The sequence below is a fragment of the Sediminicola luteus genome, from assembly GCF_040566555.1.
Classification (GTDB): Bacteria; Bacteroidota; Bacteroidia; order Flavobacteriales; family Flavobacteriaceae; genus Sediminicola.
In genome coordinates this window covers 461,372-518,175 of record NZ_JBEWYP010000003.1, presented here as the reverse complement: position 1 = coordinate 518,175, position 56,804 = coordinate 461,372, and the positions used below count along the sequence as shown (strand labels likewise).

Genomic DNA, 56,804 nt, shown 5'->3' with positions numbered 1-56,804 from the left:
GCCGATGGTACTGCTATACCAAGTGGGAGAGTAGGTCGCCGCCTTTTTTTGAAGAACCCTTCATCTAACGATGAGGGGTTTTTTTATGCCATAAAGTGAAATAAATATAGCTTCACGTGGTCTTACCTTACCGATCAAAAAAGGCCCACCAAAAATTGTGAGCCGTTGTCCCAGTATCTGTATCCAGTATTACAATAACTTATTGGCTATCTCCAACCAATTATCAGCCCGCTCATATGCCGTAGTATGTATGTTATGGGGTGATGTGAACAATATTTTTCTTCCCTGGAAAAATTCAAGATTATAACTGCGATCGTCAATCAAAATATCACCATATAAAATGTGCTTACTACCACATAGAATTCTATTTTGCCAGTGGATAAAGGGATAATGCTTATCTAACCAATCACTTTTTTCCCGTAGCGAATTGGGAAATTGCATTGCCGCTGATGCTACATAAACATCATATTTTAAGGATAATTCCTTCAGAACCTCCTTGCTGTTTTTTATAGGTTCTAAATCTCTAAAAAATCCTTCCGTCCTTGCATGGTCTTTTACACTTCGTTGCCTTTCTTCAGGTACACATTGCCATACCTCTTTGCCCATACAGTCCATTACCGTAAGGTTTTCATTAAATTCTTTATTATAACGTATTATATGGGCATTATAGGTATCAGCAAATACCTCGTCCATATCGACAAATAAGGTCATTGAATTAAATTTAAAATACAAAAATAACTATTTTCTAACAAAGAATCGCCATATAGATTACTTGTAACAGTTTAAAAATGAATAGGTTAAGTGTGTTCTTTCCTCAAATGAAATATTTAAACAATTGACCCAGTTTTCTAGTAGTATCACCCAGAATGTCTAATAGCCAAGCGTATTATTATTCAATTGGATGAATCCTTTTTTTTATTGAAAAGGCTGTCCATAATGGTTTTAATACCATAAAACCCCAGTGCTATTGCCCCAATGGCCAAAATTAATCCGGTAATCAAAACAGGTAGGTATAGGGGATGATCTTGATTTTTAAAAGCTTGATAGATAGCAAAAGGAGCTGCAAACATTAGGGCTACTGTGAATCCTAAATACTTAACTCCTTTTAATAGTAAGTCTTTATTGGTGTGCATATATTTTTTTAAAATTTATAGGCTACTGGAATCCCTAATAATAAGTTTCGTTTTTAATTCTATCGTTCTATTGGTGGATATATCAGAGTCCTCAGAAATCTCTTCCAATAGATATTTAACGGCATATTTCCCAATATTATATCCAGGTTGTTCCATGGTCGATAGATTGGGTTCAATAATAGTGGAATTTTTCGAATTACTAAAACCAATTACACTAACATCTTTGGGAATGTTAATTCCATTTTTTTTCATAGCCTGTATGGCACCAATAGCCACATTGTCCGTAGCACCAAAGACACCATCAAATTCTACTTTTTCCGCAAGTAAGGCTTCCATAACGGAATACCCATCTTCGATAGACATGGAATCGCATTCCCGGACAAATTTTTCGTCAATAGCTATCCCCGCTCTGGTTAGAGCCCTGGCATAACCTCTATACCTGTTTTCAGAATTGGAAGTTTTGCATTTTTCCCGGATAAGCACAATCCTGGTCCTTCCGCAATCAATTAAATGCTGTACCGCAGTATCAGCTCCAAATTCGTCGTCATCTATAATTTTTGTCAATGGAATTTTTGTGGATACTTTGTCGAAAAGGACAATTGGGATAAAATTGGAGGCATCCAATATATGGTCAATAGTGCTAGATTCCCTGGCAATGGAAAGTAATATCCCATCCACATTGGAATTGATCAAGGTATTCATGGCATCTTTTTCATCTTCATGATGATGACCCGATTCAGAGATAATAACCCTATATCCAGAACCCTTGGCAGATTCTATAATACCTTTCAAGATTAGAGCACTATAGTGAATGGTGATATCTGGGATAATTACCCCAATGGACATTGTTTTTTGCGTGCGCAGCCCTTTGCCAAACAAATTGGGTTGATAATTCATCTTTTTGGCAAGTTCCAAAACCCTATTCTTGGTACTTTCCCCAATATCAGAATGTCCTAAAAGAGATTTTGAAACAGTGGAAGTGGAGAGATTCAATATCTCAGCCATATCCTTAAGTTTTACTTTTTTACTTCTCATTACTATACGCCCATTACTTCTTAAATGTAAACATTTATGCCGTCTAAAATGTCATTTTTCCTAAAACTATAACGTTTTCGAAAACGTTATAGTTGATAATCTGTTAAAATTCAGTACCTTATATAGCACTTATTCCCAATCTTAGCCTTAATAACCTGAGAGTATAACAATACTAACTAATATTAAAACTAAACTAAGATTATGAAAAAAGCATTACTTTTTGCTGTAATTGGTCTGTTGTCCTTTATTTCTTTTGGGCAGACGGACGTAACCGGATCCGTTAAGGATTCACAAGGAACCCCGATCCCAGGGGCCAATGTGTACTTCAAAAATTCTACATCTGGAGGTACAACTGATTTTGATGGAAAATTTTCTTTTTCTACTAGTTTAACTGGAGCTCAGATTCTCCAAATTTCCTATTTGGGCTACACAACGGTTGAAAAAGCAGTGACTTTAGATGGTTCTCCTATTGAATTGGAGATTGTACTTCAGGAAGGTGGAAATATGTTGGATGAAGTTGTGCTTACCGCAACTACTACCTTTAGATCCCAAAAAGAATCACCATTGTCCATTACTTCCATTAATGCGAAAGACTTGACAAAACTTAATGCGAATAGCCAGGCAGACATTGTGGCCTCTATACCAGGTGTTGTTGCCGATGGTGGTGGTGGTGAAGGAGCTACAAATATTTTCGTTAGAGGTTTGCCTTCAGGTGGGCAGAACGACTTTTCTCCTATACAATTTGATGGTTTGACGTTAGCTGGGTATGGCTTAAGTTCAACAGCTGGTGATGTCTATGCAAAGGTGGATCAAGGAGTTAAAGGGGTTGAATTTGTTCGTGGTGGATCTTCCATATTATATGGTGCAGGTTCTACCGCAGGTATTATCAACTATATTTCCAAGACAGGAGACACCAATGATGAAAATATCATAAATATTGAAGTGGCCGATGTAGGAAGGGTTAAAACAGAATTCTATTCTGGAGGTCAATTGGGTAGTGCAGATTCCAATACATTTTATGCGTTCTCTGGTTGGGTTCGTAAGGATGATGGTCCATTAGATTTTGGTTTGCCATCCAAAGGATATCAGTTTAGGGCGAACATTAAAAAGAAATTTGACAGAGGATCATTTACTGTTTATACTCAATTTTTGGATGATAAGTCACAATTTTTACTTGGTCTTCCCTTAGACGGCGATTCTCGTGAAAGGATTGCTGGTAATGATGGTGAGACGGTTTATCAATTAAATTCTTCTCATTTGGCCAATACAAGTTTCTTGACTCCTGCTGGTGAATATAGAAGCCCAATTGAAGAAGGGATTTGGACCAGAGGTTTTTATGCCATGAGTGTTTTTGATTATGATCTTGGAGACGATTGGAAAATTAAGACTAAAGTAAAGGTATCCGACTATATTAATGATTTTGCACTTTATGTTGCAGCTAATGGTAAAGCCAATACCCCGGTGACCTTGAACGATTACTTGGATATACAAGGATTTCCAGGTGCAACCAACGTCAACGCAGCCTATGTAGGAGGTACTGCATTGGGAAGCAATGATCGTATTATTGACAATCTTCATGTAGATAGAAACCGTCCAATTACCGATTATACGGGAGAATTTAATATCACAAAAAAAATCGTGGGAGACGTTGTGGAACATAATATCAATTTGGGAACCTATCTTGCATTTTCTGAAGGTGAAGACAACAATTATCAGTTTAGAACATTAACAGCATTTAACAATGAACCACAATTGGTAAACTTATCTTTCACTGATGCTGGTGGGAATGATGTGATTTTTGCCCAAAATGGACTTACCAATAGAATTGGTGTTACCTCTAATAATTATTTAAGTCAAGAAAGATCAGCGTTTTATTTAACTGATGAGATGATATTGGACAGATGGCGTATAGATGCTGGTATTCGTGTAGAAAAACAAGTTGCACGTAGAGAAAATGGGGGTATTGGTTCTGCACAGGTCTATGATGATCCGAACCTTACAAGTGCCTTACAGAACGTAAACTTTGCTACAGGTTCATTTACGAGAGCAGAAGTTAGCGCTACAGGATTTGCAGCTTCTTTAGCTGCCTTGTACAACATCAACGATAATTTAAATGCCTATGCGAATATGTCCAAAGGATACTTCTTTCCTTTAACAAGAAGCATAAACGTGGTGCGTAATGATGAAACTGCCGGAACATATGATGTAGAAAACATCTATCAATATGAAGCAGGTTTAAAATATGGACAGGCTAAATTTTCAGGGACGTTTGCTGGGTATTATACCACCTTAACAGATAGGGTGGCTATCCAAAGATTAAATTATGGTGGAACTATAGGTACCGTAGATGGTATTAAAACAGTTCAAGATACTAAAACAGTAGGCGTGGAGGCTTCTTGGGATTGGAGATTTATTGATGATTTCTCCTTTAATGGAAACTTTACATACCAAGACCATGAATTGCGAAATGATGAGCGTACCGTGTTACAATCAGGTACAGTTGATGGTGTGGTTTTAGTTGAGGGAACAGTAACTAATGGTGTAAATGTTGGAAAACAATTGAGAAGACAGCCAAAAGTATTGTCCACATTAAGACTGGATTATGATAATAGCTCTTTGGATGCATTCGCTTCCGCCAACATAAGAGGTAGTCAATTTAATGACGATGCCAATCTAGTGGAATTGGACGGGTTTACCGTAATTAGAATTGGTGGTGGGTATACCATCCCGTTTGAGGACAGTAAAAATTTAAGACTTGGATTCTCAGTTTTCAATTTAACTGACAGTCAAGGATTATCTGAAGGGGATCCAAGAGCATTTGCACAAGCAACTGCCGGAGATTTCTTCGTAGGTCGTCCTATTCTACCAAGGCGTATGTTTTTCAACGCAACCTTTACTTTCTAAATTCTTTTGATTTATTAGTACCAACTCATCACTTACTCCTAAGTGTAAGTGATGAGTTTTTTTATACAAATTACATTATGGAAAAACTAACGATAGCACTTTGTCATTTTAGAGTTGGAGAAACCGATGGTGTTTCTTTAGAGATGGATAAATGGAAACTTGTTCTTGAAAAACTTGGTCACAATGTCATTTACGTTGCAGGTTCAAGGGGAACATTGAAGGATGTGGAAATTATTGAAGAATTACATTATAATGATGCCACAAATAATAAGGTCGTTGAGAATGCGTATGTTAAATTTCATTCCTATAAAAATGAAGAGGCCTTTAAGCAAGAAATAGAAAAGGAAGCAAACTCGATTGAAACTAAACTGATAAACATAATTAACAAAAAAGGGGTCGACCTTTTAATGGTAAATAATATGTTTTCTTTAGGTTGGAACTTATCAGCTGGTTTAGGTTTTTTTAATGCCATAAAAAATTCTGATGTGAGATGTTTATGTCATCATCACGATTTTCATTGGGAAAGAGAAAAATATAGCCACCCAACATGTTCTTTTGTTCAAGAGTATTTAATAACGATTTTCCCTCCCAATCACCCGAGAATAAAGCACGTTGTAATTAATACCATAGCTAAGAACGAATTATTAAAAAGAAGACAAATTGAGAGTACAGTTGTGCCAAACGTTTTTGATTTCGATAACAATTGGATCGTTGATGATTTCAATGCTGACTTTCGGACAACTTTTGGTATAAAGGATAATGACTTAATTGTCCTTCAGGCAACTAGGATAGTACAACGAAAGGGAATAGAATTAGCCTTGGATGTGGTTGCAGAATTAAATGCGAACAAACAGAAATTAATAGGTAAAAAACTATACAATGGTCAAGTTTTCGATGTGAACAGTAACATCGTTTATTTGATGGTAGGCCTAAATGAGGACCCTCCATATTTTGATAAAATAATGAAATATGCCCATCAAAAAGATGTGGATATCAGATGGGTCAATGATCATATAGACCACGAAAGATCCCATGACAACGGCCATAAAAAATACTCCTTATGGGACGCTTATGCCCATTGTGATCTGGTTACCTATACCAGTCTATTGGAAGGTTGGGGCAATCAATTTATAGAGGCCCTGGTAGCAAAAAAAATAATTATAAGTTACCAATATCCTGTTTTTGTTACCGATATCCTACCACTTAATTTCCATACCGTGGACCTAGGTGCCCAACATAGCTTAAAGAAAGACGGATTGGCTATAGTGGAACAGTCGATAGTATCCAGCGCCGCAGAAAAAACAATAGAACTCCTTTTGGATGGTGATACATATAAGAAATTGACTGCTGAAAATTACATCATTGGCAAGAAGAATTTATCCATGGATGCCTTAGAAAAATTATTAAAATCCATTGTCAAAAATGAGGAATAAAGCGATAGAAATACTCAAGGCCAATTGGCGGGACGGATATACCGTTCCCAGTAAAAATCTGTACCCTTATCAATGGAAATGGGATTCTGGTTTTATAGCTATAGGATTGGCTCATTTTGATCAGAAAATGGCCGAGAGAGAAGTAGAAACGCTCTTGAATGCACAATGGATCAATGGATTTATCCCCCACATTGTTTTTCATAAAGTAAGTGACACCTATTTCCCGGGCCCCAATTTTCATAGAGCAGATCTACATCCATTGGCAAATAAAGAGTATCCATCCACTGGAATGACGCAACCCCCGGTATTGGGTTTTACCTTGGAAAGAATGCATGAAATAGCCAAGGATAAAAAAGAGTCATTACAGTTTATCAAAAACAACATTGATAGGGTATATAAGAATCATCAGTATTTTTATAATAACCGCGACCCAAAAGATGAAGGATTGGTATATATCTACCATAACTGGGAATCTGGGACGGACAATTCCCCGCTCTGGGATCCCATTTTTGAAACTATTGATGCTCCCGTATATAATTTTGAACGGAGGGATACTTCCATTATAGATCCATCCGAACGTCCTACAAAAAGGGAATATGACTACTATCTACATATAATAGACATAGCCAAGGAACACAATTATAACGATGCCAAAATCGCTGAATTTTCCCCTTTTTTGGTGCAGGATCCTCTGTTTAATTCCATGTTGATCAAATCCAATTCCGCCTTGATCTCCCTATATAAAATGATAGGCGGCAATGAGGATAAAATTGAGCAATTGGAACAATGGCAAGAAAAAAGTATTACCTCCTTTAATCGTAAGCTATACGACAAGGATTTAGGGGCTTACATCCACTATGATCTAAGAAATGACAAACCTATCAGAATGGTGAGTTCATCCTCTTTTTCACCGCTGTATGCCGGTATTCCCAACAAGGATCAAGCTGAGGCATTGGTACGCACAATGATGGATAAATTTGGAGGGGAGGACATGTATCTGTGCGCTTCTTTTGACCCGAGCACTGATAAATTTAATCCTAAGAAATATTGGAGAGGACCTGTGTGGATAAATTTAAATTGGATGCTCTACCATGGCCTGTTGGATTATGGATTCAATGATTTGGCACAAAGAGTCAAATCGGATAGTATTGAAATTTTGGAGAAAGTGGGGTTTTATGAATATTTCGATCCCAGGAAGTCCATTTATAAAGGAGACGTAAAAGGATATGGAGGCAGTGATTTTTCTTGGAGTGCCGCACTATTCTTGGATTTGACTGAAAATTAAAATAATATTCTATTTCGCTTTTATTAAGTGGTGGATAAAAAATAAAATCAATCATGGAAAAACAACTACATAAAGAATCATTTCTTAATTCCTTAAGGACTTTGTATACCGAAAAACAATCGGATTGGGTACTGAAGAAGGTTGAGGAGCTATTGGAAAAATATAGGCCCATAATAAAGGACGTTCATGCACCCCTCACCGAAAAGGATGTTATGCTGATCACCTATGGTGACAACGTCCAGCAGGAGGGCAAGTCACATTTACAGACCTTAAAAAAATTTATTGATAATTATTGTTTACCAGAAATCAATACAACCCATATCCTGCCTTGTTTTCCTTATACATCGGATGACGGGTTTTCTGTAACTGATTATTATGAGATCGATCCTGATTTGGGTACTTGGGAGGATATAAAAAAATTATCCGAGAGCAATAATATTATGTTTGATGCGGTCGTCAACCATATGTCTAAATCTTCCAAATGGTTTCAATTTTATTTAGCTCAGGAAGAAGGCTTTAAGGATTTTTTTATAGCTGTTGACCCATCCATAGATTTATCAAAAGTGGTAAGGCCCAGGGCATTGCCCTTATTGACGCCTTTTAAAACAAAACAAAGGAAAGAAATACATGTTTGGACCACCTTTAGTGAGGATCAGGTAGATTTGAACGCAAGATCCCCTGAGGTCTTTATAGCCATCTTGGATGTATTATTGTTTTATACTTCAAAAGGAGGAAGATTTATAAGGTTGGATGCTATTGCTTTTTTATGGAAAGAGATAGGGACCAACTGCATTCACTTACCAGAGACCCATTTGATCATTAAATTGCACAAAGAGGTTATCCGATTGTTAACCGATGACCTGTATATCATTACGGAGACAAATGTGCCCCACAAAGAAAACATCTCCTATTTTGGCAATGGAGAAGATGAGGCTGATTTGGTTTATAACTTTACCCTTGCACCGTTATTGGTATATTCCATAATGAAAGAAAGCGTAAGTGTCTTAGGAAACTGGGCTCAATCCTTGAAGTTTCCGAGTGATAAAGTGTGTTTTTTCAATTTTACCGCCAGTCACGATGGTATTGGCATGCGCCCCTTACAAAATATTATTCCGGATGAGGAGGTTGGTCAATTGGCCAAACGTGCAGAAAAGCATGGAGGCCTTGTTGGATATAAAAATAATGAAGACGGATCCCAATCCCCTTATGAGCTGAATTGTAATTATATGGATCTTTTAAGCGGTCCTGAAGAGGAAGATGAAGTCCGTGTTGCTAAAATGATCCTTACACAATCTGTAATGTTGGCAATGCCTGGGGTTCCAGGTATTTATTTTCATTCCTTGGTTGGGTCACGTAATTATTACAAAGGGGTAGAGGAATCAGGGATCAAACGAAGGATTAATAGGGAAAAGCTCAACTATGAACAATTGGCCTCTGAGCTTGCCGACACCGATAGTTTGCGCCATACTATTTTTAATGCCTATAAAAAGATATTAAAGATACGTACAAACCAAAAAGCATTCAATCCACTGGGTAAGGCAAGCTATCATGTTTCCGATGACCAAAAAATATTTTCCATTAAAAGAGAGCATGAAGGCGATACTATTTTTGCCGTGTATAATTTCAGCAATTCCGAGGCAACAATGAAAGCCCTATCATCTCATGTTTATGATCTGGTAAATGAAAAGGAATGGACAGGTGATTCTTGGAAATTGAAACCGTACCAATATTATTGGTTTAAAGTAAAATAATATTCAATTGGCTCTGAGAGCCCATCTTTCAAGTACTTGTAATTAAAAGGAACTCGGGTATATTAACGCAAGTATACCTTAGCTCATAAATAAATTTTAAATCAACCGAATGAACGCATTAGATTATAGTATAGTCGCCTTCTATCTTATAGGATTCTTATCCATGGGATTCTTTTTTAAAGAAAATAAGGATTCCAAAGATTATTTTCTTGGAGGAAAGAGCATGGGATGGTTCCCATTGAGTCTTTCAACCATGGCTACACAATTGTCTGCCATAAGTTTTATCTCTGCCCCGGCCTTTGTAGGATTAAAAATGGGTGGGGGAATGAAATGGTTGTCTTTTGAATTTGCCGTTCCCTTGGCCATGCTATTTATTATGGTAATCATTATCCCACCATTGTTCCGTTCTGGGGTAGTGAGTATCTATGAGTTTGTTGAGCGACGATTTGATGCTTCAACACGAATGATATTAAGTATTGTTTTTATGCTCAGTAGGGCTTTAAGTACTGGAGTCATGGTGTATACCATTGCTATTATTCTACAGGCAGTTTTGGATATCGATTTTGTGTACACAGTGTTAATTATTAGTGTGATAACGGTAGTGTACTCCTGGCAAGGCGGTATGAAGGCCGTAGTTTGGGGAGATGCCATTCAAATGATCATTTTATTTTTGGGCATTGCCATCTGCTTTGTTTACGGATGGCAAAATTTAAGTGAAGTCGGTGGATTGGCAAATGGCTTTGATCCCGAAAGATTGGATGTAATCGATTTTAATTGGGGAATTGGTGATAATGAGGAATATGGGTTTTGGCCCATGGTTATTGGAGGTTTCTTTCTTTATGTTTCCTATTATGGCTGTGATCAGACACAGGCGCAACGATTGCTTTCGGCAAGAGATGAAGGAACTATTAGAAAACTGTTATTGGCTAATGGGTTGATGCGTTTTCCAATGGTTTTGATGTATTGCACCATGGGGCTTATCATTGGTTCCTTGGTTACGCTTTCCCCGGATTACATGAACGATATTGCGGTTATGACCCAAAAGTATTTTCCGGAAGAATTTGCTCAAAATGGGGCCAAGGCTGATCTGATGATCCCCATATTTATATTAAAATATTTGCCTCATGGATTTATCGGATTATTGATAGTAGGGATCTTGTCTGCGGCAATGTCATCAATGAGTTCCACAGTCAACTCTTTATCAGCGGTAAGTGTTGAGGATTTTTTTAATAGGGGTAAGGTTAAGTTGCCAGCTAAAAAATATATGTTGGTTTCCAAAATGTCGGTTCTTTTTTGGGGAGCGGTGTGTGTGGGTTGTTCATTTTTATTTGGTGGCAGTAAAAGTGCGGTAATTGAAATTATCAATGCCGTTGGTTCCGTTTTTTATGGTCCTGTCTTGGTTACGTTTTTATTGGCCATGTTCTCAAATAAGGTAAACTATAAAGGGATGAATGCTGGAATTGTCATTGCAGTATTGGTCAATTTAATATTCTCAAAAACAATTCAAAATATTGTTAATGTAGATCTAGGATTCAGTATATTTTGGATATGGTTAAACTTTATAGGAGTTATAATAGCATTGGTCGTGGCTTACGTGGTCAGTTATTTAACCGGAAACAGGAAGAAAGCGGCAGATTTGGGAATTTCAATTATGCCAAAAAAATCGGATTTTCACCAGAAAGAGGTTTATATTCTATTAGTCTTTTTTGTGTTTATTGTAGTATTTAGTTATTTCCTACCACAAATTATTAACTCAATAGTATGAAAGTTTTATTGATACCAGATAAGTTTAAAGGTTCTGTAACTGCGGACGGCGTTGTTAAGGCCTTGTCACAAGGCATTCTTAAATCTGAGCCAAAGGCAGAAATATTCAAGGTAATGGCCTCCGATGGCGGTGACGGGTTCTTGGATGCCGTTCAAAATTACATATCCTTGGAAAGGGTAGAAGTAGAAACCATTGATCCCTTGGGAAGACCCATCAAGGCCTATTATCTGTACAATACAATAAATAGTACGGCATATGTGGAATTAGCAAAAGCCTCGGGAATTGAGCTTCTATCCACCGCCGAATTGAATGTAATGGAAACATCGACGATTGGAACTGGAATTCAAATCGAGGATGCTATAATGAGAGGCGCTAAGAACATAATTATTGGATTGGGCGGTAGTGCCACCAATGATGGGGGAACAGGGATAGCACAGGCCTTGGGCTATCGGTTTTTGGATGCCAAGGGCAATGAACTGGCTCCAAAAGGAAAGAATCTGAGCCTTATTTCGAAAATATCAAAAAAGGAGAATCCAATTTGGAAAGGGGTATCCTTTACAGCCGTAAATGATGTGACCAATCCATTATTTGGTAAGGAAGGAGCGGCATATGTATATGCCAAACAAAAGGGAGCCGATGGTATACAGATTGAAACTCTGGACAAAGGATTGAGAAATCTGGCCAGAACGGTAAAAAATGAAATGGGAGTAGACCATGCAGAATTGCCCGGTACAGGTGCAGCTGGAGGAACAGCCTATGGATTGAAAACGTTCTTTAATGCTGAATTTATCAGTGGAATCGAATTTCTTTTTAAATTGGCAGGAATTCCACAGTTGCTAAAAGAAACCCCCGTTGACTATATTATTACCGGGGAAGGAAAGATAGATGAGCAGACCCTTCACGGAAAATTAATAAAGGGTGTCATGGATATTGGTTTACAATATCAAATTCCTGTTATCGCGGTTTGTGGAAAACTGGATGTTGCAGCCGATGAGTTAAAGAAGAAAGGCTTGAAAGAAGTTTTGGAAATAATGGATACCTCCCAACCCATGCAATATAGTATGGATAACGCGGCCAAATTGATAGAAAAAACTATTTATAATTATTTCGAACAACAGAAACCCGCTTAATACCACTGCCTATGAATGTATTCCTTGTTCTTTTACTGGTAATTGTTTTTATCATTATTGCCACCATAAAACTAAAGATACATCCACTATTTTCATTGATTATAGCAGCCTTGATGGCTGGTGGTATGTTGGGGATGAAGGCCGAGGTGATTTTAGAAACCATTTCTGAAGGTTTTGGAAAGACACTATCCAGTATTGGACTTATCATTGCCTTTGGAACCGTAATAGGCATTTTCTTGGAAAAAACAAATGGTACCAAGGTCATGGCGAATACCATTCTGAAAATGGTAGGCCTTAAACAATCTCCTTTGGCCATGAACATAACAGGGTTTGTTGTTTCCATTCCTGTTTTCTGTGATTCAGGGTTCATCATTTTATCTTCCTTGAACAAAGCCTTGAGCAAAAAAACAGGCTTATCCCTGGTGGTGTTCGCCGTAGCGTTGGCAACGGGCCTCTATGCCTCCCATGTGTTTGTTCCCCCAACCCCGGGACCCTTGGCCGCTGCCGCAGTGCTCGAGGCAGATTTGGGATTGGTTATGCTATTAGGTCTTTCTGTGGCGATTCCTGTGTCCCTGGTAGGTTTTCTTTGGGCTAATTATATTGGAAGAAAGCTTGTGGCCGGTGATGACAAAACCGATGTGAATGAAGATAGTACACCTAATGAAGATAAAGTTGAATACACGGTAAGTACACTAGCTGCCTTTTTACCCTTACTGGTTCCCATACTATTGATTGCATTAAAATCGATCCTGGAATACCCTGGATTTCATTTGGAACCGGGTTGGTTTATTAATACGATAAGTTTTTTGGGAAGTCCAACTATTGCGCTGCTCATAGGCGTTGTATTTGCCTTTAATATGGGTAGAAAGGCGAGTTTAAAAACCCGTTATGATTGGGTGGTGGGCGCCTTAAAGGAAGCCGGATTAATCGTTTTGATTACAGGGGCAGGTGGTGCCTTTGGTAGTGTGCTGCGAGCCATGGACATCGCCAATTATATTCCGATAAATGCGGACCTACTATTTGGTGGAATACTGATCGCCTTTTTTATAGCGGCCGTATTAAAAACAGCTCAGGGAAGCTCAACGGTAGCCATCATCACTACTGCTGCCATCATGGCCCCGCTACTTACTTCCTTGGGATTGGAAACGCCTATTTCTAAAGCATGTACCGTACTTGCTATTGGAGCTGGCGCCATGACCGTCTCCCATGTGAACGATAGTTATTTTTGGGTGGTGTCCCAATTCTCAAACATGGATGTGAAAACCGCACTTAAAAGTCAGACCGTGGCCACTTTTTTGCAAGGAATAACCGGATTGCTATTGGTATTGGGCATTCAATATTTTTTTGGGTAACCAACTCTACTCAATAATCAAGGAGAGCCTATTGGCCTCGGCCAAGGAAAAATAGCCCAATGGATAATTGTCCGGATTGGTGGTGTTGATCATATTGCCCCTAATCGTGGAAGGGACAGATTCAAAAGGTCCGCCTCCGTTTTGTCCACTCTGATCAATCAAAATAGTCATATAGTTATAAAACTGTCTGTCCACCCCATTTATGGTTATGGTCACTTCCTTTCCAGGCGCTAGATCCTCATAAAAGTAGGAAAACACAAACTGTTCCCCTTGGTAAAATCGATCTTCCGTGGGAAGATATAAATCAAAGTCGAGATCAAACAGGTAATAATCGTCCCTACTGCCATCGTCTGTAAATTTTACCAAGACCTCTGTTTCATCCCCTGTAAATAGCGTGCCATCTCCTTGACTGATTTCATCTATGGGAACAGCCGGAATAAGATTTATACTTCCTTTATAGGTTTCAGAGTCATAAACCACCGTTAGCTCATATTTATCATTAAAATTTGGGAGGTCATACGGTTCAATGGGCTCATATATTCCAGTATCCCCATTTTCCTCAAATTGATATATGTTGCCATCATTGGTATTAGTAATAAAAACAGTTGCATTGTTGGCCGGTTCCAATTCTTCTTGATAAAAGGGAGCGGATAATTTTAAGATGACCGAACCTTCCATAGTGCCTGGAAATTCATTAAAAAACACACTAAAACTGGCATCGATGACCAGTCTCGGTGCCGATGTTGGCAAATCGACCTGTATGACATCTTCACAACTTATAAAGGCCATCATTAGTAGTAGTATATAAAATCGTTTTGTCGCCATATTAAAATTTGAAATTATAGGTAACGGAAGGTACCAATCCAAAGATGGCGGTACGGATCGCCTCGTTTCTTCCTGTATCCTGGTTCTGCTCAAAATTTATAGACGCAGCATTTCGTCTATTGTATATATTATAGATGCTGAAAACCCATTCGCCCTGCAAGTTTCTATTCTTGTTCTTTCTTGGGGTGAGGGTGGCGGCAATGTCCCATCTGTGATATGCGGGCAAACGTTGTTCATTGCGACCCCCGTAAACGGGAATGACCAAGCCTTTAAATTCATACTGGCCAATGGGGTAGTTGGTAGGTTGTCCGGTCTGAAAAATAAAGTTGCTGTTAAAGCTCCATTTAGAATTCAACTCATAGGAGGCATTGATAGCAATATCATGGGTTTTATCATACCCTGTTGTATACCAATTTCCCATATTAATTCCGGGTTCGTCTGCAGTTCTTCCAGGTGTTCTTTGTTCAGATTTGGAAAGGGTGTAGGATATCCAGCCTTGCAAAGACCCTTCATTTTTGTTTAAAGAGAGCTCCCAACCGTATGCCCTTGCCTGTCCATTGAGAATTACTTGTTCTATGGCGTTGTTGGCAATTAAATCCGCACCATCTATATAATCAATCCTATTGTCAATATCCTTATAAAAAACTTCTGTTGCCAAGGAGTATTCATTGTCTTTAAAATTTCTGAAATAGCCCAAGGCATATTGATCTAAAATCTGAGGTTTCACATAGGGGCCACTTGGAGTCCATACGTCAAGAGGGGTAGGGGAGCTTGTATTGGACAATAGACTTAAATATTGGGCCATATGATTGTAACTGGCCTTAATTGAGCTTTGATTGTTTAGTGCAAGAGCCACTGCCAGTCTCGGTTCCAATGTGTTGAAGGTTGCCAAACGATCCGTTCGTTTATAACTTTCAATTCCTATTGGATCTGCTTTTTCATAGATTTGAAACTCCTGATTGAATATAACTGGGTTATTATCCTGATACATGTTTAACTCATCCTGTCCCAACCTCATAAAGTTGCTCCATCGCAAGCCATACTGTAATGTCAATTGCTCGTAAACTTGATGTTCGGCATCAATATAGGCTGCAAATTCATTGGCATATTTTTGCGTCAATTGTTCCGTAATTATGCCGGAATCTTCCCTATTAGGCTCAATTTCGCCTGGATTGAAATTATAGTAGATATCATTCAGCCCATAGTTCAATTGAAATGTATTGGATATATACTGTTTAAAATCATATTTAAGATTGAAGTTTCGTATCCCTGAATTCCATTTGAAACCTACAAAATCCAATTCCAATCCATAGAAATAATCAGAATAAATCAGGGAAAGGTTAGAAAAGAGACGATCAGAAAACAGATGGTTCCAGCGCAAGTTGAAAACGGAATTGCCATAAACATTCACAAAACGTTCAGAGATACTGAATACATCCCTTCCAAAATATCCTGAAAGATAAATATTGTTGTTATCGTTTATTTTATAGTTGAGCTTGGTATTCAGGTCATAGAAATAGGCCTTGTTGTCATTATCAAAGAGCGGAAGGAACAAATGTGCATAAGACGCCCTACCACCAATTAGGAATGCGCTTCTATCTTTTTCCAATGGCCCTTCTACCAGTAATCTACTGGAAACAGCACCAATACCACCGCTAATGTTTAAAGCTTTGCTATTACCGTCTTTTTGATAAATATCCAACACGGACGATAGTCTACCCCCGTATTTGGCGGGGATACCTCCTTTAAACAATTTTATGTCTTTTATGGCATCTGGATTAAAAACGGAGAAAAATCCAAACAGATGTGACGAATTAAAAATGATGGCCTCATCCAAGAGAATTAGGTTTTGATCTGCTGCACCGCCCCTTACATTAAATCCGGAAGCACCCTCCCCGGCACTAGTGACACCAGGAAGTAGGAGAATGGATTTAATAACGTCTGCCTCTCCTAATACAACGGGAATCTTTTTTATGGTCCCCGCACTTAAGGTATTGACACTCATTTGGGGTTTACGGATGTTCAATTTTTCTACATCCTCTACGAGGATAACCTCCTCCAACTCTTCTGCCTCTTCAGCCAATTGAAAATTGATTTTAAGATTTTCTGTCAAGGAGATCGTTTGAACGATCTCTCTAAAGCCAATGGCACTTATTTGAATTTCGTAGACTCCCTCGGGCAGGGTGATTGAGAAAAATCCGTATTCATTGCTCACCACTCCCGTTTTTAGTTCGGGTATGGCAACCGTTACGCCTATTAAAGATTCATTACTGCTCAATTCACTAATGGTACCACTTAGGGTGTATTTCTGTTGAGAAAAAGAATAGAGGGAAAATAAAAAGAAACCGAAAAGGACGGGCCAGTACCTATGCTGCATTAAAACTGTTTTGGATAAAAGTAAATAGAATATTTAAAGTCTGAATAAAGTTAATAATAAATAAAAAGGCCCAACAGAATATGTTGGGCCTTAATTTATAGAGAATAGATCGTTAAATCTGGCTCAAAATGGTATTTAAGGTACTGCTTGGCCTCATTGCTTTTGCCATAAGTGCAACATTAGGCTTGTAATAACCACCAATGTTGTTCGCGGAACCTTGTGCTGCATTTAATTCAGAAATAATTTTTGATTCATTTTCTTCCAATTCCTTGGCCACTTTTGTGAAAATGGCGTTTAGTTCTTGGTCTTTGTTCTGATTTGCCAATGCTTGTGCCCAATAAAGTGCTAGGTAAAAATGACTTCCCCTATTGTCCAATTCACCTACTTTTCTTGAAGGTGATCTATCATTGTCCAAGAATTTCTCAGTAGCAACGTCCAAGGCATCTGCCAAAACCAGGGCTTTCGGATTGTTGTTCTTTTCAGAATAGTGTTCCAGAGAAACTCCAAGGGCCAAAAATTCACCCAAAGAATCCCATCGCAAGTGGCCTTCTTCCAAAAATTGTTCAACGTGTTTAGGAGCAGAACCCCCAGCACCTGTTTCAAATAATCCCCCGCCGTTCATCAAGGGAACAATGGAAAGCATTTTCGCACTGGTACCTACTTCCAATATTGGAAATAGATCTGTAAGGTAATCTCTTAATACGTTACCTGTAATAGAAATGGTGTCTTCTCCTGCTTTTAATCTTTTTAAGGTAAATAAGGTGGCCTCGTCAGGCGATAATATACGTATGTCGAGTCCAGAAGTATCATAATTCGGAAGATATGCGTTCACCTTCTTGATGAGTTCCATATCATGGGCCCTATTTTTGTCTAACCAAAATACTGCAGGAGTTCCTGTAGCCCTTGCCCTAGAAACAGCAAGTTTTATCCAATCTTGGATTGGGGCATCCTTTACCTGGCACATTCTCCAGATATCTCCTTGCTCCACCTTGTGTTGGATAAGAATATCTCCACTAGTAAGGTCTACAACGTTTACAGAACCACTACCTTCTATTTCAAAAGTTTTATCATGAGAACCATATTCTTCCGCTTTTTGAGCCATTAGGCCAACATTGGGAACTGTCCCCATGGTTCTTGGATCAAAAGCCCCATTCTTTTTACAGAATTCAATGGTGGTTTCGAAAACACCGGCATAACTACTATCAGGGATAATTGCTTTGGTGTCTTGGGCTTTCCCAGCAGCATTCCACATTTGACCTCCATTTCGAATCATGGCAGGCATGGAAGCATCTACAATTATATCACTAGGTACATGAAGGTTGGTAACCCCTTTGTCAGAATTTACCATGGCCAAGTCTGGTCCGTTGGTAATGGCAGCTTCTATATCAGCCTCAATTTCTTTTCGTTTTGACTCGGGAAGTTCCGATAATTTGCTCAATAGATTTTCCAGTCCATCATTGGCGTTGACTCCAATTTTTTTGAAGGTTTCTGCATGTTTAGCAAATACGGCTTCAAAAAATACCTCCACGGCATGTCCAAAAATGATAGGATCAGATACCTTCATCATGGTGGCCTTCATATGCAATGAAAACAAGACCCCGTTTTTCTTGGCATCGATCACCTGCTCTTTTAGGAAAGCCAACAAGGCTTTTTTGTTCATTACTGTGGCATCGATGATTTCTCCGGCCAGGATAGAAATCTTATCCTTTAAAATTGTGGTTGATCCATCCGCTTTCACCAATTCAACCTTAACGGCGGTTGCCTTGGCAAAGGTTAATGATTTCTCATTGGATTTAAAATCACCATGGTCCATAGTGGCAACGTGGGATTTTGAATCGGCACTCCACGCCCCCATGGAATGTGGGTTTTTCTTGGCGTAATTTTTTATTGCTTTTGGAGCTCTTCTGTCAGAGTTTCCTTCGCGTAATACTGGGTTAACAGCACTTCCCTTAATCTTATCGTATCTAGACTTGATCTCTTTCTCCTGATCATTCTTAGGTTCGTCCGGATAGCTGGGAACAGCATACCCTTGTGATTGAAGCTCTGTAATGGCCTCTTTAAGCTGTGGGATGGATGCAGAGATGTTTGGTAATTTTATGATGTTGGCTTCAGGTGTTTTTGCCAATGCTCCCAATTCGGCCAAATCGTCTGAAATTCTTTGATCTTCTTTCAAAAAATCCGGGAAAGTGGCGATTATTCTTCCGGACAATGAAATATCTTTAGTTTCAATGGTTATTCCAGAGGTTTTGGTAAATGCTTTAACAATGGGTAGAAATGATTCTGTAGCCAGCGCAGGGGCTTCATCAGTTTTAGTGTATATTATTTTTGGCATCTCTTATATTTAAGTGTTTTAGCGGTGCAAATATACAATTTTCGCACAGCTTAAAACCTTGCAAATATTTAATCTTTCTGCTAATTCATTGTCAATTATGTTATTTGGGAGTCCCTTTTATAAATAATTCAGGAATGAAGGTTATTCAGTAGGGAATAAGAGGGTGATACCTTTTGAATATGAGCTTTGTAATGAAGAAGTTTCCTTACAAATTTTGGATTTATATTAGCTTCCTTGAAAAGTCTAAAATGACAAAAGCCATATCATTGTACGAGTACATTGACATGGCTTTTTAGAAATAGCTTTCAAACTGTGTGTTCTGTATTTTCTACAAAACGGCAACCATTGATTGCCTTTGATCCACTATTTCAACGTTTGAAACATTTTTCGTTCTTAATTATAAAACCAAGCAACTACTTTTTGTTTCTTCTCATTGTTTTAACGATCTAATGTCTTTTTGGTCAAATTTTCATTGAACCTGTATACACATCAGTGTTAACTTCAGAACCGATTACATGTGTAATTGGTAATAAGAAACTTTAAAATTTGAAAACACATTGCTGTATTTTCATCTTAAAAAGCCAAACAACAATATAAAGAACGCAAACTTTATAATGATTTGGAATCCTCTAAAAAGAATTTTCCTTTAAATCATAATTGAAGATACGAATTATATTTTGATCTTACACATTTTTGTAAAGAATTAACAATCAACACACTATGAACAATAACTATTAACAATTGTTGAAAACAAAAAATCCACCTAGAAGGTGGATTTTTTAATATATGAAGGTTAAAGAAATTACATTCTAACTTCCTTAATTCTTGCTTTCTTACCTGTAAGGCCTCTAAAGTAGTAAATACGAGCTCTACGTACTTTACCTTTTTTGTTCACCTCTACTTTTTGCAAAGCTGGCATATTCACTGGGAATATACGCTCTACACCTACAGTACCGGACATTTTACGGATAGTAAATGTTTCTGTGGTTCCAGATCCTTTACGTTGTATAACAACTCCTTTAAAGAACTGGGTACGTGTCTTTTCACCTTCCTTAATCTCATAGTACACAGTAATTGTGTCTCCTGCTGAGAATTTTGGAAAGTCCTTCTTAGGAACAAATTCGTCTTGAACAAATTTAATTAATGATTCCATCTTGTTTTTATTTTTAAAGTTTCTTAAAACCAACATCCACGGATATCGCCAGAGGTTAATTTTAACAGGTTGCAAAATTACTTTATTAATTATAATTTACAACTTATTTCGGTTCTTTTTTAGGATCAAGGCGTTTTATTTACTCCAAGAGATCAGGTCTGAGTCGTTCTGTCCGCTTTAAGGCTTCATCTTCCCTCCATTTTTCAATTTTAGGAAAATTTCCACTCAAGAGAATTTCAGGTACTTTTAGACCTTTATAGTCCGAGGGGCGTGTGTATACTGGAGGTGCCAATAAATTATCCTGGAAACTATCCGTAAGAGCTGACGTTTCATTGTTCAAAACCCCGGGAATAAGCCTGATGATGGTGTCACATAATACTGCGGCCCCCAATTCTCCCCCCGAAAGGACATAATCCCCAATGGATATTTCCCTCGTGATCAAAGTATCCCTTACTCGTTGGTCCACTCCCTTATAATGGCCACAAAGTATAATGATGTTTTCTTTCAAAGATATCCCATTCGCCATCCTCTGGTTCAAGGTTTCCCCATCTGGAGTCATGTAAATAACCTCGTCGTACGTTCTTTCCGACTTCAATTTGGAAATACATTTGTCTATAGGCTCTATCATCAGAACCATGCCCGCACCGCCACCAAATTGGTAGTCATCTACTTGGTTGTAGCTTAATTCTGTATAGTCCCTAAGGTTGTGAAAATGAACCTCGACCAATTTCTTTTCTATGGCCCTTTTCATAATCGAAGCTTCAAACGGACTGGTCATAAGCTCAGGTAAAACGGTGATGATATCTATTCGCATCGGGGTATTTCTTTAAAAGATGCTGCAAAGATACATTTTATGGCCCTTTTCTACCACAAAAGGAGGAGTAATAGAAGTAGGATAGCCAAGGTTGAACTATGCTGGCTTATACCTAAATTAAAAAAAGCTCCATCAGGAGCTTTTAGTTATTTCGTTTTCTTGTGCTTGTTCAGTTCGTCTTGGAGCTGTCTACTTATTTTTTGCTCTCGTTCCAAGGCTCTTCTTCTATGGTCCTCATATTCCATTTCAAGATCTGACAGTCCAGTTTTGGCCTCTTGGGTCAAAATATTGCTCTGCCTAAATTTGTAGATGAAAAACAACAATAACAGCAACAAGCCTGTGATAATGGTCCATAACATAAAATTGTAGGTACCTTTTGCAATCATTATACCCAAAAAGGAAATACTGTCCTTCTCTTCATTGACTTCCATCAGGTTGTTGGTAGTTTCTTCCAACTTATTTTCCAAGGTGTTGATGGTTCCTTCACTTGCTGCAATGGTAGCATTTAGTTCTGCAGTCTTTTTGTTATATACTTTTAAGCTATCCAATACATTTTGCCTCAACTTTTCTATAAAAGTCAATTTAACTACCTCGTATCTTATGCCGTTTGCATTATAGTTTCCAGAATTAGAAGTTATGTATTCAAACTGACTGCTAATTGGTCCTCCATCTAAAGATAGACTTTCTTCCTCTTGGACCTGTTCCTGTTCCTGTGCAAATTGTAGGTTAAACGCTAGAAGCGCCATTGCAATAAATAGGACTTTGTAAATTTTCATTTATGTAGTGCTTCTTGTTAATAATTAGTTAGGGTAGACTAAAGTAATTTAATATTGTTAAATAATAAAACATATTAAACAATACCTTTTTATATACGGACAAAATATAAAATCGGACTACAAAAATCCAATATTGATGATTGTAGCCCGATTGGAAATTAACCAGAACATTATTTTAAAGGGTATTCCCTACTATTAATAATAGGTAAACCGTCTTACTTTAGATATATATTTGGCCAAACGAATAACCTGATGGGAGTACCCATATTCATTGTCATACCAAATGTATAGTACTATGTTTTTTCCGTCAGCAGAGACTATGGTGGCCGTACTGTCATAAATGGACGGCGCATTGGTCCCTATAATATCCGTGGAAACCAATTCGTTGCTCAAGGAATATTTAATTTGCTCAACAAGGGACCCTTCCAGAGAATATTTTTTAACGATATCGTTTAAACTCTCCTTAGTTGTCTTGTTTTTTACTTCCAAATTTAGAATGGCCAGTGACCCATTAGGTACTGGGACACGGATGGCATTGGAGGTAAGTTTACCTTTTAGACTTGGTAAAGCCTTTGCAACAGCACTGCCGGCACCTGTTTCTGTAATCACCATATTTAAGGCAGCCGCTCTTCCACGTCTGTATTTACTGTGCATATTGTCTACCAAATTTTGGTCGTTCGTATATGCATGGATGGTCTCCAAATGTCCTTTTTTAATGCCTAAAGAATCTTCGATCACTTTCAATATAGGCGTTATGGCATTGGTGGTACATGATGCCGCGGAATATATCTTGATGGTATCCGGATCATATTCAGTATGGTTTACCCCATGTACGATATTGGGTACTTCTTTGCCTGGGGCCGTCAACAACACTCTAGAGGCACCTTTGGATGACAAATGCCTGCTCAAAGCTTCCTTATCCCTGAAAGCCCCAGTGTTATCGATAACTAAAGCCCCATAAATCCCGTATTTTGTATAATCTATGTCTTCAGGCTTATCTGCACTAATAATATGAACAGTGGTGCCGTTGATCAATAGAGCCTCATTCTTTACATCTACCTCTACCGTGCCCATAAATTGTCCGTGAACAGAATCTGTGCGTAATAGGTTGGCTCTTTTCTCAAGGATTTCTGCAGTTACAGTTCCCCTTGTAACTATGGCCCGAAGTCTTAGTTGGCTTCCTTTTCCTGTTTTTGCCATTAATTCCCTGGCAACAAGCCTTCCAATTCTTCCAAAACCATACAGGACAACATCTTTTGGTTTTATTTCCTTGGAACTACTGGCATCCTTTAGTTTATCTACAACAAATGCTTTTACATTATTGTAGTTGTTATCATCTGAATGGTACTCATATGTCAATTTTCCAATATCTAATTTAGAAGGAGGCAAATTCAAGTCATAAATGGCTCTCAGAAGCTCAACTGAGTCGAAAATAGAAATTGGTTTTTGTACAAACTGTCCGGCGTATTCATGTAAATTAATGATGTCGCTAACATTCTTATCAATGATCTGATTCTTAAAAAGCACCACTTCAATGGCGCTATCATACCAAAGATCACTGGTAATTTTAATAAACTCGGTAGTTGCTTTTCTCCTGTCGGCTTGGAAAGCTAATTCTTTTTCGTATTTGATAGGACTCATTAAATAGGATTGAAACTGTTAATTTTCGGCAAAAATATATATTTCAATCGATTTCGTAAAACATTTGACCAATAAAAAAAGCGCTCATTTTTGAGCGCTTTTTTTTAGAAGTTGGATTATTGGAAAATTATGCGTTCCCGCTCGCCTTTCTCGTTGATCATTGTGATACTTGTTTTACCATATTTGGAAATATTACCAAATAAATTCTTGGCATCTGAAATATCATTGATCTCCTTATTGTCTACAGAAAGTAAAACTTTACCCTCCAGGCCGTAGCCTCTAAAGCTTTCAGGAACGCCTACAATTTTAACACCATTTTTAGTCTTGAATTTCTTTTGATCCTCTTTATTGAGGTTTTTAACCTCTAAGCCCATTACCGGTACAACAAGGGTTTGTCTTTCTTTTAAGATGACAGGAACCTCCATCATTTTACCCGCTCTATCAATAGTTACTTTAATTTCATCCCCAGGTCTTTTGGTGGAGATGTAGCCTACCAGGTCAGGAAATTTATGAACTACTATATCATCAACTTTTTTAAGGATGTCCCCTTCTTGTAACTTGGCATCAAATGCACCGGAATCCTCTTCCACACTTGTGATATAAACTCCATCGACCTCATTAATTCCGTTCTCAATTGCGTAAGGGGTAGAGGACCGTACTGTATTTATGCCTAGTATGCCTTTCTGCACATTCCCGTACTCCATGATATCCTCAACCACTTTTTTCGCGATATTGCTGGGCACTGCAAATGAATATCCTACATAGGAACCAGTCTGTGAAGTTATAGCTGTATTGATGCCTATGAGATCGCCATTAGTGTTGACCAATGCCCCGCCGCTGTTGCCCGGATTTACCGCAGCATCAGTCTGAATAAATGATTGGTTGGTCATGCCGCCCAGATCCCGTGCCTTAGCACTTACAATTCCCGCGGTAACCGTAGAGGTAAGGTTGAACGGATTACCAACAGCTAGCACCCATTCTCCGATTTTGGCATTATTGGAATCACCAAATGCCAAATAGGGAAGCTTGTCCTTAGCTTCTATTTTAAGGAGGGCAATATCTGAATTGGGATCCGTACCCACTAATTCTGCTGTATAAGTTTTATTATTATTTAGCGTAACCTGTAATTGGTTGGCGTTGGCTATGACGTGATTGTTGGTTACTATATAACCGTCAGGCGATATAATAACCCCTGAGCCTGTACCTACTTGTGGCCTTTGGCTTCCTCCGGAACCGTAAAGAAACTCCATGATGGTAGTTGGGCCACTGCTCATAGTGACGTTTTTAACGTGCACAACAGAATTGACCGTATTTTGGGCCGCAATGGTGAAATCTACTTCATTGATCCCGGATCCTTTTGCCGAGGTAGGGGAATAACTTGTGTTGAAATAACCATGACCGGCATCCTCCGTTACAACCGCATAATTTGGCTTTTCTATAAATAGTTTATAGCTTCCCAAGGTAATTGCACCTCCAAAAATGGAAACCAATAATAAAGTTGTGATTTTTTTCATAATGGATAAAAATTTTAAAACTTCTAATGGAGTAAAATTAATTCATTTATGTAGTAATTATTTAGGTTTAACGTCTTTTTAACTGCTAAAAAACACTTAATAAATCTTTATATTTGTACCACAAATTTGGATATGAACCTTACATTTTACAAATATCAAGGAACGGGCAATGACTTTGTCATGATCGACAATAGGGATAACGTGTTTTCTAAAAGCAACACCCAATTGGTGGCTAGACTATGCGATCGAAAATTTGGGATAGGTGCAGATGGACTTATTCTGTTGGAAAATGACGAAAAGACCGATTTTAAGATGGTGTATTATAATTCCGATGGGAATACTAGTACCATGTGTGGAAATGGAGGCAGGTGTTTGGTGGCTTTTGCCAAATACTTGGGTGTCATAACCGATAGGGCTACATTTATTGCTGTTGATGGGTTACACCACGCTACCATAGAAGGAGAAGTTGTGAGCCTTCAAATGCAGGATGTGAACGAAGTAGAGGAGCATAAAGATTTTCTATTTTTAGATACGGGTTCCCCACACCATGTACAGATAGTAGACGACGTCTTAAAGGTTGATGTACCTGTGGAAGGAGCAAAATTGAGATACGGACGCTACGGTGAAAATGGAAGCAATATTAATTTTGTTACCTCGGAAGGTCGGGATACCTTTAATGTGAGGACCTATGAAAGGGGAGTGGAGGATGAAACCTTGTCCTGCGGAACTGGTGTTACGGCCGTAGCTTTGGCAATGCATAAGATTGGTAAGGTCTCTGGAAATAAAGTGGCAATAAAGACCCAAGGAGGCAACCTAAATGTTAATTTTGAGAGAGGGGATAATGGGTACCATAATATCCATTTGATAGGACCGGCAAAATATGTATTTAAAGGGGAGATCGTATGCTAAATTTAAAAGGTAAAAACGGTTATTTAAGGGCTTTGGAGCCAGATGATCTGGATTTCCTTTATGAGGTGGAAAACAATACGGGGATATGGGAAATTAGTGGAACTACCGCTCCTTATTCCAAACACCTTTTACAGCTCTATTTGGAGAATGCCCATAAAGATATTTACGAGGCTAAGCAGTTGCGTTTATGTATATGTAATACTTCAGATAAGGCAGTGGGATTGATAGATTTGTTCGATTTTGACCCCCATAACCATCGCGCGGGTATTGGCATCGTTATCCTGGAAGAAAAGGACAGAAACAAAGGTCTTGGTTTAGAAGCATTGCAACTATTGGAAAACTATGCCTTTAATGGGTTACATTTACGACAGTTGTACGCTAATGTATTGTCCGATAATGAGGCTAGCTTACACTTGTTCCAAAAACTTGGCTTCAGCATGGTAGGAGAAAAGAAGGATTGGGTTTTACAGAATAATGAATATAAAGGTGAAATTTTATTTCAAAAGATAAACAAGTAATGTATATAAAGAAAATTTTACTGGCCATACTAATTATAGGTCTAGTTGTTGGTGGCGCCTTTGCCTATATGGTGTATAATGCCGTTTTTGCACCCAATACCAAATTCAATAATAGCGAAGCTTATGTCTTTGTACGATCGGACGATGATTTTAACAACGTTAAGGAAATGTTGACTCCCTTAATAAATGATATGTCCACTTTTGAGAAGGTTGCAGAGCGAAAGGGATATGTTTCCAACGTGCGTGGGGGAAAGTACCTCATTAAAAAAGGAATGAACAATAATGATATTGTAAATTCCCTTCGAAGTAAAAATATCCCAATTAGGGTATCATTCAACAATCAGGAAACCTTGGCCGACCTGGCCGGAAGGATATCGGCCCAATTGGAGCCAGACAGCCTTACTTTATTGAATAGTTTAAATGATCCTGATTTCTTAAAAGACAATGGTTTTACCAATGAGACAAAATTGGCCATGTATATTCCCAATAGTTATGAATTTTTCTGGAATTCGTCTCCTGAAAATTTTAGGGACAGGATGCTCAAAGAATACCAAAGGTTTTGGAATACCGATAGAATGCAGAAGGCTGAAAAAATAGGAATGACCCCTAATGAAGTTATTACCCTGGCATCCATTGTGCATAAAGAAACTGCAAAAGTAGACGAAAGGCCTAGGGTTGCAGGCGTTTACCTCAATAGGCTAAAGGTGCGGATGTTGTTGCAGGCAGATCCTACTGTGATTTATGCATTAAAGTTGCATAACGGTGATTTTAATACTGTTTATAAAAGGGTATTGTATAAAGATCTGACTCTGGACTCACCCTATAATACGTATAAATACGCGGGATTACCACCTGGTCCCATAGCCATGCCCGATATATCAGCTATAGATGCGGTTCTGAATTCTGAGGAGCACGACTATTACTATTTCGTGGCCAATGTGGAGAATTTTGGGTACCATAAATTTGCTAAAAACCTAGCTCAGCACAACCAAAATAAAGAGCAATATGTGCGTTGGATCAACGCTCAAAAGATAAACAGGTAAACCTATCATCCTGATTTTAAGACATTTTAGCTAAAAAAACGCATTTTTAAGACAATCTTTGGTTTGTTAAGAGAAATTAGGGCGTATATTTGCCCCTAGAAATTTAAGCATCTCTTTTTCAAGCGAGTAAGTCTTAAGAAATCAAAACTATGAGAAGATGGATAAACGTCTTTTGTCCGCTAATCATGATTTTTATTTTAATGAGTTTTGGGTTTAATTCTGCTTCCAATAAAATCATGGAAGTACCCTCAACGTTTAAAGTAAATGAACCTACTGCAGTTTTGTTCCCCAAAAACAAAACTATTTTCAACCCTGTTATGGTGGCACCTCCCTTTTTGGGGAGTTCTTACATCGGATTCAAGGAAGCTTTGGCTTTTAAGGAATCACAAGGTGATTATTTCACCATCAATGCCTTAGGATACTTGGGTAAATACCAATTCGGAATTGGTACATTGCAATTAATGGGTGTGTATAATGCCACTCGTTTTATCAATGATCCCATGTTACAGGAAAGGGCATTTCATACCAACATTGCCCGGAATAAATGGATTTTACGAAGGGATATCAAACGTTTCGATGGGAAACGTATTGGAGGTGTGGAGGTGACAGAGTCTGGAATCTTGGCTGCAGCGCATTTGGCTGGTGCCGGGAATGTAAAAAAGTTTCTGCGCTCTTATGGAGAGCATAATGTAAGTGATGAATTTGGAACAAGTATCGCCCATTACATGAGAAAATTCTCAGGGTATGATATTTCACTTATATCTCCTGTGCGAAACCCGAAAATTTAAATTTAATCTTGAAAATGAAAAGAGACCTTAGTGGAAACGCTAGGGTTTTTTTATGCGTGAATAATAAAGATGGTTGGTCTTTTATGTAGGTCTAGCGGGACTTTTTGCCATTCAAGAACGCTTTTGGTGGAAATATATTCCGTTGAAAGTGTGATGTCACAAGCAACACAAACCATACAGCTATTGGAAAGGGTTCTCAATAAATCGGCCATTAACTTGTCATTCCTATAGGGAGTTTCTATAAATATCTGAGATTGGTCCAATTCCCTTGAAAGTTTTTCCATCCGTTTTATGGCACTCTTTCTTTCAGGTCCGTCAATGGGCAAGTATCCATTAAAGGTAAAGCTTTGTCCATTCATACCACTGGCCATAAGTGCAAGGAGGATAGAGGATGGTCCAACCAGAGGAACTACCTGAATTCCTTTTTGATGTGCGATTCTCACAACATCTGCGCCGGGATCGGCAATTCCGGGACAACCCGCTTCTGAAATAATACCCACATTATGTCCTTGTAGGCAAGGATCCAAAAAAGTGGGAATTGCTTCGGGCTCGGTGAATTTATTTAGTAATTCCAAATGAAGATCAGGTTGGGATTTTTTAGAGCTTATTTTTTTTATAAAACGCCTTGCTGTCTTTTCATTCTCAACAATATAGTAGTCAATTTCTTCAATTGCCCTTTTTATGGAAATGGGTAGGACCTCTAAAGGTTCATTGTCACCTAAGGTGGTGGGAATCATATACAATTTTCCTAAAACAATGTCCTGGGGGTTTTCCATGAATGCTTTTTAATTATGTTGAAGTTGAGATGCAATGGCATCACAAGCTTTATCAATTAATGTGTAGACCTTTTCAAACCCATCTTCAGAGTCGTAATAAGGGTCTGGAACTTCTTTGATATCTATATTGATCTCATCCAAAAGTAACTTCACCTTTTTGATGTCGTTCTCATTTTTCGCCAAGGAGATGATATTTCTATAATTACTTCGGTCCATGGCATAGATGTAATTAAAATCACTGAAATCTTGGCGGGAGAATTTCCTGCAACGCTGACTATCTATTGCTAATCCATGCTTATGGGCAACAGCAATGGAGCGACTATCGGGTTTTTTGCCAATGTGAAAGCCAGCGGTTCCAGCAGATTCAACTTCTACTTCATTTTGGTCTACTTTGCTTTTTAGGATGCCTTCGGCCAGTGGTGACCTACAGATGTTTCCGAGGCATACCATTAGAACTTTCGTTTTCATGATGTATGACTAAGAGAATTTTTTAGTTAAATCTTCAATGTACTTTTTAAACTGCTTATCAGTCTCCGCAAGGTTGTCAACAGTTTTACATGCGTGTAACACCGTTGCGTGGTCCCTCTTTCCAATTTGGGAACCTATACTGGCCAAAGAGGCCTTGGTGAATTTTTTGGCAAAGAACATGGCCATTTGTCTTGCTTGCACAATATGGCGTTTTCTGGTCTTGGATTGCAAGGTAGCAACATCCATTTCAAAATAATCAGAAACAACTTTTTGGATGTAATCTATGGATACCTCACGTTTGGTATTCTTCACAAACTTTTCTACAACCAACTGGGCCAATTCTATGGTAACTTCCTTTTTGTTGAAAGAAGATTGTGCTATAAGAGAAATGATGGCTCCTTCTAGCTCACGGATATTACTTTTGATATGCTTGGCAACATAATCTACTATGTCATCCGGCATCTCAACACCATCCCTGTATAATTTGTTCTTTAAGATAGAGATACGTGTTTCGTAATCTGGACTCTGTAATTCAGCTGAAAGTCCCCATTTAAAACGAGATAGCAGACGTTGTTCAATGTCCTGCATGTCCACAGGTGCCTTATCCGAAGTAAGGATTACCTGTTTGCCATTCTGATGCAAATGGTTGAAAATGTGAAAAAACACATCCTGTGTACCAGATTTACCTGATAAAAATTGTACGTCATCAATTATTAAGACATCGATCAATTGATAGAAATGTATAAAATCATTTCTGGTATTTTTCTTGACAGATTCTATGTATTGTTGGGTGAATTTTTCTGCGGATATGTAAAGTACAGTCCTTTCTGGATATTTGTCCTTTATTTCAACGCCAATGGCATGGGCCAGGTGCGTTTTCCCCAAACCTACACCACCAAAAACCAATAGTGGATTAAAGGATGTGCCTCCTGGTTTATTGGCAACGGCCATCCCGGCTGATCTTGCCAACCTGTTGGAGTCACCTTCCAAGAAATTGTCAAAATTATAATTGGGATTTAATTGAGATTCTATTTTGATATTTCTGATCCCAGGAATGACAAAAGGATTCTTTAGCTCTGGGTTTTTCGACTTAATGGCCACATCCAATTCTTGCGGAGCGACGGTAGATCTATTTGAACTGGGTATTTTTTCGGTAAAGGGTTCTCTATTACCGTAAGTGTTTTCCATTTTAATGACATAAACCAACTTTGCGCTTTCCCCAATTTCCTTGGTTAGGGCAACTTTCAATAATTTTACATAGTGCTCTTCCAGCCATTCGTAAAAAAATTTACTAGGTACTTGTATGCTTAAAGCGTTGTTGGATAACTTGACCGGCTTGATAGGTTCAAACCAAGTTTTGAATGCCTGCGGTTGGATGTTGTCCTTTATAAAAGCCAAACAATTGTTCCATACGGAATTAGCAGTAACACTCATTTTAAAGTTTCGTCTTTTTGGGTTCTTGATTAGGCTAAAAGTTCATTCGATTTACCAGTATAGACTGGTGTACTAGAGCATGACAAATATGTGAACAAAAATTCTAAAAAAAAAATCAAATGGTATTGATTAATAGCTTTTTTTTTCTCATGTTGCTATGGGAAATTTTCTAAACAATTAAATATATCGTTTTTACGTCAATTTATATGGATTATAATCAGATTTCTTTTAGAGTAAGATATGGGGAAACAGATCAGATGGGAGTTGTTTACCACGGAAACTATGCACAATACTTAGAGATGGGCAGGGTTGAGTGGTTAAGGGCACTAGGGTTTTCTTACAAAAAAATGGAAGAAGAAGGCGTAATGTTGCCTGTTATTTCCTTACAGATAAATTTTAAAAAATCTGCGGTTTATGATGACCTGATTAGGGTGGTCACTATCCTGAAAAAGAGACCTTCAGTGAAGATAGAATTTGATTATAAAATTTACAATGAAGCTGACGAAGTTTTAATCGAAGCCCATACTGTTTTGGCATTCATAAATAAAACGACAAAAAGACCGATGAAATGCCCCGATGCTATTTTGGAAAAAATAAAATTATGATATCTTTTAATCCTTTTTTTTGATCTCGACAGGAGGGTGCATGGAAGTAAATAGCGCTAAAGTTTGCTCGGCTTCCTGTTTTCTGACGGATATGATAAAGGTACAGGACAGTTCCATAGTTTGGGTAAGTATTTCTATCTGGTGCTGTTTTAATGTTCTCATGACCTTGTCCATTTGTTCATAATCGAACTTTAGGACAAACCGTTGTTGAAGGGTTTTTTCAACAATATGGGAAGCATCCAAGGCCATTTGGGCTCCTGTTTTATAAGCCGATATCAAACCGCCCACTCCAAGTTTTGTGCCTCCAAATATTCTTGTGACAGCTACAAGTATATTAGTGACTCCAAAAGATTGAATTTGACCATAAATAGGCATCCCAGCTGAATTGTTGGGTTCTCCATCGTCATTAGCCCTATAATGTGGCTCTTCCACACCCAATTGCCATGCATAACATACGTGATTGGCGGTGTGATGCTTCTTTCTAAGCGCCTCTATCAAAGGCTTGACTTCCTCTTCCTCAGAAATGGGAAAGGCATATCCGAAGAACTTACTCTTCTTTTCCTTGAAGAGGATTTCCTCAGAAGGCTTTATAATGGTTCTATATGAATCTTGATTTTCTTCTTCCATTAAGTACTGGCAACTAAAATAATACTTATGACTGCCAAACCAATCCCAAACCAGTTTTTTTTGCTTAATGATTCCTTGAACAACACTATGCCAAAAATGGTGGATAGCAGAACCGTGGCCACATGGTTTAAGGTGAAAATAGAGGCGCTGTTGATAAAATCATTTTCAAGGGCCCTTAATAGAAAGTAGATGGAAAAATAATTTACAATGCCCAAGACCAGTCCGCCCAGCACGTTTCTTAAATTTGGCCTTAATGGTTCCCTAAATGATTTTAACAAGATAAAAATTATCCCAATAAATCCAGCTGCACCAAAGACCGTTGCAGAGAATAATGGATAATCTTCCTTTTCCATATAAGTAGCTTGCAAATACTTAATGGAAGTGTCCACCATGCCAGATCCTAAAAACAACAGGAGAGGCAAAATTATAGTCTCCATCTTTACTGAAAGGGTCCTATTTTTTATAGATGCAAAATACACTGCAACCAAGGCTAAAATGATTCCTATAATCTTAATGGCCCCCAAAACCTCATTATAAATAAGAACCCCAGCAATTACTGGTATGATCAATGACATTTTAGCGGCGACGGAGGCCACGGAAACACCGATCTTTTGGGATGTCTTGGCGGTGATAATAAAGACCACGATAAATAATATGCCAAGTGCCATAGTACCTAAAAACCATGGTTTTTCTGTTAAGTCGTTTACAGTTATTTTACCATCATAAAATAGGGTAGAGAACAGGCATGCCACTACGTAGTTGCAGATAATGGCGTACAATGTTTGTATCTTGTATTTTGAATAAAGCTTGAATATTACAAAGAGTGAGCTGGAAAAAAGGACGCACAAGGCAAGGTCTAGCATGTTATAGTTTTGATTTTATTTGAACGATATCCTCCTTGCCTACCTGAAGGTTCCAACTTGTTATGCCCAATTGTTCCGATGCCAAAGTATTTTCTAAAGTATCATCTACGAAAAAGGTTTCAGACGCTTTTAAATTATTGGCGTCCAATACAAATTGATAGATGTCTGCATTCGGTTTCCGTAAATTAATTTCGTGGGATAGGTAGAATTTGTCAAAGCATTTTTTGAAACGGTCAAAGCGATCTTTTCCCATATTTTCAATTACCTTTTCTATATGCAGGGCATTGGTATTGCTCAGTAAAATAAGGGTATAATAATTTTCTTTGGCCATTTGTTCTATAAATTCCAGCCTGTTTTCCGGGAAATCCAAGATGATGGAATTCCATCCCTTTTTAATTTGATCTAGATTTGCCGATGGGAAATAATCTTTCATTTTAGAAAGAAAGGTGTCAGAATCTAAAAGCCCTTTTTCATAAGAATATAGCAGATTCGTAAATGAAGGCTCAAAATCTTTTAGCCCCCATTTTTTCATCTCTATAATCGGTGCTTGCTTGTCCAGGTTGATAAAGATATCCCCAAAATCAAAAATAATATGTTTAATCATTGTTGAAGAAGGTTAAAGTGTCTGTTGTAATTGTTCGTTTGCCTACAATAGCTTTGTTTATTATAGGAGCTTTTAGGCCTTTGGTGAAATAGTTGGCCCCCTTAAATACCCTTGCTTCATCCCAAAGGTTCTCATCTAGGAACGTTTGTAGCGTTTTGGAACCTCCTTCGATTATTACACTTAAAGTGTTGTGCTTGTAGAGTACCTCGCAAATTTGTTGTGCTATATTTTTTGAAAAATCGATCACCTCATAATCTACTCCGGTCACATATTTTTTACTGTGTTCTATTTGTGTAAAAACGATGGTCTTTACGCTACCATCCATCACATGGAAATCGTTGCCCACCTTCAAGTTTCTATCAATTAGTATTCTCGTAGGTGATTTTCCGGTCCATAGCCTAACATCCAGTTTTGGGTTGTCCTTCAGGATGGTATTGGTTCCTACTAAAATAGCCTGTTCTTCACTACGCCATTTGTGAACCAACTGTCTGGACTGTAAATTAGTGATCCAATATGGGGATGGGTCCGTTTCCCGTAAAGCTTGTTCAGGAGCAATAAAGCCGTCAAGAGTTTCCGCCCATTTTAAAATGATAAAAGGCCTTTTTTGCTCATGGTAGGCCAAAAAACGCTTATGGTGATCCCTACATTCCTTTTCCAGAACAGAGACCAGTACCTCACATCCTGCATCCTTCAGTTTTTTGATACCATCGCCTGCTACCTTCACATGGGGGTCTAATAGTCCGATGACCACCTTTGGTATTTTGTGTTCAATGATGAGATTGGCACAAGGAGGGGTTTTTCCAAAGTGGGAGCAAGGCTCCAGGGTAACGTAAAGCGTGGCCTTGGAAAGTAAGGCTTTGTTCTTAACCGAGTTAATGGCATTTACTTCGGCATGTGGCCCACCATATGGGCTCGTAAAACCTTCTCCAATAACCTTGTTTTCATGGACTATGACACTTCCTACCATTGGATTCGGAAAGGTAAATCCAAGTCCATTTTTAGCTACTTGGATACATCGCAAAATATATTTTTCATGTATCTTCACCCCACAAAAATAGAATTTTAAAAGTTACCCGTTAAGAAAAATGAGTACAGCAATTATTAGGGAAATTCAACCTCAAGACAATAAGCAAGTTGCATCGGTTATCAGACAGGTGTTGATAGATTTGGGTGTGCCTAAAGTGGGTACTGCTTATGCCGATACAGCATTGGATCACATGTACGAGAATTATAATGTTCCCAAGGCAAGTTATTTTGTTGTAGAGGAAAACAATAGGATCATAGGTTGTGCAGGCGTTGCCCAGTTAGAAAATTTTGATGGTAATGTATGTGAATTGCAGAAAATGTACTTTACAGAAGAGGCCAGGGGAAGGGGATTGGGATCGCAAATGATGAAGGTATGTCTTAACAAGGCCCGGGAATATGGTTTTGAGAAATGCTATCTTGAAACCATGCCCTATATGGAGGATGCACAAAAACTCTATAAAAAAACCGGGTTTCAATATATAGAAGCACGTATGGGTGATACGGGCCATTATTCATGTCCGGTTTTTATGTTATTAGAACTTTAGAATAAAATGCTGTTAAAAGAGATCAAGAATATTTTCCATGTTGAACTCGATGGTGTATATCCAAAGGAAGAGGTGGATAGTTTCTTTTACCTTATGGTGGAGCATTATTTAGGGTTAGAACGCTTTGTGTTGGCCCTTGAGCCAAATACCATGGTAACTAAGGAAGAAGAACAGCCCTTGTTCGAAGGGTTGAGCCAGTTGAAATTGCACAGACCGGTACAATATATTCTAGGAGTTGCCCATTTTATGGATATGGAATTTAAGGTTGATGAGAATGTTTTGATACCAAGACCAGAGACTGAAGAAGTGGTAAGATGGATTTTGGAGCAAGCAAAAGAGCATAGAGGGGTATTGAAGATATTGGATATTGGCACAGGAAGTGGATGTATTGCCATAGCATTGGCAAAGAATCTACCAAATGCCGAAGTTTATGCCTTGGATATTTCTAGTGAATCCTTAATCGTTGCTGAAGAAAATGCCGCTAAAAATGGGGTGTCAATAGAATTTATTGAAAAGGATATTCTTCAGACCGACAAATTATACCTGAATTTTGATATTATAGTATCCAACCCTCCTTATGTCCGTGAATTGGAGAAAAAACAGATGAGCGCCAATGTCACTGATCATGAACCTGATCAAGCTCTTTTTGTTCCTGATGATAATCCTCTTTTATTTTATAGGAAAATTTCGGAGTTTGCAACCTTACATTTAAATAAAGGCGGTTGTCTATACTTTGAAATCAATCAATATTTGGGAAAAGATACCGTGCAGTGCATGGAAAGTTTTGGCTTCACAGAATTGCAGTTGAGAAAAGATATGTTTGGAAATGATAGAATGTTAAAAGGCAAGCTTGTCTGAATTCAAATAAAACCTGTAACACAATAGTATCTAGAGATCATAAATGGGAGGAGTTCAAAAATTATAAAGGAGAATGAACATTAAAGAAAAAATAGAGGCTTTACGGAATAGTTTAAGGGAGCACAACCATAATTATTATGTGTTGGACAACCCGACAATTTCCGATTATGAATTTGACATTATGCTGAAGGAGCTTCAAGACTTGGAAGATCAGCATCCAGAGTTTCATGATGCAACGTCACCTACGTTGCGTGTTGGAGGGGGGATTACCAAGTATTTTGAAACAGTGGCTCATGAGCATCGGATGTATTCACTAGAAAACTCCTACTCTAAAGAAGATTTGGAAGATTGGGAGAAGCGTATACAAAAAAATTTAGGGGATGTTCCTGTAGAATTTACTTGTGAGCTAAAATATGATGGTGCCTCCATAAGTCTAACTTATGAAAAGGGACAATTGATGCGTGCCGTTACAAGAGGGGATGGTTTTCAGGGGGATGATGTTACCACCAATATTAAAACCATTAAATCTGTCCCGTTGCGATTAAAAGGGGACTATCCTGAGAAATTCGATATCCGTGGGGAGATTGTCCTGCCTTTCGAGGGTTTTGCCAAAATGAATCAAGAACGCCTTGAAAATGGGGAGGATCCTTACATGAATCCACGGAACACGGCTTCTGGAAGTCTAAAATTACAGGATAGTGCGCTTGTGGCACAACGACCCTTGGAGTGTTTGTTATACAGTATTGTAGGCCCAAATTTAAATATCTCCTCTCAATTTGAGGTATTGGAAAAAGCAAGGTCTTGGGGCTTTAAAGTGCCCACAGTGGCCGAGGTATGCAAATCTACCGATGAAGTAATGGCCTTTGTGGAGTACTGGGATGTGCACCGTCACGAACTGCCATATGAAACAGATGGGGTCGTGGTAAAAGTGAATAATCTGCAATACCAGGATGAGTTGGGCTATACCGCAAAATCCCCAAGGTGGGCCATGGCCTATAAGTTTAAGGCGGAACAAGTGTCTACCTTATTGAACGAGATAACCTATCAGGTGGGTAGAACTGGAGCCATTACCCCCGTAGCCAATCTAAATCCTGTCTTACTTGCCGGAACTACCGTAAAAAGAGCCTCCTTGCACAATGCGGACCAGATTGCAAAGTTGGATATTCGGGAAGGTGACACTGTTTTTGTGGAAAAAGGAGGGGAAATTATTCCAAAAATTATAGGGGTAGATTTTTCTAAACGACCTGCGGATTCTTCACCTACGGTCTATATTGACCACTGTCCGGAATGCCATACCAAATTGGAACGAACAGAGGGTGATGCCAAGCATTACTGCACCAACTATTACGGGTGTCCTCCCCAGATCACAGGTCGTATCCAGCATTACATTTCACGCAAAGCAATGGATATAGAGGGACTTGGGGGTGAAACGGTAGAACTGTTGTTCAAGGAAGGGTTGATTGAAAATTATGCTGATTTATATGTGCTCAACAAGGAACAGGTCATGCCCTTGGAGCGAATGGCAGAGAAATCTGCCGAGAACCTGGTAAAAGGGGTTGCAAAATCTGTGGAAATACCTTTTGAACGCGTACTCTTTGCCTTGGGGATTAGATTTGTTGGGGAGACAGTAGCTAAAAAACTTGCCAAAGCATATAAAAATATTGATGCCCTTATGTCTGCTTCCTATGATGAATTAATGTCTGTGGATGAAATAGGACAGGTCATAGCCGCCAGTGTTATTGAATTTTTTCAAAATGAAAAGAATATCGAGATTATTGAAAGGTTAAAAAGCTATGGGGTGCAGTTTGAACTTTCGGCCGAAAAACTTGAAAATCAGACAGAACTACTAAAGGGGTCTACCTTTGTTGTTTCTGGAGTATTTGAAAAGGTTAGTAGGGACGAGCTTAAAAAACTGATCGAAGACAATGGTGGGAAAGTAGGTTCTTCCATTTCTTCCAAAACCTCTTATTTGGTGGCAGGGGATAAAATGGGGCCGAGTAAACGTACCAAGGCCGAAGGACTCAATATTCCCATAATTTCTGAAGATGATTTTTTAGAAATGCTCCAATAAACCGTGCGCTTATGTCTTTACCTGTAAATCTCGAATTTTTTAATCTATCCTTAAAGGAAAACGAGCCTAACCCCGATTGGTCGGCTGGACTAAAATCTATGTGGTGGGACGTAAAAGGAAATTGGGAAGCCTCCCATGATATTGCCCAAGATATGACCTCCCTCGATGGCAGTTGGATTCATGCCTATCTGCATAGAAAGGAAGGGGACAGGTTTAATGCGGATTATTGGTATAGAAAAGCAAATAGGTCCTTCCCAAAAGTCTCACTAGAAGATGAACAGAAGGAATTGGTGGCCTACTTTATAGGAAAGTAAGTATTGCATATTAGATCTCTTTTATGGGAATCCATACTTCTTCCTCTGAATTTGGATCATTTTTTTTATAGTTGTCTCCCAAAACTTCAAAATGAGGTCTATTGTCCAGTGTATAGATCGAATTGGGTAGCCATACCCTGAAAATATGGTCTAAGGTATTAGGAAAAGTAGAAGCGTCTCCAATGTGTTTGAACACAGCATAGGAGCCTCCTGCCAAATGAAATATTTCAAAATTTTCGGGAATACCCATCGTATTGGAAACTTCTACGGCTGCCCACTTTTCAAATTCTGTTGAAGAATTAAAATTCTGAAGGTTAAAGGACCCCTTGTAATCTTGTAGGGAAATTACCTCGTTGGATGTTTTGTTCCTAATAATTTTTTTAAAGGGCATAAAGCTTTGCCATAGCTCAACGGTCCTATTATTATCTAGGGACATCACAAGTCTTTTCCCTACTAAGGTTTTGGATCTTATAGTAGTTATTCTGACCTCCATAATTCCTAAACGGTTATAGAAATACCATCGACCGTCAAATTTTTCTCTGTATCCAAATAGAAGTCAATCCTACCTAAGTTAATACCATAACACCCAACTTGATTCACCAAAACCTGCTTTCCTATTCTATTTTTGGTGACTGTTGGTTTATCCAAAAAGGTATGGGTATGCCCACCAATAATCAAGTCTATGTTTTCTGTTCCAGCGGCCAGCTTTAGATCATCTGGGAGCTGAAGGTCATTATAGGAATACCCTAGGTGTGAAAGGCAAATAACCAAATCGCAATTCTCTTCTTTTTTTAGGGTGCCACTTATGCTTTGGGCTATTTCTATGGGATCCAGATATACGGTCTCTTTATAAAGTTTTTTTGAGACCAAACCTTCTAAAGCGATACCCAATCCAAATACCCCAACCTTTACGCCATTTAGTAGGAATGTTGTATAAGGTTTTACCTGTCCATCCATGATGGTATTGGAGAAATCATAATTAGCCGATAAGAATTGAAATTTAGCATTGGGAAGTTGTGCATATAGTCCCTCAATACCATTATCAAAATCGTGGTTTCCAATGGTCGCGGCATCGTATTTGAGCATGCTCATTAATTTAAATTCCAGCTCGCCCCCATAAAAGTTAAAGTAGGGCGTGCCTTGGAAAATATCCCCCGCATCCAACAAAAGGGTATTGGGATTCTCTTTACGGATCTGTTCAACCAAGGTGGCCCTACGAGCAAGGCCTCCCAGATTTGGATATTCGGAATGATTTGTCGGAAAGGGATCTATATGGCTGTGCACATCATTGGTGTGTAAAATGGTGATGTGTTTTAATGACAGGCTTTCGCAGGAGGTTAAACTTAAACCTCCCAATCCTACAAAGGCTGATGAGGCTGCGGCTTGGGTCAAAAATTTTCTTCTTTCCATATTACTTTGTTTGAATAAATCTGTCGTCTACCAAGGGCACTATGGTGTCCGTCTTCCTAATGTAATCGATCATGGCATTTCTCAACAGATAATCCGTTTCTGTTACTCCTGCATTATTTGTAAAAAAGTTCATATTATCACCCCCGTTGGCCAAGTAGTTGGAGGTGGCCACAAAGTAGGTGCGGTCCTCATCAAAGGGTTTGCCTTGGATATTAACAGAGGTTAAACTTCCATTTCTATCAATCTTAATCTGAATTCCAGAAATAGGATGGGGCTTCTTGGATTGTATTAAATAAGCAATAAGGTCCCTTACCGATTTTGACGTAAGTTCAACAACAACTATTGTATTTTCAAAGGGCATGACCTGATACATGTTCCGGGCAGTCACATCTCCTTTGGATATTACGGCACGTATACCTCCACTGTTCAAAATGGCAAAGTCTATTTCATTGTTGGTCCTACTTTTAAATATGGGCCCTGCTTCGGATAACACAATATCTGCCATAAAATTGCCGGCACTGGAATTTAGGGCACCATCTCTTGGACTAAAGGGAGCTGTGGCATAGGCTAGAGTGCTGTCCAATACTTCGTTGATGCGGTTCCTATATGGAGTTACAAACTGTTCTATGGAGTCTACTGGCGTAATACTGGAGGCAATGGGCAAATGTTTGCCCTCAATCTTAAATAGGGTCGGCGGATTTTGTTTACAGGAGACAAACACACCTATTGTTATAATTATAACAAAATGTTGTATTTTTAAATTCATTATACTGTGTATCTTCGTATTAGTTTTATTTGGATATTATTTACATTTGTACAAATGTAAAAATACATGTTTTTAAGGGCTATCACCGATAAATTTAAACATATGTCTGGGCAAAAATTTCTCAAAAGGGAATTGGGTAAGAAAACTCAGCATACAGGAAGTAAAAAGGGGGTTACCTCCATTGGTTGTATTGTAAATTTAGATCAGTTTGATAATGTCGATGTATTTTATGATTTAGTGAATGAATTTTCGTTACCACCCAATGCAGTTCAAGTGATAGGGTATAAGGAAGAATACAATAAAAACTCTCCATATGCCAAACCTATGTTTTCAGATAGGGATTTAGGTTGGCGGGGGGAAATCCAAAATGGATATGCCCAGGAGTTTTTGAATAAGGAATTTGATGTGTTGATCAATTATTATACAGAAGATAAATTATTGTTACAATTGATGACATTACATACCAAAGCAAGATTAAATGTTGGTTTTGGTGAAGTAGATAAAGATTTAAATGATTTAATATTGAATACTTCGATTAAGGACTTTACTATTTTTAAAAAAGAACTTAAGAAGTATTTGTTTATTCTTAACGAAATTAAATGATGGAACAGTTGCAAGGAACGGGAGTAGCATTGGTCACCCCGTTTAGGAAAGATTTTTCTGTGGATACGGAAGCTTTGGAAAGAATAGTAGGCTTTTGTATTGATGGTGGTATTGATTATTTAGTGGTATTGGGGACAACAGGGGAGTCAGTTACCTTGAATAAATCTGAAAAACAACTGGTGATCGATACAATTGTTTCTGCAAATGCAGGGAGGTTGCCGTTGGTTCTTGGTGTTGGCGGAAATAATACAGCTGCTTTGGTAGAGGAACTTCAACAAGCAGATTTAAGGGAATTTGAAGCTATTCTTTCTGTTTCACCATATTACAATAAACCGACACAAGAAGGAATATATCAACATTTTAAAGCATTGGCCCAAGCGTCACCAAAGCCAATTATATTGTACAATGTGCCTGGGAGAACCGGTAGTAATATGTTGCCGGCAACAACGTTGAGGTTGGCCCATGAATTTGAAAATATAGTGGGCATTAAGGAGGCCTGTGGTGATATTGCCCAGATCATGCAGATCATTAAAGAGAGTCCAAAAGACTTTATGGTCATTTCAGGAGATGATATTACGGCTTTACCGACAGTACTTGCTGGTGGTGCCGGGGTAATTTCTGTATTGGGGCAGGGTACCCCGACCGAGTTGTCCAAGATGATCAAGTTAGGAATGGCAGGTAAGGTTAAGGAAGCTTATGCGTTGCATTATGAATTGATGGATGCCATGTCCCTTATCTTTAATGAAGGAAATCCAGCAGGGATTAAGGCTATGTTTGAATCTCTGGAACTTTCTACTGCGGTTGTCCGGTTACCCTTAATGGAAGCGACCGCTGAACTCAAAGGGAGAATTGATAAATTTCTAAAATCCCTATCAAAAGTACCTGCGTAATTGACTTTGGCCATCTTGTAAATCAGACAGGTAATTTGCATAACGTTAAAACTTCGCTAAATAGACGGAAGAAAGCAGGTCATAGGACTATTTTAGCCTGTGAAAAAATGTTTTTTATATCCGTTAAGAATCGCTAATTTTGCAGAATGTTTTTAAAAATGAGGCAGCTTTTATCCCTTTTAGTATTTGTAGTTATATTTAGTTCTTGTAGTGAGTACCAGAAAGTGCTTAAGAATGAGGACAGTTCGGCTAAATATGAATTGGCCGAAAAATTATACAATGCAAAAGATTATAAGAAAGCAAACAGATTGTTGGAGCAGATTGCACCTAAATATGTAGGAAAGCCACAGGGAGAACGTGTGATGTTCTTTTTTGCAGATTCTTATTTTAAGATTGGCGATTATAATTTAGCAGGCTATCAGTTTGAAAGATTTATTAAATCTTATCCAAAAAGCGAGAAATTACAAGAGGCAGCCTTTCTTGGAGCTCAAAGTTACTATGAACTTTCTCCGAAATATTCATTGGACCAAACGGATACTGACAAGGCATTGGTGAAACTTCAAAATTTCATCAACACCTATCCAAACTCAGAATTTTTTGAGAGAGCCAATATCATGGCCAAGGAACTTACCACAAAAAAGGAAAAGAAGGCTATTGAAATTGTTGCACAATATAACAAGATCAGTGCTTTTGATTTTAGTTTTCTGACGCCCGCCATTAGTGGAGCGGAAAACTTCTTGTCGGATTTTCCTGGATCTATTTATAGGGAAGATGCTTTATTTTACAAATTCAACGCCTCTACCAATTTTGCAATCAACAGTTTTGATTCTAAAAAAGCAGAACGTTTACAGTCAGCTAAAGTGGCATATAACAATTTAAAAAAATATTATCCTGAATCGAAATATCTTAAGAAGGCGGATGATATGATGCAAACAATCAATAAAGAATTAGAAAATTTTTCCAAATAAAAATACTTTCACCATGAACATGAACGATTTGAAAAACTCTAAGGCTCCCGTTTCTACGGTTACCATTAACAAAAATGAGTTTGACGCTAATACCGGTAATATTTACGAAGCTATTTCCATCGTTTCTAAAAGAGCGATTCAGATCAACTCTGAAATAAAAAAGGAGTTGTTGGAAAAATTAGAAGAGTTTGCTACTTACAGCGATAGCTTGGATGAGGTTTTTGAAAACAAGGAGCAGATCGAAGTTTCTAAATTCTACGAAAAACTTCCAAAGCCACATGCTTTGGCCGTTGTAGAATGGTTGGAAGATAAAATTTACCACAGGAATACAGAAAAAGACGTTTAAGTCATGTTGGGCGGTAAAAATATCCTTCTAGGAATTACCGGAGGTATAGCCGCGTATAAAACAACATTTCTTGTTCGTTTACTGATAAAAGCTGGCGCTAATGTTAAAGTGATTTTAACAGATAGCGCCAGCTCTTTTGTTTCTCCATTAACCCTGGCCACCTTATCTAAGAATCCAGTACTTTCATCCTTTGTTAACGAAGAGGACGAGAGTGTTTCTTGGAACAATCATGTGGAATTGGGACTCTGGGCAGATCTTATGCTCATTGCCCCGGCAACAGCCAACACCTTGTCTAAAATGGCAAATGGGGCTTGTGACAATTTGCTTCTTGCTGCGTATTTATCGGCGAAATGTCCTGTTTTCTTTGCCCCTGCAATGGATTTGGACATGTATAAACACCCATCGTCCTTAGCTACCTTTGAGAAATTACAGTCTTATGGCAATATTATGATTCCCGCTACTTCTGGGGAATTGGCAAGTGGTCTGTATGGGGAAGGACGTATGGCAGAACCCGAAGATATTCTAATTTTTATAAAGGAATATTTATCCAGTGGTTTGCCATTGAAAGGCAAAAAAGTATTGATTACTGCCGGCCCCACTTACGAGGCAATAGATCCTGTAAGATTTATAGGCAACCATTCCTCTGGCCTGATGGGGTTTGAATTGGCAAAAGCAGCAGCTGCCAAAGGTGCTGAGGTGGTCCTAGTTACCGGACCTTCTGCTCTAAATGTTGATAACGACAATATTAGCCTTAAACGAGTGGTTTCTGCGGAGCAGATGTATGATGCGGTACATGAGCACTTCGGGAATATGGATATTGTTATCTGTGCTGCGGCCGTTTCGGATTATAGGCCCAAAGTAGTTGCAGATCAAAAGATCAAGAAAAAAGAAGATAGCCTCACCTTGGAGTTGGTCAAAAATAAGGACATCCTTCTATCCTTAGGGGAACATAAGAAAGAACAATATTTAGTTGGCTTTGCGCTGGAAACTGAAAATGAGCTCGAAAACGCAAAGGGTAAATTGGCCAAGAAAAATCTCGATGCCATTGTCCTGAATTCCTTAAATGATACTGGCGCCGGTTTTGGAAAAGCGACCAATAAAATTTCATTTATAGATAAGAATTTAACTATTAAAACGTTTGGATTAAAGACCAAGGCAGAGGTAGCGTTGGACATAATGAATGAAATAATCAATAGACTCCATGTATAGGCTCTTACTTGCTATTTGTTGTACACTACTATCCATTTCATTGTACGCCCAAGAATTAAACTGCACCATTACCATTAATTCAGACCAAGTAGGGCAAACCAATCAACAGATATTTAAAACCTTGGAGCGTTCTCTGAACGATTTTGTGAATAAAAGTAAATGGACCAATAAGGTTTATAAGGAGCGGGAGAGGGTTAACGCACGGATGTTCATTACCGTTTCAGAATATGAATCCAATAGGTTCAAAGCAAGTATTCAATTACAATCTTCAAGGCCCATTTATAATACTTCCTATGAAAGTCCAGTTTTCAATTACAAGGACAATCAATTTAATTTTGAATATATAGAGTTCCAGCCCTTGGTGTTCAATGAAAATGTATTTGATTCCAATTTAGTGGGCGTAGTGTCTTATTACGTTTATATAATGCTGGGATTGGATGCCGATACTTTTGCGTTGGAAGGTGGAAATGATTTTTTTAGAAAGGCCCAAAATATCGTTACCCAAGCTCAGGGTAGTAGTTTTACAGGATGGAGTCAATCTTCCAGTGAACGTACACGCTTTGAATTGGTAGATAATTTAATGTCCAACACCTTTAGGGAATACCGCATTGCCATGTACAATTACCACAGAAAGGGGCTTGACATCTTGGCAGATAACAACAGTACCGGGAAACAAGTGATTGCAGGAACCATGCGATTAATGGAGACCATGGTAAAGCGACGCCCAAATGCTTTTTTGATCCAAACTTTTTTTGACGCAAAATCTGAGGAGATCAAGGATATCTTTTCCGATGGCCCTAAAATGGACATTGTTCAGCTTAAGGAAACGCTAACAAGAATTGCTCCCTTTTATTCCAATACGTGGAATGAAATAAAATATTGACCTCCATTTTTTTCCAGTAGAATATCAATTATCTTTACGGCAATAATCTATTCAACTTTGCTGACTACAATCTCAATTAAAAATTACGCATTAATAGACCATTTAAACGTTTCGTTTACCAATGGCTTCACCATTATTACTGGAGAAACAGGAGCAGGTAAGTCGATCTTATTGGGTGGCCTGTCTTTGGTTTTGGGGAAAAGGGCAGATCTGTCCTCCCTCAAGAATAAGGAGGCCAAATGTATAGTAGAAGCGGAATTTGAAATTAGCAAATACAATCTGGCACCTTTTTTTAAGGAAAAAGAGTTGGATTACGAGCCCAAGACCATCTTAAGAAGGGAAATACTGCCCAGTGGCAAATCTAGGGCCTTTGTCAATGATACGCCGGTAACACTGGATATCTTGTCCTATTTGGGTGATTGTTTGATAGATGTGCATTCCCAGCATCAAACAATGCAGATGACCGAGGACGATTTTCAATTGAAAGTGATCGATGCCCTTGCGGATAACGGTAAAATTTTGGACGATTTTGGAATGAAGCGTTCCAAGTATCTGGAAACAGGAAAGGAGCTTAAAAAGTTACTGGAATTTCAGGAAAACAGTACCAAGGAGCACGAATACAATAGCTTTCTGCTAAAGGAATTGGAATCGGCACCGCTGAAGATCGGTGTTCAAGAAGAATTGGAAGAACAGTATGAGCAACTGAGCAATGTGGAGACCATCACAGAATATCTGTCCAAAGGGAACCAATTGCTGACTGACGAACAAATAGGAATAGTTACAATACTTACAGAATTAAAACAGATATCCAATAAATTAGCTGGGTTTGGAACACAGTTTACATCCATTAATGAACGTATTCAGTCGGTTTTCATAGAAATGGACGATATCTCTACCGAGCTACAGGACTTTTTTGATAAGGTAGAGGCAAATCCCCAATTATTGGAACAGATCAATGGAAAGCTTCAGTTGTTGTACGATCTGTTGAAAAAACATAACGCCCAGGATATTACCGAACTGATAGCGATAAAAGAGGAGTTGGCCCAAAAGGTGGACGCTACCGAAAATGTAGGAGCCGCCATCAAAGCCAAACAGGCCCAATTATCAGATCAGGATAAAGAGTTGGAAGCGATAGCTGTAACCCTTAGAAAACGGAGGGAAAAGGTTGTACCTTTACTTAAGAAGCAGTTGGAGGAAATGTTGGCGTCCTTGGGAATGCCAAGCGCAACCTTTAAAATAGAGATACATCCCGCCACAACTTTTGGTAAAAAAGGAAAGGATACTTTAGTGTTTCTCTTTTCAGCCAATAAAGGGACAGATTTTGGTCCTTTGAAAAAAGTGGCATCAGGAGGGGAGTTGTCCCGGATCATGTTGACGATAAAATCTATATTGGCCAAATACGAACAATTGCCTACCATGATGTTTGATGAAATTGATACAGGAGTTTCCGGTGAGATTTCCTCCAAGATGGGCGACATAATGAAAGAAATGAGCCAAGGGATGCAAATTTTTTCTATTACGCACTTACCACAAGTGGCCTCTAAAGGGGATCAGCACTTTAAGGTATACAAAGAAGAGGATAATTTGGAGACCCATACCAATATGAAAAAATTAACCCAAGAGGAGCGCGTGACGGAACTTGCGGAGATGCTAGGAGGAAAGGCCATGTCCGATTCTGCGATTGCACACGCAAGAGAGCTCTTGAATTAACTTATTTTAAATATCTTTGAAACAAATAACAACCTAAGAAAACTGTTTACACATGTCATACAACTTATTAAAAGGTAAAAGAGGAATTATTTTTGGGGCTTTGGATGAAAATTCAATAGCTTGGAAAACAGCGGAGAGAGTTCATGCTGAGGGAGGTACGTTCGTTTTGACCAACGCACCAATAGCAATGAGAATGGGGCAAATCAATGAACTTGCCAAAAAGACCGGTTCTGAGATCGTTCCTGCAGATGCAACCAGTGAAGAGGATTTGGAAAACCTAGTTGCCAAAGCTGTTGAAATTCTTGGGGGAAAACTCGATTTTGTTTTGCATTCCATTGGGATGTCCGTAAACGTTCGTAAAGGAAGGGCGTATACCGATGAGAAATATGATTTTACCACAAAAGGTTGGGATGTTTCGGCACTTTCTTTTCATAAAGTGATGCAGACGCTATATAAAGCAGATGCTATGAACGAATGGGGAAGCATTGTGGCCTTGACATATATGGCAGCCCAAAGAACGTTCCCAGATTATAATGATATGGCGGACAATAAAGCGTATTTAGAGTCTGTGGCTCGTAGCTTTGGCTATTTCTTTGGAAAGGATAAGAAAGTAAGGGTAAATACCATATCACAGTCTCCCACGCCTACAACTGCCGGACAAGGAGTTAAAGGGTTTGATGGATTTATAAGTTATGCCGAAAAAATGTCACCTTTGGGGAATGCATCAGCTCAGGACTGTGCAGATTACACGGTCTCTTTGTTTTCAGATTTGACAAAAAAAGTAACCATGCAGAATCTATTTCATGACGGTGGCTTTTCAAGTACAGGCGTAAGTCAAGAAGTTATCGAGGAATTTACAAAGTAGTATTACAAACATAGATATAAGGCCATCCCGTTTAAAAGGATGGCTTTTATGTTTATAAAATAGAGATATGGAGTTGTTTTTTTCCTTTATCGTTCCCGTTTATAACAGACCAAATGAAATTAGGGAGCTGTTGGATAGTCTATTGTTCCAGACTTATAAGGGAGATTTTGAGATTGTAATTGTAGAAGATGGTTCTACAATTAGTTCAGTGGAGGTAGTAAGCTCCTACGAATCGCAACTTCCCATTACGTATCTAGAGAAAGCCAATTCTGGCCCAGGGGATTCTAGAAATTTCGGAATGCGCCATGCGAAAGGAAATTATTTCATAGTGTTGGATTCTGACTGTCTTCTGCCACCAGAGTATTTAGATGTTGTCCATACCTCTTTAAAAGCTGAATTTGTTGATTGTTATGGAGGTCCAGATGCGGCCCATCAATCTTTTTCAAAAGTACAAAAGGCCATCAACTATGCCATGACCTCTGTTTTGACAACAGGAGGGATCAGGGGCGCTAAAAAAGCCGTTGATAAATTTCAGCCGAGAAGTTTTAACATGGGGATTTCCAAAAAGGCTTTTATGGCTACCGGGGGATACGGGAACATACACCCTGGAGAAGATCCAGACCTCACCATTCGCATTTGGGAGCAAGGTTTTAAGACGAAGCTTATTTCTGAAGCCTATGTATATCATAAGAGAAGAATAGATTGGAAGAAGTTTTATGTGCAAGTGAATAAATTTGGGATGGTAAGGCCAATATTAAATAAATGGCATCCTGGAACAGCAAAAATAACATATTGGTTTCCATCATTGTTTTGCTTGGGACTTTTGGTGTCTATTGTATTTGCAATAATGGGAAGTACTTTATTACTTTTGGTCTATAGCTTTTATTTTGGCATAGTTTTTATAGATTCCTTAATAAAAAATAGGGATCTGGAAATAGCAATCCTGACTTTGGTAGCGGTTGCAATACAATTTTATGGATATGGAAAGGGATTTGTGGAAGCCACATTAAAAATTAATGCGACCCAAAAAGAACCTGAAGAAATTTTTCCAAATCTATTTTTTAAAACAAACTAAAGGGTGATAAAAAAAACTAATAACGGACTACAAAAACGAAAAGTGAAAATTTTTTCGCTCTTGTTATTGTGCTCTGCATTGGCTTGGTTTGTTAGTAACTTAACAGAACGATATACCAGTACAACATCCTTTGATTTGGAATACATAAATGTTCCCGATAGTTTACTCTTTAAAGGATCTTCCAAAGATCAGCTGGAAGTAAAACTGAATTGCAGTGGATTTCAATTTTTGCGATACAACTTCAGCCCTAGGGTAGTGCAATTGGATTTGTCCTACATCAAGAAAAAAGGAACTAAATATTATTTGCCACAAGAAACATGTGTTAAACAAATAGAGGCCCAATTGCCATCATCTATTTCCTTGGTCAGTGTTGACAATAGGGATACCTTGTATTTTGCCCTTTATCATCTGTATTCAAAGTCGGTGCCTGTAGTCTCCAGATTGCAAATAGACTACGCACAGAATTATATGTTGGATGGAACTTTAAAAATGGAACCTACCGAAGTGACACTTTCAGGACCTAAAAATGAAATTGATACCATTAGGAGCGTACATACAAGAACTGTAGTTTTAAAGGATGTCAGCAATGATTTTTCTAAAAAATTATCGCTTGTAAAATCAGATAAATTGTTGAATACCAGGTATTCTGCCAATGAAGTTAGGATAACAGGGAAAGTAGCCAGATTTTCAGAAAAAATTGTAGAGGTGCCGGTAGAAGTGACAAATCTTGACAAGGACATGCAGATTAAAACATTTCCCAATAAAGTTTCTGTCTTGTGTAAGGGAAAAATAGAAAGGCTTAAAAAGGTAAAAGCTACTGATTTTAGGGTGGTGGCCGACTTTAATACCGTAAAGGATACAAAATCATCTATGATTACCCTGAAATTGGCCAATAAGCCAGAAGGGCTTTTTGACATTAAGCTTTTGGAGAAGGAAGTGGAATATATCTTAAAAATGGAATGAAATTAATTGGATTGACAGGAGGGATTGGTAGTGGAAAATCTACTGTAGCAAAGATGTTTGTCGCCTTGGGCGTCCCTGTGTATAATTCAGATGCCGAGGCCAAACTGCTCATGGGCAATTCCAAAATAATCAAGAAAGCCATTGTTGAACTTTTTGGTAATGAAGCTTACCTTGAAGGGGATTTGAACAGGGAATTTATTGCTAAAAAGGTATTCTCCGATAAAGAAGCCCTGAGCCAATTAAATGCCATAGTACATCCCGCTGTTAGAGAACATTTCGAAGCCTGGGTCAGGAAACAGGATTACTCTTACGTCATACAGGAGGCTGCCATTATATTTGAAAATAATATCCAAGATAAGTATGATGCTGTTGTTTTGGTGGCCGCCCCTAAAGAAACCAGACTGGCACGGGTCATGGCAAGGGATAAGGTAGATGAACATCACGTCTTGTCCAGGATGGATAACCAATGGGATGAAGCAGATAAGAAGGCGCTTGCCACTTATGTTATTGAAAATATCAACTTGGAGGAAACCAAGAGAAAGGTACAGGAACTTCACCAAATTTTTCTTAAGAAATAGGACCTACATAATAAATTTTAACATTTTTGTTAAGGTTAGGTTAAACGTACAATCCACTAAATGTTAAATTTCTAATTTTACGCTAATGAACAAGAAGTTATTCGTACTCCTTGTTATCCTGATGAGTCTGTCCCTTGTGGGCATTATTTTTGTCCAAGGATATTGGATAAAAAAGTCAGTAGATGATAAAGAGGAGCAGTTTTCAAATGCGGTTTCTGAGGTTTTAACCAAGGCCACGGAGAAGATAGAGGACAGGGAGATAAAGGACTACTCGGATAGGTACGTGAACCTTAAGGACAGTCTTGGTAAACCCAAGGATTCACATTTTAGGAATTTCTTTTTTGTAGATAGAGATGTCAATTCCAATGAAGTACTCTTTTATTCCCATGGAATTTTAGAAGAGGATTATAACGTTGCATCCACGTTCTTTGACAATGACATAGGTTCAGATAGTACAACCCTGAAAAATTTTACGAGCAAACGTACAAAAACAATTTTTAGGGAAGACTATGGTTTGGACGGCAAGGGATTTAAATTAAGCCCTGTTCAAACCTTGGAAAAGATTGGTGGCCTTTCCTCAATTGAAAAGGCTCAATTTGATGATGTTTTTAGGGAATATGCCAAAACAGTCCCCATACACAAGCGCGTTTCCAAACAGGAAATAGAATTGATTTTGGATAGGGAGTTTAATAACCGGGGAATAGACATAGACTATGAATACGGGGTATATAGTAAAGGATTGCCTACCAAAATAAGGTCTAGGAAATTTAAATTTGTAGGAAGTACATTGTACGAAGCACCCATATTTGGAGATAGTGAAGGGGCAACAGATTTTTCCCTTTTGATATCTTTTCCTAAAAAGAAAAAGTTCTTGATCAGTTCAATTCTTGGAATGGCAATATTATCCTTGGTGTTTACCTTGGTAATAGTAGTAGCCTATTCAAGTGCCATATATCAATTGATTAAACAAAAACAGATCTCTGAGATCAAGTCTGATTTTATCAATAATATGACGCATGAATTTAAGACGCCCATCGCCACTATCAATTTAGCGGTTGAAGCTATTAAAAATCCAAAGATCATAGACGATAAGGAGAAAGTATTGCGCTACCTACAGATGATAAGGGACGAGAACAAAAGGATGCATGCACAGGTAGAGAACGTGTTGAGAATTTCAAAACTCGAAAAAAATCAACTGGATATCAGTAAGGACAGAATAGATGCCCATGAGATCATTGATGATGCCATAGCCCATGTGGAACTAATTGTTGGTGATAGAGGTGGTTATATAAAAACACATCTGGACGCAGAAAGATCCGATGTCTTGGCTAATGACATGCACTTTACCAATGTTATTGTTAATATTTTGGACAATGCCATTAAATATTCGCCAGATGCACCAAAAATTGATGTGTTTACGGAATTGGCAAAAAATTATATAGTTATAAAAATACAGGACCAGGGATCAGGAATGAGCAAAGCGGTTCTTAATAAGGTATTTGAAAAATTTTATAGGGAACACACGGGTGATATACACAACGTAAAAGGTCACGGCCTTGGGTTAGCCTATGTAAAAAGAATAATTGAAGATCACCAGGGTGAGGTCTATGCAGAAAGTGAAAGAGGTAAAGGAAGTACTTTCTATATAAAACTACCTTTAATTTAAAATATGGATATGGAAACAGCGAATAAGAAAATACTTTTGGTTGAAGATGATCCCAATTTTGGGATTGTCCTTAAAGATTATTTGACCATGAACGACTTTGATGTTGTCTTGGCAAAAAATGGGATGGAAGGTTTTGAAAAATTTAAAAAAGATAATTTTGACGTTTGTATTTTGGATGTCATGATGCCTTACAAGGATGGTTTTACCTTGGCCAAGGAGATTAGGGAAAAGAACGAGCATGTGCCCATTGTTTTTCTTACCGCAAAAACCATGAAAGAGGATGTTCTTAAAGGGTATAAGGCAGGTGCCGATGATTATCTTAACAAACCATTCGATTCGGAAGTATTGCTGATGAAACTTAAGGCTATTTTGCAAAGAAAAGCTTCAAATGGACTTGCAGATAGTAAAAAATTCGAATTCACCATTGGAGGGTTCCAATTGAATTCTAAACTTAGGTTTTTAAAATATAAGGACGAAGAGGCTATAAAACTCTCTCCAAAGGAAAATGAATTATTGCGCTTGTTAGCCTTACATGAAAACGATCTAATGCCAAGGGAATTGGCTCTGACTAAAATATGGAGGGATGACAACTATTTCACATCCAGAAGTATGGATGTGTATATTGCAAAACTGAGAAAATACCTTAAAAAGGATGATAATGTTGAAATTTTGAACATTCACGGTGAAGGTTTCAGATTGGTTGTAAAGACAGAAGAATAACTATTCATATCATATTAATTAAAAAACCGTTCAGAACCCTGAACGGTTTTTTCTTTTATAGAAAAAGGCTGATTAGGGTTACACTTATAAATCCGGTAAAAGCGAGAATAGTAGTCATAACGGTCCAGGATCTAAATGTTTCTTTTTCAGTAATTCCCAAATATTGACCCACCAACCAAAATCCACTATCATTAACGTGGGAGAAGATACTTGCGCCAGAAGCTATAGCGATGACCATACAGCCCAATTGGGGACCACTTAAGGTGGTATTGGCCATTAAAGGGGCTACCAAGCCAGCTGCGGTGATCATTGCCACGGTAGATGATCCTTGTATGATTCTTACTATGGCAGCACTTATGAAAGCAAAAGCCAGTAATGGGATACCTGCATCACTTAAAGAGGTAGCCAGTAATTCTCCGGCCCCTGTATTGGTGAGCACTTGTTTGAAGACACCTCCGGCACCTGTCAAAAGGATTATAGTGCCCGCAGGTTCCAGAGACTTGGAGGTGATCTTGAATAATTTTTCCTTGCTAAATCCTCTTTTAATTCCGAAAAAGTACCACGCAAGTATATTGGCAATTATTAGGGCAGTAAATGGATGGCCCACTAAGGAGATGCCATTTAGCAACGTTTTGTTCTCAAGCGGTACCAAGTCACTGTTCAAAACAGTATTTAACAAGATCAAAAATATGGGGACACTTATGATCCATAAGGTTATACCTATGTTTGGAAGATCTGTTTCTTCCCCCTTTTCAATTTCCTTTGGTGCCTCAACATGTATTCTTTTAGAAATATACTTTCCAAAGAGAAGTCCGCTTGCAAGCGCCGTTGGGATACCAACAATAAATCCGATTAGAATCACCCAACCCAATTCAGCGCCAATAATATTAGCTACGGCAATTGGTCCCGGTGTGGGAGGTATAAAGGCATGGGTAATTGCCAAACCTGCTAGTAGGGGAATGGCATATAATAACAATGACTTCCCTGTCTTTCTCTGCAATGCGTAAATCATGGGCACCAATATGATAAAGGCCACATCAAAGAATACTGGGATAGCTATTAGAAACCCAGAGACCACCATGGCCATTGGAGCTCTTTGCACACCAAATTTGGAAATCATAAAGTTGGCAATGGTCTTTGCGCCACCCGAATATTCCAATATAGCACCAAACATGGCCCCAAGGCCCACCACAGTGGCGACAAACCCTAAAGTGTTTCCCATTCCCTCCTGAACAGTTTTTATGATCTGTTCAGCATCGAGACCAGCGGAAATACCTACGATAATACTACCGATCAACAGGGCGATAAAGGCATTGATCTTTAATTTTAAAATTAAAAATAAGAGCATGGCAATACCGAGGATGACTGCTAATATCAATTGGGTTTCCATCATTTTTTAGTGGATTGAGCTATTTGTAAACTGGTATTGTTTCTATTTGTCTAGGGCGATTAAAATTGTATCTACTATTTTTTCAGGTTGCTCCTTAATTTCAACTACAATGGCATTTTTTGGTGGTGAGAGAGCTTCAAATTGTGATTGTAACAATTCCAGTGGCATAAAATGGTCCTTTCTTTGTTGTAATCTTTCAAGTATTTCTTCAAATGACCCCTTTAAATAGATGTAATGAACCTTGGTATCAATACCTTTTTGTAATAGGTCTCTATAGCTTTCCTTTAAGGCCGAACACGCAATAACAGCCCCTTTTGACGTATGATTCTTGGCCAATTCATTTAAGGCCAGTAACCAATCATAACGATCTTCGTCATTTAAAGGTTCGCCCGCAGCCATTTTTTTAATATTGTGATCAGGATGATAATCGTCTCCATCATAAAAAGGGTAACCCAATGCTGTTGCCAATAGTTTTCCAATAGTGGATTTTCCTGATCCGGAAACGCCCATTACAAAAAGAATATGTTTAAAAGTTTGGTTCAAAATTTATATTTTAAATTTTTGTTTAATCTTATCTACTATTGAGTCGATATCCTCTAGGTAATCTACCCAAATGGTTTGTTCATTTTTCTTAAACCATGTCAATTGTCTTTTCGCAAATCTTCTGGTATTCTTTTTTATTTCCGAAATGGCGAAATCCAACGTCCAATCTCCTTCAAAATATTTGAAAAGTTCCCTGTAGCCAACAGTTTGAAGGGCATTTAATGCTTTTTGGGGTTCTAGGGATCTAACTTCATCTACCAAACCCGCTTCTACCATTAGATCTACACGTTGATTGATGCGATCGTAAATAATATGGCGTTCTGCATCTATCCCAATACTGATGGTCTTAAAATCCCTTACTACCTTATTTTGGTGTAAAAAAGAAGAAAAAGGTTTTCCGGTACCCATGCAAATTTCAAGGGCCCTTATTAATCGATGGGGATTTTCAGTATCCACTTTATTGAAGTAGGTAGGATCCAAGACGGACAGTTTTTCTTGTAATACAGAAATACCTTGATCTTTCAGGAGCTTATTTAATTGCACCCTGATATTGGGGTCAACTTCTGGAAACTTGTCCAGTCCTTTTGTAATGGCATCAATATAGAGTCCACTACCACCAACCATTATAACAATGTTACTTTTTTTGAATAATTCATGGAGCAACGCAATGGCATCCCTTTCAAAATCCCCCACGGAATATTCATCAAAAATGCTAATGTTTTGGATGAAATGGTGTTTTATGGTCTCTAATTCTTCCCTAGATGGAACTGCTGTGCCTATGGCCATTTCCTTAAAAAACTGTCTAGAATCTGCGGATATTATTTCCGTTTCAAAGTGTTGGGCCAGTTTAATGGCCAAAGAAGTTTTACCTATGCCAGTTGGGCCAACAATTGATATAAGCCATTTGTCAGCCATTAATCATCTTTTAATTCCGTACTGCAGATTCTGCAGAATTTAGCATCTTTTCTTAGTACTTCGGTGCCACATGTCTGGCAGGCTCTGCCTTTGTCTTGTATTGTATTTCTCTTGTTCATTGCACTTGTGTATTCTGATGATACTATGCCTGTAGGAACGGCTATGATACCGTATCCAATGATCATGATTAAACTGGCAAGAAATTGTCCCAATGGGGTTTGGGGTGAAATATCTCCATAGCCCACCGTAGTTAGCGTCACTATGGTCCAATAAACACTATGCGGAATACTATTGAATCCATGTTCAGGGCCTTCTATGATGTACATGACCGTACCCAACAATACAGAAACGACAATGATGAAAAACACGAAGACCAATATTTTTGTCCGACTGGCACTTAATGCCCTAGCAAGATTATTAGATGCCCCAACAAAACGTGCGAGCTTAAGTATTCTAAAAATCCTTAAAAGGCGCAAGGCCCTAAATGCAGTCAAGTATTGTGAACCTACAAATATTAGGGAAAGGTATTTTGGAAGTGTGGATAAGAGGTCAACCATTCCAAAGAAACTGAAAATATATGTCTTAGGTTTTCGAATACAGATGATTCTTAGGATGTATTCTATTGTGAAAAGGAT

The 56,804-nt window shown here is 38.4% G+C and carries 54 protein-coding genes (1 of these 54 cut by a window edge); 29 read left to right on the top strand and 25 right to left on the bottom strand.

The window, feature by feature from the left end:
• Positions 1 to 189: 189 nt before the first annotated feature.
• The 3 genes from ABXZ32_RS08635 to ABXZ32_RS08625 form a co-directional block, all read right to left on the bottom strand.
• Positions 190 to 711, bottom strand: coding sequence for a 5' nucleotidase, NT5C type (locus ABXZ32_RS08635; protein WP_354618272.1), 522 nt, complete (start codon positions 709 to 711; stop codon positions 190 to 192).
• 182 nt (positions 712 to 893) lie between these two features.
• Positions 894 to 1,133, bottom strand: coding sequence for a DUF6095 family protein (locus tag ABXZ32_RS08630; RefSeq protein ID WP_354618271.1), 240 nt, complete (start codon positions 1,131 to 1,133; stop codon positions 894 to 896).
• A gap of 15 nt (positions 1,134 to 1,148) precedes the next feature.
• On the bottom strand, positions 1,149 to 2,138 hold the full coding sequence (locus ABXZ32_RS08625) for a LacI family DNA-binding transcriptional regulator (RefSeq protein ID WP_354618270.1): 990 nt from the start codon (positions 2,136 to 2,138) through the stop codon (positions 1,149 to 1,151).
• Positions 2,139 to 2,369: 231 nt separating this feature from the next.
• Here ABXZ32_RS08625 and ABXZ32_RS08620 point away from each other — a divergent pair, with 231 nt between their 5' ends.
• From ABXZ32_RS08620 to ABXZ32_RS08590, 7 genes are all read left to right on the top strand, one after another.
• Positions 2,370 to 5,072 carry a TonB-dependent receptor domain-containing protein gene (locus tag ABXZ32_RS08620; protein WP_354618269.1) on the top strand — a complete coding sequence of 901 codons (2,703 nt, stop codon included), beginning with the start codon at positions 2,370 to 2,372 and terminating at the stop codon, positions 5,070 to 5,072.
• 77 nt (positions 5,073 to 5,149) lie between these two features.
• Positions 5,150 to 6,505 (top strand): glycosyltransferase family 4 protein, encoded by a 1,356-nt coding sequence (locus tag ABXZ32_RS08615; protein WP_354618267.1) that lies wholly within the window; start codon positions 5,150 to 5,152, stop codon positions 6,503 to 6,505.
• The gene (locus tag ABXZ32_RS08610) at positions 6,486 to 7,790 is read left to right on the top strand and encodes an MGH1-like glycoside hydrolase domain-containing protein (RefSeq protein ID WP_354618266.1); all 1,305 of its coding nucleotides are present in this window, start codon (positions 6,486 to 6,488) and stop codon (positions 7,788 to 7,790) included. The genes ABXZ32_RS08615 and ABXZ32_RS08610 overlap by 20 nt, the downstream gene beginning before the upstream one ends.
• 53 nt (positions 7,791 to 7,843) lie before the next feature.
• The gene (locus ABXZ32_RS08605; RefSeq protein WP_354618265.1) at positions 7,844 to 9,541 is read left to right on the top strand and encodes an alpha-amylase family glycosyl hydrolase; all 1,698 of its coding nucleotides are present in this window, start codon (positions 7,844 to 7,846) and stop codon (positions 9,539 to 9,541) included.
• A 109-nt stretch (positions 9,542 to 9,650) separates the two neighbouring features.
• On the top strand, positions 9,651 to 11,306 hold the full coding sequence (locus tag ABXZ32_RS08600; protein WP_354618264.1) for a sodium:solute symporter family transporter: 1,656 nt from the start codon (positions 9,651 to 9,653) through the stop codon (positions 11,304 to 11,306).
• Positions 11,303 to 12,436: a glycerate kinase gene (locus ABXZ32_RS08595; RefSeq protein ID WP_354618263.1), complete on the top strand. Its 1,134-nt coding sequence runs from the start codon at positions 11,303 to 11,305 to the stop codon at positions 12,434 to 12,436. The genes ABXZ32_RS08600 and ABXZ32_RS08595 overlap by 4 nt, the downstream gene beginning before the upstream one ends.
• Before the next feature lie 11 nt (positions 12,437 to 12,447).
• Positions 12,448 to 13,788, top strand: a complete 1,341-nt coding sequence (locus ABXZ32_RS08590; protein ID WP_354618262.1) for a GntP family permease — start codon at positions 12,448 to 12,450, stop codon at positions 13,786 to 13,788.
• A 6-nt stretch (positions 13,789 to 13,794) separates the two neighbouring features.
• On the opposite strand, the gene ABXZ32_RS08585 is transcribed toward ABXZ32_RS08590, so the two are convergent.
• The 8 genes from ABXZ32_RS08585 to ABXZ32_RS08550 all read right to left on the bottom strand — a co-directional run bounded on the left by ABXZ32_RS08585 (position 13,795) and on the right by ABXZ32_RS08550 (position 25,220).
• On the bottom strand, positions 13,795 to 14,613 hold the full coding sequence (locus ABXZ32_RS08585; RefSeq protein WP_354618261.1) for a DUF4249 domain-containing protein: 819 nt from the start codon (positions 14,611 to 14,613) through the stop codon (positions 13,795 to 13,797).
• A gap of 1 nt (position 14,614) precedes the next feature.
• The gene (locus ABXZ32_RS08580; protein ID WP_354618260.1) at positions 14,615 to 16,990 is read right to left on the bottom strand and encodes a TonB-dependent receptor; all 2,376 of its coding nucleotides are present in this window, start codon (positions 16,988 to 16,990) and stop codon (positions 14,615 to 14,617) included.
• A gap of 112 nt (positions 16,991 to 17,102) precedes the next feature.
• Positions 17,103 to 19,322, bottom strand: a complete 2,220-nt coding sequence (locus ABXZ32_RS08575; RefSeq protein WP_354618259.1) for an NADP-dependent isocitrate dehydrogenase — start codon at positions 19,320 to 19,322, stop codon at positions 17,103 to 17,105.
• A gap of 802 nt (positions 19,323 to 20,124) precedes the next feature.
• Positions 20,125 to 20,475, bottom strand: a complete 351-nt coding sequence (rplS, locus tag ABXZ32_RS08570; RefSeq protein ID WP_062058907.1) for a 50S ribosomal protein L19 — start codon at positions 20,473 to 20,475, stop codon at positions 20,125 to 20,127.
• 139 nt (positions 20,476 to 20,614) lie between these two features.
• Positions 20,615 to 21,289, bottom strand: coding sequence for a tRNA (guanosine(37)-N1)-methyltransferase TrmD (gene trmD / locus ABXZ32_RS08565; RefSeq protein WP_354618258.1), 675 nt, complete (start codon positions 21,287 to 21,289; stop codon positions 20,615 to 20,617).
• 146 nt (positions 21,290 to 21,435) lie between these two features.
• The gene (locus ABXZ32_RS08560) at positions 21,436 to 22,065 is read right to left on the bottom strand and encodes a tRNA (guanine-N1)-methyltransferase (RefSeq protein ID WP_354618257.1); all 630 of its coding nucleotides are present in this window, start codon (positions 22,063 to 22,065) and stop codon (positions 21,436 to 21,438) included.
• 195 nt (positions 22,066 to 22,260) lie between these two features.
• Entirely contained in the window at positions 22,261 to 23,706 is a 1,446-nt protein-coding gene (locus ABXZ32_RS08555; RefSeq protein ID WP_354618256.1) for a glyceraldehyde-3-phosphate dehydrogenase, read from the bottom strand.
• 116 nt (positions 23,707 to 23,822) lie between these two features.
• On the bottom strand, positions 23,823 to 25,220 hold the full coding sequence (locus tag ABXZ32_RS08550; RefSeq protein WP_354618255.1) for a S1C family serine protease: 1,398 nt from the start codon (positions 25,218 to 25,220) through the stop codon (positions 23,823 to 23,825).
• Positions 25,221 to 25,352: 132 nt separating this feature from the next.
• On the opposite strand from ABXZ32_RS08550, the gene dapF reads away from it, so the two are divergent.
• The 4 genes from dapF to ABXZ32_RS08530 all read left to right on the top strand — a co-directional run bounded on the left by dapF (position 25,353) and on the right by ABXZ32_RS08530 (position 28,478).
• Positions 25,353 to 26,129, top strand: coding sequence for a diaminopimelate epimerase (gene dapF / locus ABXZ32_RS08545; protein ID WP_354618254.1), 777 nt, complete (start codon positions 25,353 to 25,355; stop codon positions 26,127 to 26,129).
• Positions 26,123 to 26,647 (top strand): GNAT family N-acetyltransferase, encoded by a 525-nt coding sequence (locus tag ABXZ32_RS08540; protein WP_354618253.1) that lies wholly within the window; start codon positions 26,123 to 26,125, stop codon positions 26,645 to 26,647. Before dapF ends, ABXZ32_RS08540 begins: the two co-directional genes overlap by 7 nt.
• Entirely contained in the window at positions 26,647 to 27,690 is a 1,044-nt protein-coding gene (mltG, locus tag ABXZ32_RS08535; protein ID WP_354618252.1) for an endolytic transglycosylase MltG, read from the top strand. Before ABXZ32_RS08540 ends, mltG begins: the two co-directional genes overlap by 1 nt.
• A gap of 149 nt (positions 27,691 to 27,839) precedes the next feature.
• Complete coding sequence (locus tag ABXZ32_RS08530) at positions 27,840 to 28,478, top strand: hypothetical protein (protein ID WP_354618251.1); 639 nt, start codon at positions 27,840 to 27,842, stop codon at positions 28,476 to 28,478.
• A gap of 50 nt (positions 28,479 to 28,528) precedes the next feature.
• On the opposite strand, the gene ABXZ32_RS08525 is transcribed toward ABXZ32_RS08530, so the two are convergent.
• From ABXZ32_RS08525 to dnaA, 3 genes are read right to left on the bottom strand one after another with little or no spacing between them, the layout of a single operon-like run.
• Positions 28,529 to 29,254: an SAM-dependent methyltransferase gene (locus ABXZ32_RS08525; RefSeq protein ID WP_354618250.1), complete on the bottom strand. Its 726-nt coding sequence runs from the start codon at positions 29,252 to 29,254 to the stop codon at positions 28,529 to 28,531.
• Positions 29,255 to 29,263: 9 nt separating this feature from the next.
• Complete coding sequence (locus ABXZ32_RS08520; RefSeq protein WP_354618249.1) at positions 29,264 to 29,722, bottom strand: low molecular weight protein-tyrosine-phosphatase; 459 nt, start codon at positions 29,720 to 29,722, stop codon at positions 29,264 to 29,266.
• A gap of 9 nt (positions 29,723 to 29,731) precedes the next feature.
• On the bottom strand, positions 29,732 to 31,156 hold the full coding sequence (gene dnaA / locus ABXZ32_RS08515) for a chromosomal replication initiator protein DnaA (RefSeq protein ID WP_354618248.1): 1,425 nt from the start codon (positions 31,154 to 31,156) through the stop codon (positions 29,732 to 29,734).
• Between the two features lie 206 nt (positions 31,157 to 31,362).
• Here dnaA and ABXZ32_RS08510 point away from each other — a divergent pair, with 206 nt between their 5' ends.
• Entirely contained in the window at positions 31,363 to 31,761 is a 399-nt protein-coding gene (locus ABXZ32_RS08510; RefSeq protein WP_354618247.1) for an acyl-CoA thioesterase, read from the top strand.
• Between the two features lie 6 nt (positions 31,762 to 31,767).
• On the opposite strand, the gene ABXZ32_RS08505 is transcribed toward ABXZ32_RS08510, so the two are convergent.
• The 4 genes from ABXZ32_RS08505 to ribD are packed head-to-tail and all read right to left on the bottom strand — an operon-like array spanning position 31,768 to position 34,900.
• On the bottom strand, positions 31,768 to 32,388 hold the full coding sequence (locus ABXZ32_RS08505; protein WP_354618246.1) for an IMPACT family protein: 621 nt from the start codon (positions 32,386 to 32,388) through the stop codon (positions 31,768 to 31,770).
• Entirely contained in the window at positions 32,388 to 33,251 is an 864-nt protein-coding gene (locus ABXZ32_RS08500) for a DMT family transporter (RefSeq protein ID WP_354618245.1), read from the bottom strand. The genes ABXZ32_RS08505 and ABXZ32_RS08500 overlap by 1 nt, the downstream gene beginning before the upstream one ends.
• Before the next feature lies 1 nt (position 33,252).
• Positions 33,253 to 33,855 carry an HAD-IA family hydrolase gene (locus ABXZ32_RS08495; RefSeq protein ID WP_354618244.1) on the bottom strand — a complete coding sequence of 201 codons (603 nt, stop codon included), beginning with the start codon at positions 33,853 to 33,855 and terminating at the stop codon, positions 33,253 to 33,255.
• Positions 33,848 to 34,900: a bifunctional diaminohydroxyphosphoribosylaminopyrimidine deaminase/5-amino-6-(5-phosphoribosylamino)uracil reductase RibD gene (gene ribD, locus ABXZ32_RS08490; RefSeq protein ID WP_354618243.1), complete on the bottom strand. Its 1,053-nt coding sequence runs from the start codon at positions 34,898 to 34,900 to the stop codon at positions 33,848 to 33,850. Before ribD ends, ABXZ32_RS08495 begins: the two co-directional genes overlap by 8 nt.
• 40 nt (positions 34,901 to 34,940) lie before the next feature.
• Between ribD and ABXZ32_RS08485 the strand changes: the two genes are divergently transcribed.
• From ABXZ32_RS08485 to ABXZ32_RS08470, 4 genes are all read left to right on the top strand, one after another.
• Entirely contained in the window at positions 34,941 to 35,426 is a 486-nt protein-coding gene (locus ABXZ32_RS08485) for a GNAT family N-acetyltransferase (protein ID WP_354618242.1), read from the top strand.
• Between the two features lie 6 nt (positions 35,427 to 35,432).
• Entirely contained in the window at positions 35,433 to 36,284 is an 852-nt protein-coding gene (prmC, locus tag ABXZ32_RS08480; RefSeq protein ID WP_354618241.1) for a peptide chain release factor N(5)-glutamine methyltransferase, read from the top strand.
• Between the two features lie 73 nt (positions 36,285 to 36,357).
• Positions 36,358 to 38,355 carry an NAD-dependent DNA ligase LigA gene (gene ligA / locus ABXZ32_RS08475; RefSeq protein WP_354618240.1) on the top strand — a complete coding sequence of 666 codons (1,998 nt, stop codon included), beginning with the start codon at positions 36,358 to 36,360 and terminating at the stop codon, positions 38,353 to 38,355.
• Positions 38,356 to 38,366: 11 nt separating this feature from the next.
• Positions 38,367 to 38,669: a hypothetical protein gene (locus tag ABXZ32_RS08470; RefSeq protein ID WP_354618239.1), complete on the top strand. Its 303-nt coding sequence runs from the start codon at positions 38,367 to 38,369 to the stop codon at positions 38,667 to 38,669.
• 10 nt (positions 38,670 to 38,679) lie between these two features.
• Here the strand turns inward: ABXZ32_RS08470 and ABXZ32_RS08465 are convergent, their stop codons facing one another.
• From ABXZ32_RS08465 to ABXZ32_RS08455, 3 genes are read right to left on the bottom strand one after another with little or no spacing between them, the layout of a single operon-like run.
• Positions 38,680 to 39,162 (bottom strand): GyrI-like domain-containing protein, encoded by a 483-nt coding sequence (locus ABXZ32_RS08465; protein ID WP_354618237.1) that lies wholly within the window; start codon positions 39,160 to 39,162, stop codon positions 38,680 to 38,682.
• Positions 39,163 to 39,167: 5 nt separating this feature from the next.
• The gene (locus ABXZ32_RS08460) at positions 39,168 to 40,079 is read right to left on the bottom strand and encodes a bifunctional metallophosphatase/5'-nucleotidase (protein ID WP_354618236.1); all 912 of its coding nucleotides are present in this window, start codon (positions 40,077 to 40,079) and stop codon (positions 39,168 to 39,170) included.
• 1 nt (position 40,080) lies between these two features.
• A complete protein-coding gene (locus ABXZ32_RS08455; protein WP_354618235.1) occupies positions 40,081 to 40,845 on the bottom strand; it encodes a 5'-nucleotidase in 765 nt (254 codons plus the stop codon).
• Between the two features lie 66 nt (positions 40,846 to 40,911).
• Here ABXZ32_RS08455 and ABXZ32_RS08450 point away from each other — a divergent pair, with 66 nt between their 5' ends.
• From ABXZ32_RS08450 to ABXZ32_RS08390, 13 genes are all read left to right on the top strand, one after another.
• Complete coding sequence (locus ABXZ32_RS08450; protein ID WP_354618234.1) at positions 40,912 to 41,448, top strand: DUF6913 domain-containing protein; 537 nt, start codon at positions 40,912 to 40,914, stop codon at positions 41,446 to 41,448.
• Positions 41,448 to 42,338: a 4-hydroxy-tetrahydrodipicolinate synthase gene (gene dapA / locus ABXZ32_RS08445; RefSeq protein WP_354618280.1), complete on the top strand. Its 891-nt coding sequence runs from the start codon at positions 41,448 to 41,450 to the stop codon at positions 42,336 to 42,338. Before ABXZ32_RS08450 ends, dapA begins: the two co-directional genes overlap by 1 nt.
• A 158-nt stretch (positions 42,339 to 42,496) precedes the next feature.
• A complete protein-coding gene (locus ABXZ32_RS08440; RefSeq protein WP_354618233.1) occupies positions 42,497 to 43,306 on the top strand; it encodes an outer membrane protein assembly factor BamD in 810 nt (269 codons plus the stop codon).
• A gap of 13 nt (positions 43,307 to 43,319) precedes the next feature.
• A complete protein-coding gene (locus ABXZ32_RS08435) occupies positions 43,320 to 43,652 on the top strand; it encodes a DNA-directed RNA polymerase subunit omega (RefSeq protein ID WP_200960645.1) in 333 nt (110 codons plus the stop codon).
• 3 nt (positions 43,653 to 43,655) lie between these two features.
• Entirely contained in the window at positions 43,656 to 44,861 is a 1,206-nt protein-coding gene (gene coaBC, locus ABXZ32_RS08430) for a bifunctional phosphopantothenoylcysteine decarboxylase/phosphopantothenate--cysteine ligase CoaBC (protein ID WP_354618232.1), read from the top strand.
• A complete protein-coding gene (gene porD / locus ABXZ32_RS08425; protein WP_354618231.1) occupies positions 44,854 to 45,744 on the top strand; it encodes a type IX secretion system protein PorD in 891 nt (296 codons plus the stop codon). The genes coaBC and porD overlap by 8 nt, the downstream gene beginning before the upstream one ends.
• Before the next feature lie 57 nt (positions 45,745 to 45,801).
• The gene (gene recN, locus ABXZ32_RS08420) at positions 45,802 to 47,454 is read left to right on the top strand and encodes a DNA repair protein RecN (RefSeq protein ID WP_354618230.1); all 1,653 of its coding nucleotides are present in this window, start codon (positions 45,802 to 45,804) and stop codon (positions 47,452 to 47,454) included.
• 52 nt (positions 47,455 to 47,506) lie between these two features.
• A complete protein-coding gene (locus ABXZ32_RS08415) occupies positions 47,507 to 48,319 on the top strand; it encodes an enoyl-ACP reductase FabI (RefSeq protein WP_354618229.1) in 813 nt (270 codons plus the stop codon).
• A 67-nt stretch (positions 48,320 to 48,386) separates the two neighbouring features.
• Positions 48,387 to 49,394 (top strand): glycosyltransferase, encoded by a 1,008-nt coding sequence (locus ABXZ32_RS08410; protein WP_354618228.1) that lies wholly within the window; start codon positions 48,387 to 48,389, stop codon positions 49,392 to 49,394.
• Between the two features lie 42 nt (positions 49,395 to 49,436).
• Positions 49,437 to 50,357: a YbbR-like domain-containing protein gene (locus ABXZ32_RS08405; protein ID WP_354618227.1), complete on the top strand. Its 921-nt coding sequence runs from the start codon at positions 49,437 to 49,439 to the stop codon at positions 50,355 to 50,357.
• Positions 50,354 to 50,935, top strand: a complete 582-nt coding sequence (coaE, locus tag ABXZ32_RS08400; RefSeq protein WP_354618226.1) for a dephospho-CoA kinase — start codon at positions 50,354 to 50,356, stop codon at positions 50,933 to 50,935. Before ABXZ32_RS08405 ends, coaE begins: the two co-directional genes overlap by 4 nt.
• 85 nt (positions 50,936 to 51,020) lie before the next feature.
• Positions 51,021 to 52,601, top strand: a complete 1,581-nt coding sequence (locus ABXZ32_RS08395; protein ID WP_354618225.1) for a sensor histidine kinase — start codon at positions 51,021 to 51,023, stop codon at positions 52,599 to 52,601.
• Positions 52,602 to 52,610: 9 nt separating this feature from the next.
• Entirely contained in the window at positions 52,611 to 53,321 is a 711-nt protein-coding gene (locus tag ABXZ32_RS08390; RefSeq protein WP_354618224.1) for a response regulator transcription factor, read from the top strand.
• A gap of 55 nt (positions 53,322 to 53,376) precedes the next feature.
• Here the strand turns inward: ABXZ32_RS08390 and ABXZ32_RS08385 are convergent, their stop codons facing one another.
• The 4 genes in view from ABXZ32_RS08385 to ABXZ32_RS08370 are tightly spaced (at most 42 nt apart) and all read right to left on the bottom strand, a layout consistent with a single transcriptional unit that may run on beyond the window.
• Positions 53,377 to 54,711, bottom strand: a complete 1,335-nt coding sequence (locus ABXZ32_RS08385; protein ID WP_354618279.1) for a GntP family permease — start codon at positions 54,709 to 54,711, stop codon at positions 53,377 to 53,379.
• 42 nt (positions 54,712 to 54,753) lie between these two features.
• Positions 54,754 to 55,254, bottom strand: coding sequence for a gluconokinase (locus ABXZ32_RS08380; protein ID WP_354618223.1), 501 nt, complete (start codon positions 55,252 to 55,254; stop codon positions 54,754 to 54,756).
• Between the two features lie 3 nt (positions 55,255 to 55,257).
• Positions 55,258 to 56,169 carry a tRNA (adenosine(37)-N6)-dimethylallyltransferase MiaA gene (miaA, locus tag ABXZ32_RS08375; protein ID WP_354618222.1) on the bottom strand — a complete coding sequence of 304 codons (912 nt, stop codon included), beginning with the start codon at positions 56,167 to 56,169 and terminating at the stop codon, positions 55,258 to 55,260.
• Positions 56,169 to 56,804, bottom strand: partial view of an ion transporter gene (locus ABXZ32_RS08370; protein ID WP_354618221.1) — the 3' portion only. It continues 207 nt past the right edge of the window; only the last 636 of its 843 coding nucleotides appear in the window; its start codon lies off the right edge, out of view; its stop codon occupies positions 56,169 to 56,171. Before ABXZ32_RS08370 ends, miaA begins: the two co-directional genes overlap by 1 nt.

What these genes read in the sequence shown, in the direction of transcription:
- ABXZ32_RS08635 (WP_354618272.1), bottom strand. Translation starts at nt 711, where the DNA reads ATGACCTTATTTGTCGATATGGACGAGGTATTTGCTGATACCTATAAT.
- ABXZ32_RS08630 (WP_354618271.1), bottom strand. Translation starts at nt 1,133, where the DNA reads ATGCACACCAATAAAGACTTACTATTAAAAGGAGTTAAGTATTTAGGA.
- ABXZ32_RS08625 (WP_354618270.1), bottom strand. Translation starts at nt 2,138, where the DNA reads ATGGCTGAGATATTGAATCTCTCCACTTCCACTGTTTCAAAATCTCTT.
- ABXZ32_RS08620 (WP_354618269.1), top strand. Translation starts at nt 2,370, where the DNA reads ATGAAAAAAGCATTACTTTTTGCTGTAATTGGTCTGTTGTCCTTTATT.
- ABXZ32_RS08615 (WP_354618267.1), top strand. Translation starts at nt 5,150, where the DNA reads ATGGAAAAACTAACGATAGCACTTTGTCATTTTAGAGTTGGAGAAACC.
- ABXZ32_RS08605 (WP_354618265.1), top strand. Translation starts at nt 7,844, where the DNA reads ATGGAAAAACAACTACATAAAGAATCATTTCTTAATTCCTTAAGGACT.
- ABXZ32_RS08600 (WP_354618264.1), top strand. Translation starts at nt 9,651, where the DNA reads ATGAACGCATTAGATTATAGTATAGTCGCCTTCTATCTTATAGGATTC.
- ABXZ32_RS08595 (WP_354618263.1), top strand. Translation starts at nt 11,303, where the DNA reads ATGAAAGTTTTATTGATACCAGATAAGTTTAAAGGTTCTGTAACTGCG.
- ABXZ32_RS08590 (WP_354618262.1), top strand. Translation starts at nt 12,448, where the DNA reads ATGAATGTATTCCTTGTTCTTTTACTGGTAATTGTTTTTATCATTATT.
- ABXZ32_RS08585 (WP_354618261.1), bottom strand. Translation starts at nt 14,613, where the DNA reads ATGGCGACAAAACGATTTTATATACTACTACTAATGATGGCCTTTATA.
- ABXZ32_RS08580 (WP_354618260.1), bottom strand. Translation starts at nt 16,990, where the DNA reads ATGCAGCATAGGTACTGGCCCGTCCTTTTCGGTTTCTTTTTATTTTCC.
- ABXZ32_RS08575 (WP_354618259.1), bottom strand. Translation starts at nt 19,322, where the DNA reads ATGCCAAAAATAATATACACTAAAACTGATGAAGCCCCTGCGCTGGCT.
- rplS (WP_062058907.1), bottom strand. Translation starts at nt 20,475, where the DNA reads ATGGAATCATTAATTAAATTTGTTCAAGACGAATTTGTTCCTAAGAAG.
- trmD (WP_354618258.1), bottom strand. Translation starts at nt 21,289, where the DNA reads ATGCGAATAGATATCATCACCGTTTTACCTGAGCTTATGACCAGTCCG.
- ABXZ32_RS08560 (WP_354618257.1), bottom strand. Translation starts at nt 22,065, where the DNA reads ATGAAAATTTACAAAGTCCTATTTATTGCAATGGCGCTTCTAGCGTTT.
- ABXZ32_RS08555 (WP_354618256.1), bottom strand. Translation starts at nt 23,706, where the DNA reads ATGAGTCCTATCAAATACGAAAAAGAATTAGCTTTCCAAGCCGACAGG.
- ABXZ32_RS08550 (WP_354618255.1), bottom strand. Translation starts at nt 25,220, where the DNA reads ATGAAAAAAATCACAACTTTATTATTGGTTTCCATTTTTGGAGGTGCA.
- dapF (WP_354618254.1), top strand. Translation starts at nt 25,353, where the DNA reads ATGAACCTTACATTTTACAAATATCAAGGAACGGGCAATGACTTTGTC.
- ABXZ32_RS08540 (WP_354618253.1), top strand. Translation starts at nt 26,123, where the DNA reads ATGCTAAATTTAAAAGGTAAAAACGGTTATTTAAGGGCTTTGGAGCCA.
- mltG (WP_354618252.1), top strand. Translation starts at nt 26,647, where the DNA reads ATGTATATAAAGAAAATTTTACTGGCCATACTAATTATAGGTCTAGTT.
- ABXZ32_RS08530 (WP_354618251.1), top strand. Translation starts at nt 27,840, where the DNA reads ATGAGAAGATGGATAAACGTCTTTTGTCCGCTAATCATGATTTTTATT.
- ABXZ32_RS08525 (WP_354618250.1), bottom strand. Translation starts at nt 29,254, where the DNA reads ATGGAAAACCCCCAGGACATTGTTTTAGGAAAATTGTATATGATTCCC.
- ABXZ32_RS08520 (WP_354618249.1), bottom strand. Translation starts at nt 29,722, where the DNA reads ATGAAAACGAAAGTTCTAATGGTATGCCTCGGAAACATCTGTAGGTCA.
- dnaA (WP_354618248.1), bottom strand. Translation starts at nt 31,156, where the DNA reads ATGAGTGTTACTGCTAATTCCGTATGGAACAATTGTTTGGCTTTTATA.
- ABXZ32_RS08510 (WP_354618247.1), top strand. Translation starts at nt 31,363, where the DNA reads ATGGATTATAATCAGATTTCTTTTAGAGTAAGATATGGGGAAACAGAT.
- ABXZ32_RS08505 (WP_354618246.1), bottom strand. Translation starts at nt 32,388, where the DNA reads ATGGAAGAAGAAAATCAAGATTCATATAGAACCATTATAAAGCCTTCT.
- ABXZ32_RS08500 (WP_354618245.1), bottom strand. Translation starts at nt 33,251, where the DNA reads ATGCTAGACCTTGCCTTGTGCGTCCTTTTTTCCAGCTCACTCTTTGTA.
- ABXZ32_RS08495 (WP_354618244.1), bottom strand. Translation starts at nt 33,855, where the DNA reads ATGATTAAACATATTATTTTTGATTTTGGGGATATCTTTATCAACCTG.
- ABXZ32_RS08485 (WP_354618242.1), top strand. Translation starts at nt 34,941, where the DNA reads ATGAGTACAGCAATTATTAGGGAAATTCAACCTCAAGACAATAAGCAA.
- prmC (WP_354618241.1), top strand. Translation starts at nt 35,433, where the DNA reads ATGCTGTTAAAAGAGATCAAGAATATTTTCCATGTTGAACTCGATGGT.
- ligA (WP_354618240.1), top strand. Translation starts at nt 36,358, where the DNA reads ATGAACATTAAAGAAAAAATAGAGGCTTTACGGAATAGTTTAAGGGAG.
- ABXZ32_RS08470 (WP_354618239.1), top strand. Translation starts at nt 38,367, where the DNA reads ATGTCTTTACCTGTAAATCTCGAATTTTTTAATCTATCCTTAAAGGAA.
- ABXZ32_RS08465 (WP_354618237.1), bottom strand. Translation starts at nt 39,162, where the DNA reads ATGGAGGTCAGAATAACTACTATAAGATCCAAAACCTTAGTAGGGAAA.
- ABXZ32_RS08460 (WP_354618236.1), bottom strand. Translation starts at nt 40,079, where the DNA reads ATGGAAAGAAGAAAATTTTTGACCCAAGCCGCAGCCTCATCAGCCTTT.
- ABXZ32_RS08455 (WP_354618235.1), bottom strand. Translation starts at nt 40,845, where the DNA reads ATGAATTTAAAAATACAACATTTTGTTATAATTATAACAATAGGTGTG.
- ABXZ32_RS08450 (WP_354618234.1), top strand. Translation starts at nt 40,912, where the DNA reads ATGTTTTTAAGGGCTATCACCGATAAATTTAAACATATGTCTGGGCAA.
- dapA (WP_354618280.1), top strand. Translation starts at nt 41,448, where the DNA reads ATGGAACAGTTGCAAGGAACGGGAGTAGCATTGGTCACCCCGTTTAGG.
- ABXZ32_RS08440 (WP_354618233.1), top strand. Translation starts at nt 42,497, where the DNA reads ATGAGGCAGCTTTTATCCCTTTTAGTATTTGTAGTTATATTTAGTTCT.
- ABXZ32_RS08435 (WP_200960645.1), top strand. Translation starts at nt 43,320, where the DNA reads ATGAACATGAACGATTTGAAAAACTCTAAGGCTCCCGTTTCTACGGTT.
- coaBC (WP_354618232.1), top strand. Translation starts at nt 43,656, where the DNA reads ATGTTGGGCGGTAAAAATATCCTTCTAGGAATTACCGGAGGTATAGCC.
- porD (WP_354618231.1), top strand. Translation starts at nt 44,854, where the DNA reads ATGTATAGGCTCTTACTTGCTATTTGTTGTACACTACTATCCATTTCA.
- ABXZ32_RS08415 (WP_354618229.1), top strand. Translation starts at nt 47,507, where the DNA reads ATGTCATACAACTTATTAAAAGGTAAAAGAGGAATTATTTTTGGGGCT.
- ABXZ32_RS08410 (WP_354618228.1), top strand. Translation starts at nt 48,387, where the DNA reads ATGGAGTTGTTTTTTTCCTTTATCGTTCCCGTTTATAACAGACCAAAT.
- coaE (WP_354618226.1), top strand. Translation starts at nt 50,354, where the DNA reads ATGAAATTAATTGGATTGACAGGAGGGATTGGTAGTGGAAAATCTACT.
- ABXZ32_RS08395 (WP_354618225.1), top strand. Translation starts at nt 51,021, where the DNA reads ATGAACAAGAAGTTATTCGTACTCCTTGTTATCCTGATGAGTCTGTCC.
- ABXZ32_RS08390 (WP_354618224.1), top strand. Translation starts at nt 52,611, where the DNA reads ATGGAAACAGCGAATAAGAAAATACTTTTGGTTGAAGATGATCCCAAT.
- ABXZ32_RS08385 (WP_354618279.1), bottom strand. Translation starts at nt 54,711, where the DNA reads ATGGAAACCCAATTGATATTAGCAGTCATCCTCGGTATTGCCATGCTC.
- miaA (WP_354618222.1), bottom strand. Translation starts at nt 56,169, where the DNA reads ATGGCTGACAAATGGCTTATATCAATTGTTGGCCCAACTGGCATAGGT.